At 67.8% G+C, this 55,588-nt stretch carries 54 protein-coding genes and 1 pseudogene (2 of these 55 running past the window's edge); 19 read left to right on the top strand and 36 right to left on the bottom strand.

The window, feature by feature from the left end:
* Nucleotides 1-151, bottom strand: partial view of a DEAD/DEAH box helicase gene (locus IB228_RS16915; RefSeq protein ID WP_192199285.1) — the start only. The gene continues 1,766 nt to the left of window position 1, outside the view; only the first 151 of its 1,917 coding nucleotides appear in the window; it begins with the start codon at nucleotides 149-151; its stop codon lies beyond the left edge, outside the window.
* A 243-nt stretch (nucleotides 152-394) separates the two neighbouring features.
* On the opposite strand from IB228_RS16915, the gene IB228_RS16910 reads away from it, so the two are divergent.
* The 3 genes from IB228_RS16910 to IB228_RS16900 are packed head-to-tail and all read left to right on the top strand — an operon-like array spanning nucleotide 395 to nucleotide 1,814.
* Nucleotides 395-889, top strand: coding sequence for a sigma-70 family RNA polymerase sigma factor (locus IB228_RS16910; protein WP_225562528.1), 495 nt, complete (start codon nucleotides 395-397; stop codon nucleotides 887-889).
* 6 nt (nucleotides 890-895) lie between these two features.
* Entirely contained in the window at nucleotides 896-1,558 is a 663-nt protein-coding gene (locus IB228_RS16905; RefSeq protein WP_192199284.1) for a serine/threonine protein kinase, read from the top strand.
* Between the two features lie 37 nt (nucleotides 1,559-1,595).
* On the top strand, nucleotides 1,596-1,814 hold the full coding sequence (locus tag IB228_RS16900) for an RNA-binding S4 domain-containing protein (RefSeq protein WP_183638476.1): 219 nt from the start codon (nucleotides 1,596-1,598) through the stop codon (nucleotides 1,812-1,814).
* A 42-nt stretch (nucleotides 1,815-1,856) separates the two neighbouring features.
* Here IB228_RS16900 and IB228_RS20095 read toward each other — a convergent pair whose 3' ends face one another.
* The 4 genes and pseudogenes from IB228_RS20095 to IB228_RS16880 form a co-directional block, all read right to left on the bottom strand.
* On the bottom strand, nucleotides 1,857-2,054 hold the full coding sequence (locus IB228_RS20095) for a DUF6500 family protein (protein ID WP_203322152.1): 198 nt from the start codon (nucleotides 2,052-2,054) through the stop codon (nucleotides 1,857-1,859).
* Nucleotides 2,055-2,140: 86 nt separating this feature from the next.
* A pseudogene (locus tag IB228_RS16890) lies at nucleotides 2,141-3,037 on the bottom strand (hypothetical protein); the annotation flags it as partial.
* Between the two features lie 377 nt (nucleotides 3,038-3,414).
* Nucleotides 3,415-4,515 carry a glycoside hydrolase gene (locus IB228_RS16885; RefSeq protein ID WP_183638482.1) on the bottom strand — a complete coding sequence of 367 codons (1,101 nt, stop codon included), beginning with the start codon at nucleotides 4,513-4,515 and terminating at the stop codon, nucleotides 3,415-3,417.
* 1 nt (nucleotide 4,516) lies between these two features.
* A complete protein-coding gene (locus tag IB228_RS16880) occupies nucleotides 4,517-4,810 on the bottom strand; it encodes a MoaD/ThiS family protein (protein ID WP_183638484.1) in 294 nt (97 codons plus the stop codon).
* A gap of 500 nt (nucleotides 4,811-5,310) precedes the next feature.
* On the opposite strand from IB228_RS16880, the gene IB228_RS16875 reads away from it, so the two are divergent.
* The gene (locus tag IB228_RS16875; RefSeq protein ID WP_343205533.1) at nucleotides 5,311-7,980 is read left to right on the top strand and encodes an EAL domain-containing protein; all 2,670 of its coding nucleotides are present in this window, start codon (nucleotides 5,311-5,313) and stop codon (nucleotides 7,978-7,980) included.
* Nucleotides 7,981-8,054: 74 nt separating this feature from the next.
* Nucleotides 8,055-8,690 carry a cation transporter gene (locus tag IB228_RS16870; RefSeq protein WP_192199282.1) on the top strand — a complete coding sequence of 212 codons (636 nt, stop codon included), beginning with the start codon at nucleotides 8,055-8,057 and terminating at the stop codon, nucleotides 8,688-8,690.
* A gap of 472 nt (nucleotides 8,691-9,162) precedes the next feature.
* Here the strand turns inward: IB228_RS16870 and IB228_RS16865 are convergent, their stop codons facing one another.
* The 7 genes from IB228_RS16865 to IB228_RS16835 all read right to left on the bottom strand — a co-directional run bounded on the left by IB228_RS16865 (nucleotide 9,163) and on the right by IB228_RS16835 (nucleotide 14,303).
* Complete coding sequence (locus tag IB228_RS16865) at nucleotides 9,163-9,618, bottom strand: nuclear transport factor 2 family protein (protein ID WP_225562513.1); 456 nt, start codon at nucleotides 9,616-9,618, stop codon at nucleotides 9,163-9,165.
* 43 nt (nucleotides 9,619-9,661) lie between these two features.
* Nucleotides 9,662-10,636 (bottom strand): DMT family transporter, encoded by a 975-nt coding sequence (locus IB228_RS16860; protein WP_192199281.1) that lies wholly within the window; start codon nucleotides 10,634-10,636, stop codon nucleotides 9,662-9,664.
* 76 nt (nucleotides 10,637-10,712) lie between these two features.
* A complete protein-coding gene (locus tag IB228_RS16855) occupies nucleotides 10,713-11,540 on the bottom strand; it encodes an AraC family transcriptional regulator (RefSeq protein WP_192199280.1) in 828 nt (275 codons plus the stop codon).
* 265 nt (nucleotides 11,541-11,805) lie between these two features.
* Nucleotides 11,806-12,198 (bottom strand): STAS/SEC14 domain-containing protein, encoded by a 393-nt coding sequence (locus IB228_RS16850; protein ID WP_183638495.1) that lies wholly within the window; start codon nucleotides 12,196-12,198, stop codon nucleotides 11,806-11,808.
* A 76-nt stretch (nucleotides 12,199-12,274) separates the two neighbouring features.
* Entirely contained in the window at nucleotides 12,275-12,787 is a 513-nt protein-coding gene (locus IB228_RS16845; protein ID WP_225562512.1) for a hypothetical protein, read from the bottom strand.
* A gap of 98 nt (nucleotides 12,788-12,885) precedes the next feature.
* Nucleotides 12,886-13,506: a glutathione S-transferase gene (locus tag IB228_RS16840; RefSeq protein WP_192199279.1), complete on the bottom strand. Its 621-nt coding sequence runs from the start codon at nucleotides 13,504-13,506 to the stop codon at nucleotides 12,886-12,888.
* A 59-nt stretch (nucleotides 13,507-13,565) separates the two neighbouring features.
* A complete protein-coding gene (locus tag IB228_RS16835) occupies nucleotides 13,566-14,303 on the bottom strand; it encodes a GNAT family N-acetyltransferase (protein WP_225562511.1) in 738 nt (245 codons plus the stop codon).
* 239 nt (nucleotides 14,304-14,542) lie between these two features.
* Between IB228_RS16835 and IB228_RS16830 the strand changes: the two genes are divergently transcribed.
* Complete coding sequence (locus IB228_RS16830) at nucleotides 14,543-14,899, top strand: DUF1428 domain-containing protein (protein WP_183641153.1); 357 nt, start codon at nucleotides 14,543-14,545, stop codon at nucleotides 14,897-14,899.
* Between the two features lie 107 nt (nucleotides 14,900-15,006).
* Here the strand turns inward: IB228_RS16830 and IB228_RS16825 are convergent, their stop codons facing one another.
* Entirely contained in the window at nucleotides 15,007-17,193 is a 2,187-nt protein-coding gene (locus tag IB228_RS16825) for a hypothetical protein (RefSeq protein WP_192199278.1), read from the bottom strand.
* Between the two features lie 185 nt (nucleotides 17,194-17,378).
* Here IB228_RS16825 and IB228_RS16820 point away from each other — a divergent pair, with 185 nt between their 5' ends.
* Nucleotides 17,379-18,071: a ThuA domain-containing protein gene (locus IB228_RS16820; protein WP_343227103.1), complete on the top strand. Its 693-nt coding sequence runs from the start codon at nucleotides 17,379-17,381 to the stop codon at nucleotides 18,069-18,071.
* Here the strand turns inward: IB228_RS16820 and IB228_RS16815 are convergent, their stop codons facing one another.
* On the bottom strand, nucleotides 18,072-18,605 hold the full coding sequence (locus IB228_RS16815; protein WP_192199276.1) for a nuclear transport factor 2 family protein: 534 nt from the start codon (nucleotides 18,603-18,605) through the stop codon (nucleotides 18,072-18,074). It abuts the gene before it with no gap.
* 56 nt (nucleotides 18,606-18,661) lie between these two features.
* Here IB228_RS16815 and IB228_RS16810 point away from each other — a divergent pair, with 56 nt between their 5' ends.
* From IB228_RS16810 to IB228_RS16790, 5 genes are all read left to right on the top strand, one after another.
* Nucleotides 18,662-19,945: an ectonucleotide pyrophosphatase/phosphodiesterase gene (locus IB228_RS16810; RefSeq protein ID WP_192199275.1), complete on the top strand. Its 1,284-nt coding sequence runs from the start codon at nucleotides 18,662-18,664 to the stop codon at nucleotides 19,943-19,945.
* 49 nt (nucleotides 19,946-19,994) lie between these two features.
* Nucleotides 19,995-21,518 (top strand): DNA-3-methyladenine glycosylase 2, encoded by a 1,524-nt coding sequence (locus IB228_RS16805; RefSeq protein ID WP_192199274.1) that lies wholly within the window; start codon nucleotides 19,995-19,997, stop codon nucleotides 21,516-21,518.
* The gene (locus tag IB228_RS16800; protein WP_183638512.1) at nucleotides 21,515-22,021 is read left to right on the top strand and encodes a methylated-DNA--[protein]-cysteine S-methyltransferase; all 507 of its coding nucleotides are present in this window, start codon (nucleotides 21,515-21,517) and stop codon (nucleotides 22,019-22,021) included. Before IB228_RS16805 ends, IB228_RS16800 begins: the two co-directional genes overlap by 4 nt.
* 26 nt (nucleotides 22,022-22,047) lie before the next feature.
* A complete protein-coding gene (hutI, locus tag IB228_RS16795) occupies nucleotides 22,048-23,280 on the top strand; it encodes an imidazolonepropionase (RefSeq protein WP_183638514.1) in 1,233 nt (410 codons plus the stop codon).
* A gap of 87 nt (nucleotides 23,281-23,367) precedes the next feature.
* On the top strand, nucleotides 23,368-24,000 hold the full coding sequence (locus IB228_RS16790) for a LysE family translocator (RefSeq protein WP_183638516.1): 633 nt from the start codon (nucleotides 23,368-23,370) through the stop codon (nucleotides 23,998-24,000).
* 108 nt (nucleotides 24,001-24,108) lie between these two features.
* Here IB228_RS16790 and IB228_RS16785 read toward each other — a convergent pair whose 3' ends face one another.
* Nucleotides 24,109-24,285, bottom strand: a complete 177-nt coding sequence (locus tag IB228_RS16785; protein WP_183638518.1) for a 30S ribosomal protein THX — start codon at nucleotides 24,283-24,285, stop codon at nucleotides 24,109-24,111.
* Between the two features lie 113 nt (nucleotides 24,286-24,398).
* Nucleotides 24,399-24,806 carry a MerC domain-containing protein gene (locus IB228_RS16780; protein WP_192199273.1) on the bottom strand — a complete coding sequence of 136 codons (408 nt, stop codon included), beginning with the start codon at nucleotides 24,804-24,806 and terminating at the stop codon, nucleotides 24,399-24,401.
* Nucleotides 24,807-24,903: 97 nt separating this feature from the next.
* On the opposite strand from IB228_RS16780, the gene IB228_RS16775 reads away from it, so the two are divergent.
* From IB228_RS16775 to IB228_RS16765, 3 genes are all read left to right on the top strand, one after another.
* Entirely contained in the window at nucleotides 24,904-27,087 is a 2,184-nt protein-coding gene (locus IB228_RS16775; protein WP_192199272.1) for a TonB-dependent receptor, read from the top strand.
* Nucleotides 27,088-27,763: 676 nt separating this feature from the next.
* The gene (locus IB228_RS16770) at nucleotides 27,764-28,201 is read left to right on the top strand and encodes a helix-turn-helix domain-containing protein (protein WP_192199271.1); all 438 of its coding nucleotides are present in this window, start codon (nucleotides 27,764-27,766) and stop codon (nucleotides 28,199-28,201) included.
* Nucleotides 28,198-29,424, top strand: a complete 1,227-nt coding sequence (locus tag IB228_RS16765; RefSeq protein WP_192199270.1) for an MFS transporter — start codon at nucleotides 28,198-28,200, stop codon at nucleotides 29,422-29,424. Before IB228_RS16770 ends, IB228_RS16765 begins: the two co-directional genes overlap by 4 nt.
* Before the next feature lie 112 nt (nucleotides 29,425-29,536).
* Here the strand turns inward: IB228_RS16765 and IB228_RS16760 are convergent, their stop codons facing one another.
* Nucleotides 29,537-30,037: a transcriptional repressor gene (locus tag IB228_RS16760; protein ID WP_192199269.1), complete on the bottom strand. Its 501-nt coding sequence runs from the start codon at nucleotides 30,035-30,037 to the stop codon at nucleotides 29,537-29,539.
* Between the two features lie 13 nt (nucleotides 30,038-30,050).
* Nucleotides 30,051-31,457 (bottom strand): glutamate--tRNA ligase, encoded by a 1,407-nt coding sequence (gene gltX / locus IB228_RS16755; RefSeq protein ID WP_192199268.1) that lies wholly within the window; start codon nucleotides 31,455-31,457, stop codon nucleotides 30,051-30,053.
* 176 nt (nucleotides 31,458-31,633) lie between these two features.
* On the opposite strand from gltX, the gene lpxH reads away from it, so the two are divergent.
* A complete protein-coding gene (gene lpxH, locus IB228_RS16750) occupies nucleotides 31,634-32,383 on the top strand; it encodes a UDP-2,3-diacylglucosamine diphosphatase (RefSeq protein ID WP_183638535.1) in 750 nt (249 codons plus the stop codon).
* A 393-nt stretch (nucleotides 32,384-32,776) separates the two neighbouring features.
* Here lpxH and IB228_RS16745 read toward each other — a convergent pair whose 3' ends face one another.
* From IB228_RS16745 to IB228_RS16710, 8 genes are all read right to left on the bottom strand, one after another.
* Nucleotides 32,777-33,595, bottom strand: coding sequence for a ferritin-like domain-containing protein (locus IB228_RS16745; RefSeq protein ID WP_192199267.1), 819 nt, complete (start codon nucleotides 33,593-33,595; stop codon nucleotides 32,777-32,779).
* Nucleotides 33,596-33,671: 76 nt separating this feature from the next.
* Entirely contained in the window at nucleotides 33,672-35,141 is a 1,470-nt protein-coding gene (gene purF / locus IB228_RS16740) for an amidophosphoribosyltransferase (protein ID WP_183638541.1), read from the bottom strand.
* A 21-nt stretch (nucleotides 35,142-35,162) separates the two neighbouring features.
* A complete protein-coding gene (locus IB228_RS16735) occupies nucleotides 35,163-35,750 on the bottom strand; it encodes a CvpA family protein (protein WP_225562510.1) in 588 nt (195 codons plus the stop codon).
* Nucleotides 35,751-35,766: 16 nt separating this feature from the next.
* Nucleotides 35,767-36,759 carry an SPOR domain-containing protein gene (locus tag IB228_RS16730; protein WP_192199265.1) on the bottom strand — a complete coding sequence of 331 codons (993 nt, stop codon included), beginning with the start codon at nucleotides 36,757-36,759 and terminating at the stop codon, nucleotides 35,767-35,769.
* Between the two features lie 67 nt (nucleotides 36,760-36,826).
* Nucleotides 36,827-38,104: a bifunctional tetrahydrofolate synthase/dihydrofolate synthase gene (gene folC, locus IB228_RS16725; protein ID WP_192199264.1), complete on the bottom strand. Its 1,278-nt coding sequence runs from the start codon at nucleotides 38,102-38,104 to the stop codon at nucleotides 36,827-36,829.
* 2 nt (nucleotides 38,105-38,106) lie between these two features.
* On the bottom strand, nucleotides 38,107-38,685 hold the full coding sequence (locus IB228_RS16720) for a hypothetical protein (RefSeq protein ID WP_183638553.1): 579 nt from the start codon (nucleotides 38,683-38,685) through the stop codon (nucleotides 38,107-38,109).
* A 21-nt stretch (nucleotides 38,686-38,706) separates the two neighbouring features.
* On the bottom strand, nucleotides 38,707-39,351 hold the full coding sequence (locus IB228_RS16715; RefSeq protein ID WP_183638557.1) for a histidine phosphatase family protein: 645 nt from the start codon (nucleotides 39,349-39,351) through the stop codon (nucleotides 38,707-38,709).
* Between the two features lie 124 nt (nucleotides 39,352-39,475).
* Entirely contained in the window at nucleotides 39,476-41,647 is a 2,172-nt protein-coding gene (locus IB228_RS16710) for a S46 family peptidase (RefSeq protein ID WP_192199263.1), read from the bottom strand.
* A gap of 207 nt (nucleotides 41,648-41,854) precedes the next feature.
* Here IB228_RS16710 and tdh point away from each other — a divergent pair, with 207 nt between their 5' ends.
* Nucleotides 41,855-42,889, top strand: a complete 1,035-nt coding sequence (gene tdh, locus IB228_RS16705; protein ID WP_183638563.1) for an L-threonine 3-dehydrogenase — start codon at nucleotides 41,855-41,857, stop codon at nucleotides 42,887-42,889.
* Nucleotides 42,890-43,025: 136 nt separating this feature from the next.
* On the opposite strand, the gene IB228_RS16700 is transcribed toward tdh, so the two are convergent.
* The 6 genes from IB228_RS16700 to IB228_RS16675 all read right to left on the bottom strand — a co-directional run bounded on the left by IB228_RS16700 (nucleotide 43,026) and on the right by IB228_RS16675 (nucleotide 49,416).
* Entirely contained in the window at nucleotides 43,026-43,835 is an 810-nt protein-coding gene (locus tag IB228_RS16700; RefSeq protein WP_183638566.1) for a TorF family putative porin, read from the bottom strand.
* Nucleotides 43,836-43,969: 134 nt separating this feature from the next.
* Nucleotides 43,970-45,049: a sulfate/molybdate ABC transporter ATP-binding protein gene (locus IB228_RS16695; protein WP_183638569.1), complete on the bottom strand. Its 1,080-nt coding sequence runs from the start codon at nucleotides 45,047-45,049 to the stop codon at nucleotides 43,970-43,972.
* A 9-nt stretch (nucleotides 45,050-45,058) separates the two neighbouring features.
* Complete coding sequence (cysW, locus tag IB228_RS16690) at nucleotides 45,059-46,021, bottom strand: sulfate ABC transporter permease subunit CysW (protein WP_183638572.1); 963 nt, start codon at nucleotides 46,019-46,021, stop codon at nucleotides 45,059-45,061.
* Nucleotides 46,018-46,878 carry a sulfate ABC transporter permease subunit CysT gene (gene cysT, locus IB228_RS16685; RefSeq protein ID WP_192199262.1) on the bottom strand — a complete coding sequence of 287 codons (861 nt, stop codon included), beginning with the start codon at nucleotides 46,876-46,878 and terminating at the stop codon, nucleotides 46,018-46,020. Before cysT ends, cysW begins: the two co-directional genes overlap by 4 nt.
* 37 nt (nucleotides 46,879-46,915) lie before the next feature.
* Entirely contained in the window at nucleotides 46,916-47,935 is a 1,020-nt protein-coding gene (locus IB228_RS16680; protein WP_192199261.1) for a sulfate ABC transporter substrate-binding protein, read from the bottom strand.
* A gap of 14 nt (nucleotides 47,936-47,949) precedes the next feature.
* Nucleotides 47,950-49,416, bottom strand: a complete 1,467-nt coding sequence (locus IB228_RS16675; RefSeq protein ID WP_192199260.1) for a porin — start codon at nucleotides 49,414-49,416, stop codon at nucleotides 47,950-47,952.
* Nucleotides 49,417-49,587: 171 nt separating this feature from the next.
* Here IB228_RS16675 and kbl point away from each other — a divergent pair, with 171 nt between their 5' ends.
* The gene (kbl, locus tag IB228_RS16670; protein WP_192199259.1) at nucleotides 49,588-50,787 is read left to right on the top strand and encodes a glycine C-acetyltransferase; all 1,200 of its coding nucleotides are present in this window, start codon (nucleotides 49,588-49,590) and stop codon (nucleotides 50,785-50,787) included.
* A 388-nt stretch (nucleotides 50,788-51,175) separates the two neighbouring features.
* On the opposite strand, the gene IB228_RS16665 is transcribed toward kbl, so the two are convergent.
* From IB228_RS16665 to IB228_RS16650, 4 genes are all read right to left on the bottom strand, one after another.
* Nucleotides 51,176-51,964 carry a pseudouridine synthase gene (locus IB228_RS16665; RefSeq protein ID WP_192199258.1) on the bottom strand — a complete coding sequence of 263 codons (789 nt, stop codon included), beginning with the start codon at nucleotides 51,962-51,964 and terminating at the stop codon, nucleotides 51,176-51,178.
* A 23-nt stretch (nucleotides 51,965-51,987) separates the two neighbouring features.
* A complete protein-coding gene (locus IB228_RS16660; protein WP_183638590.1) occupies nucleotides 51,988-52,488 on the bottom strand; it encodes a hypothetical protein in 501 nt (166 codons plus the stop codon).
* A 215-nt stretch (nucleotides 52,489-52,703) separates the two neighbouring features.
* Nucleotides 52,704-53,795 carry an OmpA family protein gene (locus tag IB228_RS16655; protein WP_183638593.1) on the bottom strand — a complete coding sequence of 364 codons (1,092 nt, stop codon included), beginning with the start codon at nucleotides 53,793-53,795 and terminating at the stop codon, nucleotides 52,704-52,706.
* 202 nt (nucleotides 53,796-53,997) lie between these two features.
* Nucleotides 53,998-55,449, bottom strand: coding sequence for a bifunctional 2-methylcitrate dehydratase/aconitate hydratase (locus IB228_RS16650; protein WP_192199257.1), 1,452 nt, complete (start codon nucleotides 55,447-55,449; stop codon nucleotides 53,998-54,000).
* A gap of 128 nt (nucleotides 55,450-55,577) precedes the next feature.
* Between IB228_RS16650 and IB228_RS16645 the strand changes: the two genes are divergently transcribed.
* Nucleotides 55,578-55,588 carry the 5' end (the start) of a class III extradiol ring-cleavage dioxygenase gene (locus tag IB228_RS16645; protein WP_225562509.1) on the top strand. The gene runs 799 nt beyond the window's last position, so 11 of the gene's 810 nt are visible here — the first part of the coding sequence; the start codon lies at nucleotides 55,578-55,580; its stop codon lies beyond the right edge, outside the window.

Genomic DNA, 55,588 nt, shown 5'->3' with positions numbered 1-55,588 from the left:
GCACGTCGCGGCCGGCCAGCACCGCCGGGATGGTGGCGGCCTGGATGGGGGATGGGGTTTCGTAGCCTACTTCGGTGACCGCGGCCATGACCGGCGCGGACAGGCCGAGATCGGCGAAAACGAGCGAAGACGGGGAAGATTCGGGGGACATGGAGGACTCCGGGGCGTCGCGGAGTGCGCACGCAAGCAGCGTATTGTGCGCTTTCAGGCCCCCTCCTGTCCTGTCGGCCTGCGGGTCGCCCCGCCTCGCCGTTCAGGCAAATCCTTGATTTGGCGGGGATTCCGGCCGATTTAGCCCCCTCAGGCGGCACTCCGTGATTTTTTCCCCACCGCCGCGAATCACCCTTCCGACACGCACAATCGGCACGGGCGGGAAATGGAACACGTGGCAGACATGGCGGAACATGCGCGGCAGGGGTTCGCGGAACAGCTGGAACGGCACCGGGGCATCGTCTTCAAGGTGGCCGGCACCTATTGCCGCAATCCCGACGACCGCGCCGAGCTGGCGCAGGAGATCGCCAGCCAGCTCTGGCAGGCCTATCCACGTTTCGATCCGGCGCGTCCGTTCTCCACCTGGATGTACCGGATCGCGTTGAATGTCGCGATCTCGTTCGTGCGCGACAACAGCCGACGCCACCGCCACGCGGTGCCGCTGGACGATCAGTTGCACGACATCGCCGATCCGCACGCGGCAGATCCGCAGGCCGAGCAGCAGGTGCGCGCCCTGCATCGCTTCATCCACGCGCAGGCCCCACTCGATCGCGCGCTCCTGCTGCTGTACCTGGAGGACCGCGGCTATCGCGACATCAGCGAGATCCTGGGTATCAGCGAAACCAATGTCGCCACCAAGATCAGCCGGCTCAAGCAACGCATCCGCAACGAACTCTGACCCCACATGGACACGCTCATGGAAACCGATGAACTGAAGGCCGCCTGGCAGGCGCTGGAGCGCCGCATGACCCGGCAGGATCAACTCAGCCTGCACCTGTTCCGCGAAGGGCGGCTGGAAAAGGCGCGCAGCAGCCTGCGTCCGCTGTTCTGGGGACAGCTCATCCAGATCGTGTTCGGCGTGGCGATGATCGTGCTGGGGGTGGCCTGCTGGACCCCGCACCGCGACCTGCCGGTGCTGCTGGTATCCGGCATCCTCGTGCACGCCTACGGGGTGGCGACCACCGCGATGGCCGGACTGACGCTCGGCCTGATCGGCCTGATCGACTATTCCGCGCCGGTGCTGACCATCCAGCGCCACCTGGCCCGGCTGCGGCGCTTCTACATCTGCAACGGCATGATCGCCGGCCTGTCCTGGTGGCTGCTGTGGCTGCCCTTCGTCATCGCCCTGGGCGCCGTGGTCGGCGGCAACCTGAGCCCGGCCGCGCCCGGCATGCTGGTGGTGTGCCTGGCGATCGGCATCCCCGGCCTGCTCGCCTCCGCCTGGATCCATCGCTGGCGCCGCCGGCGCGCCGGTTCGGATGCCTGCTTCGAGGACGCCCTGGGCGGCAGCAGCATCCAGCGCAGCCAGCGCGTGCTGGACGAACTGGCCCGCTTCGAACGCGAGTGAGGCGCGGGCCGGCCGGGATTGCGATTAAACTGCCGCGATGCAGATGCTCGATTTCGAACTCGACGGCGAATACGTCGAACTCAACCAGTTGCTCAAGCTGATCGGCTTGGTCGACAGCGGCGGCGCGGGCAAGGCGCTGGTCGCTTCCGGCGCGGTGCGGGTGGACGGCGCGGTCGAACTGCGCAAGACCTGCAAGATCCGGGATGGGCAGGTCGTTGCGCTCGACGACATCGAGATCCACGTCCGCGCGAGCTGACCGGATGACGCGGCGAGCCAAACGACCGCCCCGGCCTGCTGCTCAGTCCCTTGGCGAATCCATCGCCGCGACCATCGCCCGGATCTTCACCGCTTTCTCGAAGTGATCCAGCCGATGCGTGCGTATCCACCACTCCGCCGCTTCCATGAGCCGCTCGGGATCATCGTTGCGATTGGCGAAGAAAGCGTAGAACGACAGACCCACCTCCGGCCCCTTCTGCGCGATCTTCCGATCGCACACTTCGATGATTTTCCGCCGAAGCTCAATCCTCACGCCGTTTCCCTGTCCTGAACACCGCGCCCCTACAGCACGCCGGAAGCGTCGCGATCGAACTCGGCCATCGGGCTTTCCATCGGGCAGGTGCCGTCGGGGAAACCGAAGCTCTTGCGCAGCTCCAGACCGCAGGTATTGATGTCTTCCAGCGCGGTCTCGGTCTGCCCGCACTGGCGATCGAAGGCCAGCATGAAGTCGTCCTTGCGGCGCACGAATTCCTCGCCGCACTTGCGGGTCAGCTGGATGCGATCCAGATCGTCCTGTGCCGCGTTGGTGCCCTGCAAGCCGTATTCTTCCAGCTCGGTGGCGGTCAGCAGGCGCAGCTTGCGGTTGGGCACGGTCATCATCAGATCCGCCACCGTCACCGCCGCGCCGTTGCGCTCCAGGTAATCCTTCAACTGGCCGTAGACCTGGCGCAGTTCCTCGGCCAGTTCGGCGCGGGAGTTCGCGCCGGAATCGATCCGCATCATCCGATGGATGCCGACCTTGCCGGCAATCACCCGGTTGTCGCCGGCGGCGAGGATAAGCAGGCAGGAGCTGTGGCAGATCGCGCCATCGCGCACCCACAGCGTCCAGTGCGAGGCGCCGATGATGTCGCCGGCGCGGATGCCGTCCTCGACCCGGCCACCGCTGGAATCGATGTCCAGCACGCGCTTCTCGATCGCCAGCCGGTTGGCGACGTTGGACATGCGTTCCATCAGCGAGGTGAATTCGGCGTTGATCTTTCCCGTGTAGCGCACCCGCATCACCCCGGCGGCCTGGCATGGCTTGACCGCATCGAGCAGGCTCTGGAAGTCGAGCTTGTCCAGCGCCACGCCGTCACCGTGCTCCGCGTAGTCGAGTTCGCAGCTGACCCAGGTGACCCCGGCGGTCAGCGGCGCCTCCGGCCAGTCGGTGGTGCGTGCCAGATCGATCTTGCGCGGCGCCGGCTTGACCGGGCCGGCGCTGATGGCGCCGTTGTCCTCGCTGCTGGCGGTGGTCTCGGTACGCGGTTTCTCCGGTGCCGGCGGCGCGGGGGGCTCGGCCCGGCATCCGGCCAGCAGGACGGCGCACAGCACACACCAGGACAACAGGGACACGGGACGCATGGGCACGGAAGGCGGCGGGACGTGGGAAAGAGCCGCTAGTCTAGGGCCCGGAGTGCGCCGGGGGCCGAATCGGTGGTGAATGCGGCCTCGACCGGTTCAGCTCGCGAGTCCCGCGGCATCTGCGACAGTCCCCACAGGTCAACCGCCCACGTCACGCGACGCAGGCAGGGAACGCGCAGCGCATCGGCATCTCGATCGACATGCCGATCGCTCCCGGCAGACGGTGGGTGGCCGCGATCTCAGGCGAAGGTCACCGCGTGGACCGGTGGCAGCCGGGCCGGCAGTGCCCGCCAATGCTCGCCCTGATCATCGCTGGTCCAGAAACCGCCGGTGGTGGAACCGAACGCCAGCCGATCACCACTGGCGTCGACGGCCAGGCCGTGCCGGTAGACCAGATCGTAGGACTGCTCCGCCGGCAGTCCGGTGCGCAGGGTCTGGAAGCTGCGCCCGCCGTCGCGGGTGCGGGCGACCACCAGTCGCGCGTCCACCGGATAGCGCTTCTCGTCCTTCACCGCCGGCACGAACCACGCGGTATCCGCATCGCGCGGATGCACCGCCACCGCGAAGCCGAACACCGAGGGCGGCACGTCGGTGATCTCTTGCCAGTCGCCGCCGTCGGCGGTGCTGCGGAACACGCCATTGTGGTGCTGGGCCCAGAACACCTCCGGCGTGGCGCGCGCCTGCACCAGCCGGTGCACGTCCTGGATGTTGGGATCGCCCTGCTGCCCTTCCGGCATGTAGCGCGCGATCATGCCCTGCGCGGTCTGGCTCCAGTTGTCGCCACCGTCGTCGCTGCGCCACACGCCACCGCTGGAGATCGCCACCCGCAGGCGGCGCGGATCGCGCGGATCCACGCAGATGGAATGGATGCCCGGATGATCGTATCCGCCGCCGAACCACTGGCCGCGTTCGGGGCGATCCCACAAGCCACGCACGAGTTGCCAGTTGCGTCCGTGATCGTCGGAGCGGAACAGGCCGCCGGGAATGGTGCCCGCCCACAGCCGGCCCGGTTCGTCCGGCCCGCCCGCTTCCAGTGACCAGATCAGGCGCAGCGCCGCCGGTTGCGCCGGCTTGCCGTCGCCAGGCACCACCTGGTCGCCTTCGCCATAGGCCGGTACGCCCACCTCTTCCCATTGCCGGCCCTGATCGGTGGAACGATGCAGCTTGGCGCCGAAGTGGCCGAGATCCAGCGCGGCGTACCAGCTGCCGTCGCGCGGGTCGGCCAGCGCCAGCGCCACGTTGTCGCCGAGGAAGGCGGTATCGGCGATTCGCCAGCCGCCATTGTCGCGCGCGAGCACGAACAATCCCTTGCGTGAAGACACCAGCAATCGATCCGACATGTCAGCCTCCCGACAGCGCCTGCATCACGTAGAGTTCGGCATCGTCGCCGACGGCCTGGCCGAGATCGCGCTTGTCGCGCAGGCACTGGCCATCGACGAATACCGCGACGTGGTGGCGCACCGCGCCGTGCTCGTCGAGCACGTAGCCACGCAGCGTGGGATGCAGGTCGAACACGGCCTGCAGCAGTTCACCCACGCTGGCGCCGGCCAGCTGCATGCACAGCTCGCCGCCGGAACGTGCTTCGGCTTGCGGCAGCCAGCGCGTCAGCGCCGGCGCCAGCACCACCCTGGCCATCACGGGGTCCTTGCCACCCAGACAGCCACGGAGGATAGCGCCCCGCCTGCGGCGCCGCATGGCGCAACGCCGCGAGGAGGCGTCGGGTCCGCTTGCAGCGACGCGGCGATTGTCGCGGCCGGCTTCGCCGGTGGCGCCCGCGCGGACCGCGCGGTGTGCGATCTTCCCCGTAGCTGACGACGCGAATGCCAGGCGCAGGATTCAGTTTCGCCGCACCGCAGCAGCACCCGCGACCGCTTTCCCCGCTTCCCGCTTCAATGGACCCGGCAACCCCATCCACCAGCCCGCGATCCGCTCAAGAAGCGGTCGCGCGGGTCGATACCGGACACCAGACGTGCCCGTTGAGGAGACCCCATGGGGCCCAGCCAATCGGCCTGCCATCGGGGAATCCGGCGGTCCGGGGTCGACAGCCACATTCCTCCGTTCCACACTGCGTCCGCGCGTGCGCGCACGGATCGGTGCGCGGGAGTGCGCGCCCTTCCGATGGACAGGTGGATTCCGTGATCGATACGTCACCCCATCCGTCGTCGGCGACGGCGGTGCATTCGCACGCGGAGCATGCACGGCCGGGCACCGGCGCGTGGCGCTGGGCGCTGGCCGTGCTGCTGGCTGGGCTGGCCTTCACGTTCTGGCTGGCGCTGAGCGAATGGCGCGACCTGAACGAGCGCACCGATGCACAACGTCGCGGCCTGGCCCAGGTGGCCACGCGACAGTTGCGTGCGCCGCTGCAGACCGTGGCCTCGGAACTGCGCGCGATGCAGACCGTGTTCCTGGCCAACGACCGGATGGACCAGATCCGTTTCACCCAGGTCACCGAAAACCTGCAGCGCCAGCGTATCGGTCCGGCGCGGGTGGCCACCGCGTTCGCGACCCGGATCGACGGCGTCGCCGGCGGGCCATCGGCTTATCGCTACCAGTTCATCACCCCACTCCGCGGCAACGAGGTGCTGCTGGGCCTGAACATCGCCAGCCAGCGCGAGAACCTGCTGGCGCTGGAACGCGCGCGCGACAGCAACAGCGTGGTGCTGTCCGCCCCGTTCGTGCTGCGCCAGACGGTGCCCGGCAGCCACCAGCGGCTCGGCGTGACCGTGCGCCTGCCGGTCTATTCCGACGGTCCGGAACCGCTCGACGTGACCGCGCGGCGCGCGCGCGAGATAGGTGCGCTCGCGGTCAGCCTGCGGCTGGATCCGCTGGTCAATGACGCGTTGCAGGGCCCGGTGCTGGACACCTTCCGGGTCAGCGTCCGCGATCTGGACGCCACCGACATCGGGCCGTTCTACGAATCCGGCACCCGCGCCGAGCAGGACGCCCGGCTGTACCGGCAACTACTGGAATTCGGCGGGCGTCGCTGGGAATTGCGCATGTGGCCGCGCCCGGCCGTGCTGGACAGCGAACGCCTGCGGGTCATCCTCACCGCCGGTCCGGTGATCAGCCTGCTGCTGGCGGCGTTGCTGTGGTCGCTGGCCACCACCCGCCAGCGCGCGATCACGCTCGGTCACGAGATGAGCGCGCTCTATCGCCAGAGCGAGGCGCAGTTCCGCGCGCTCAACGAACTGCTGCCGGCGCTGGTCCTGCTGTCCGACGGTGACGGTCGCATCCTGTATGCCAACCAGGCCGCGCGGCAGCGGCTGGGCGATGTAGTCTCGGCCGGCGTGCCGCTCACCGCGCTGTTCGCCGATCCGGCCTTCCGCGAACGCGTGCGCCAGCCGGCCCGCACCGGCGACTACTGGGGCAACGTGGAGGCGCTGCTGATCGGCCTGGGCGGGGAATTCTGGGCCAATGCGTCCATCGCCCGGGTCGAGATGGAGGACGAGCCCCGCCTGCTGGTGGTCGCCACCGACATCTCCGAGCAGCGCGAACTGACCGAACGGCTCAGCTACCAGGCCACCCACGATGCGCTGACCGAACTGTGCAACCGGCGCGAGTTCGAACGGCGGATCGAACAGGCCCTGGCCGATCGCCGTCGCGGCGGCCGCTCCTGTGCGCTGCTGTACATCGACCTGGATCAATTCAAGCTGATCAACGACGTGTCCGGCCATACCGCCGGCGATCAGCTGCTGGCGCAACTGGCGCTGGCGATGCGGATGCAGTTGCGCGGCGATGATCTGCTGGCGCGGCTGGGTGGCGACGAGTTCGGCCTGCTCGCGTTCGACGTCGACACGGCCAGCGCGCGCACCCTGGCCGAGCGGCTGCGCACCGGCATCGAATCGCAGATGTTCGTCTGGCAGGAGCGCACCTACACGGTCAGCGCCAGCATCGGCGTGGTGGTGGTGGACCAGGACAATCCCACCCTGAAGGATCTGCTGTCCTGGGCCGACACCGCGTGCTACGTGGCCAAGGAGAACGGACGCAACCGCATCCACGTCTACAGCGACGACGACGAGGCCACCCGCCGCTATGGCGAGATGGAGTGGGCCAACCGCCTGCGCTGGGCGATGGAGGAACAGCGCCTGTTGCTGGACTACCAGGAAATCGTGCCGCTGGACGGCCGCCGCGAGGACGGCGCGCGGGTGGAACTGCTGCTGCGCCTGCGCGACGAGGACGGCCGCATCGTCCTGCCGGGCGCGTTCCTGCCGGCGGCCGAGCGCTACGGCCTGATGCCGATGGTGGATCGCTGGGTGATCCGCGCCGCGCTGACCCACTTCGGCCAGTTGCATGCCGATGGTCGCCCCTTGCAGCAGTGCGCGATCAACCTGTCCGGCGCCAGCATCGAGGACGAGGACCTGGCGGACTTCATCCTGGCGCTGATCGCCGAGCACCGGGTGCCGCCGTCGCGGCTGTGCTTCGAGATCACCGAGACCGTGGCGGTACGCAACCTGCTGAAGGTGGTGCAGGTGATCGAGCGGCTGCGCAAGGCCGGCTGCCGGATCGCGCTGGACGACTTCGGTGCCGGCATGTCTTCCTTCGGCTACCTCAAGAACCTGCCGGTGGACGTGATCAAGATCGACGGCAGTTTCATCCGCGATCTGGAAACCGACGCGATGAGCCGGACCATCGTCAGCGCCATCGCCCAGATCGGCCACCAGCGTGGGCTGAGCGTGGTCGCCGAATGGGTCGGCAATGCCGGAATGATCGCCACCCTGACCGGACTGGGCGTGGATTTCGGCCAAGGCATGGCGCTGCACCGGCCCGAGCGGGTGCTGTTCCAGCGCCACCGGCAGGCGGCCTGATTCCATCGTTCCGGCTCTGAGGGCGCTAGAATCGGCGCGTCGCTCTTCACGCGTCTTTTCACGAGCTGTCCGACATGTCCGACTCCTGCTGTGGCTGCGGCAAGACCATCGACGTCGCCGCGCTGGAAGCGCGCCAGCGGCGGGTGCTGGCGATCGTGCTGGCGATCAACCTCGCCACCTTCCTGATGATGATCGCGGCGGCGCTGTACAGCCGCTCCACCTCGCTGCTGTCGGGCAGCCTGGACAACCTGGGCGACGCTGCCACCTACGCGCTGAGCCTGATGGTGGTGGGCGCCAGCGCGCGCGCCAAGGCGCAGGTCGCGCTGTTCAAGGGCCTGCTGATACTCGCCGCCGCGGTCGCGGTGGCCGCGCAGATCGGCTGGCGGCTGGCGCACCCGACGGTGCCGCTGTTCGAGACCATCGGCGTGGTCGGCCTGCTCAACCTGGGCGCCAACCTGATCTGCCTGCGCCTGCTGACGCCCTACCGTTCCGGCGACGTCAACCTGGCCTCGGCCTGGGAATGCTCGCGCAACGACGTTTACGAAGGACTGGCGGTGCTGGTCGCCGCCGCGGGCGTGTGGCTGTTCGGCGCCGGCTGGCCGGATCTGCTGGTCGGCGCGGCGCTGTTGCTGCTGTTCCTGCGTTCGGCCTGGCGGGTGCTGTCCGGCGCCTGGGCGGCCTGGCGCGAGACCGCGCCCGAGCATGCCTGAACCTGCCGGCTTCGGGCACGCCCCGCCGAGCAAGCTCGGCGCGACAGGCAACGTCCGCCCCTGAACCCCACGCGTAGAGCGGAGCTTGCTCCGCTGCCCTGCATGGCCGGCGGCTTCGGACACGCCCCGCCGAGCAAGCTCGGCGCGACAGGCAACGTCCGCCCCTGAACCCACGCGTAGAGCGGAGCTTGCTCCGCTGCCCTGCATGGCCGGCGGCTTCGGACACGTCCCGCCGAGCAAGCTCGGCGCTACAGGGACCGACCCTGAACCCCACGCGTAGAGCGGAGCTTGCTCCGCTGCCCCTGCATGGCCGGCGACTTCGGACACGCCCCGCCAAGCAAGCTCGGCGCGACAGGCAACGTCCGCCCCTGAACCCAACGCGTAGAGCGGAGCTTGCTCCGCTGCCCTGCATGGCCGGCGGCTTCGAACACACCCCGCCGAGCAAGCTCGGCGCTACGGGAGGCAATCGCCGCTAAGGGGCCTCGGCCAACCGGCTGGCGTGACTGGCGGCAAGCTTCCAACCGTCGGGATACCGGATCCAGGTATCCGTGAAACGGAAATCGGCGGTGAACGCCTGCCCCTGCGAATCACCCTCGACGTGGGTCACTCCAGTGACGATCGCCGCATCGCCATGCAGGCGGATCCGCTGGTCCCGGTTGCGGAACACCCGGTAGCGCGGTTCCCGGCTCGCCACTTCGGCGAGGTTGGCGGCCAGGCCGGTGACCACGCCGCGCGAATCGACCAGAGTGAAGCCCGGATCCAGATGGCGCTCCAGGGTTTTCGCGTCGCCGCCCTCGAATGCGCGGCAAAGGACCGTTTCCACCGCCAGGATGTCGCGCCGGTCCTCGGCCTCGCCGGCCTGCGCCCAGGACGACGCCGCGAGCAGCAACCACAGCACGTTCGCCCGTTTCCACATCGCCTGTCGCATCGCCCTGCCCCGCTCCGGGATTGCCGGCGATGGTAACGCGTCGCTACAGGCCGTGGCCGTCCTCGGCGCGCAGCACCGGTTCCGGTTTCACCCGCACGGCCCACAGCACGCCGCCGATCAGCAGACCGATGCCGATCAGGGTCAGCGGGCGTGGCATCTGCCCGCGCAGCATGAACGCATAGGCCAGCGCCGCCAGGGTCTCGAACACGATCAACTGCCCGACCAGCGCGGTTGGCAGGCGCTGGCTGGCCTGGTTCCAGCACAGCGTGCCCAGCCACGAGGCGAACAGGCCGATCGCCACCATCAGGGCGATGAAGAACTCCGGGCGTGGTCCCAGCGGCATCGGGAAGTCCGCGCCACGCAGCTCCATCACGCCCCACAGCAGCGCGTAACCCAGCAGCGCCAGCGGCAGAATCGCCACGCCCTGCGCGGTCGCCCACGCGCGCGGACTGCGATCCGGATGCGCGCGCAGCCAATCGGCGTTGCGCAGCGGATACCAGGTCCAGCAGGCCACCGCGATCAGTGCCAGCAGCGCGCCGCTGGCGTAACGCCATGGATCGGCCTGCGGGTCGTCGCGCAGTGCCTGCAGTTCCACCTGGTTGACGCAGGCGATGCCCAGCACGATCAGCACCAGCGAAGGCGCCAGCCGGCCCCAGGGCAGGCGTCCGTCACGGTGGCCGTTGCGCAGGTTGGCGCTGATCGCGATCACCACCGGCAGCGTGCCGATGATCATGGTCGGCACCGGCGCGCCGGCGCGCTGGATGGCGCTGGCCAGGCACAGGTAGTACAGCAGGTTGCCGATGGCCGCGAGTTTGAGCGCCTCGCGCCAATCGGCCGCGCGCAGCCGGCGCAGTTCGGCGCGATCGAAGGCGGCCAGCGGCAGCGCGATCAGGCCGAATGCCAGGTAGCGTCCCACCGATTGCAATGCGGCGGGATACTCCGGCAACAGCAGTGGCCCCACGAACACCAGGCCCCACATCAGCCCGGCCGCCAGCGCGTACAGCGTTCCCACCCACATCGTCGTGTTCGTCCGTCCGGAAAACACCGACTCTAGAAGGCGTTCCCGGTCCCGTCTTGCACCAGATTGCGCCGGCTCAGCCGCGCACCTGGCGCTGGTAGCGCGCCGGGGTGACGCCGTAGCGGCGCGCGAACGCCCGGGTCAGGTGGGCCTGATCGGCCATGCCGGTGGCCGCGGCCACGTCGGCCGGGGACTCGCCCGCGCCCAGGCGCCGCTTGGCGTCGTGCATGCGCAGGGCCATCAGCATCTGCTGCGGAGTGACGTGATACTGGTCGCGGAACCGGCGCAGGAAATGGAACGGGCTGAGCCCGGCGACGGCCGCGAGCGACTCCAGGCTGACCCGCTGGTCCAGGTGCGCGTGCAGGTAGTCGATGACGCCGCCGAAGCGCTGCGTGCGTTCCGCGCCCTCGGGCCGGCCGACATGGGCATGATCCCGCAAGGTCTCCAGCAGTTGCAGCAGCAGGCCATCGAAGGCCAATGGCTCGGCGCGCGCGTGCCACAGCGCATCGAGCAGCGCGGTGACCCGCGACGCGCGCGTGGGATCCGGGCGCACGGCATCGGCGAACCACCAGCCGGATTCGCCGGTGATCTCCTCCAGCGCCGCGCGATCCAGATAGATCATCCGGTAGCGCCAGCCATCCTCGGTTTCCGCGCGCCCGGTGTGCAACGCCTCGGGGTTCATCAGCACCAGCGAACCGGCCGACGCCAGGTGATCCGCGCCGGCATAGCGGAAGCGTTCCGCCCCGGATTCGATGGCGCCCAGCCCGAACGCCTCGTGGGTATGCGGATCGAAAGCGTGCCGGACGATATGCGCGCGGTACAGTTCCACGCCCGGCCGGTGCGGCGGGTGCAGGAACTGGGCCGCGTCACGGGGGGATTCGAATTGTTCCGGCACGCCTTGCATCGGCCCATCATGCCACCGGTCGGCCACCCTCGCCGCCTTTGGCCGCCGCCGCCCCCGTGCGGCGTTGATGCGCGTACAGGGGCCACGGAAAGGCCGCGACGGACCCCGGCGGGACCGGCGCAGGGAGATTCGATGAAAACCTTCTACATCCGCTCGCTGCATTGGCTCGCGATGCTGGGTTTCCTGCTGCTCGGCGCGGCGGTGAGCGCCAGCCTCGGCGCCCTGCTGGGTTGAGCGCCCGCGATATTCCGGAGCGCCCCCGGGGTCAGGGCGGATCGTTGCCCTCGGGCGTGACCTCGGCGGCCCACGCCAGCGCTTGCTCCGCTTCGGCGGGCTCGAACGCGCGCACTTCCGTCGCCGGCAGCAGGTGCCCGGCGAACTCGGAAATCCGGCCCAGCCATTGCTTGTCGGTCACCACCGCCGCGCGCGCGAAGCGCGAATACTCGCCCAACTTCTGCACCGCGTAGCGCAGATCCTTGGCCATCGCCTCGGCGCTCAGGCCGGTCATGCCGGCGAGATCGGTGAAGATGCCGATGCGGCGGTACTCGTGCAGGCGCGCCTCGATCTCGGCGATGCACCGGTCGTAGTCCTCGCCGGTGAGCTGGCCGCTGAAGCGGAAGGCCGCCACGTGCGGCGGGGCGGGAATGCCTTCGATCATGCGCGGACTCCTGCGATGGGTTTCATCGCATGCTCACCGCGGGCGCGTCGCGAAAACGTCAACGCCGGCAAGGGCCTCAATCGATCCGGTAGACCCGTGCCTTGGGCGTGTCTTCCTCGACCTGCAGGAACCAGCGTCCGGCCACGCCGGGCACCACCACGATCTCGGGCGATTCCAGCGGGCGCGACAGCTTCATCTTGCCTTTCAGGACCTTCCACTGCTGGCCGTTGTCCAGTTCGAACACGGTCCCCGGCTCCCAGCCGGCCACGGTGCCCTTGAGGCGCGCGTGGATGGGCTCGTCGTTGAGGCCAATCAGCGAACTTTCATCGCGTGGCCGGCGCTCCGGCGCCTGCGTGCGGGCGATGACCTCTGCGCGCTCCTGCGCGCGCGCCTCGACCTGTTCGCCGAGCAGGCGGTTGAGCAGTTCCAGTTGCGCCGGGGTGAGCTGGTCCAGGCCGGTGGCGCGCATCTGCTCGGCGGTGAGCCGCTGTTCGATGTTGACGTGCGGGGCCTTTGGCTCCTGTTGCGCGAACGCCGCCGGCATCCACGCCATCGCCAATCCCGCCAGCAGCCAAGCCTTGATCTTCATGTGTCCGCCCTTGCCCGGCGCGTCCGGCATGGGCGCGCTTTACGGTTTCGTGAAGATTCTGCTGCGATGAAATGACAGGAACATGACAGCGACCCGGCTCAGGCGTCGTGGGTGTCGCCGGACAGCGGCGTGGCTCGCATCGACGGACGCTGCGCGAAGGCGTCGAACCAGGCCGCCAGACGCGGCCGTGCCGGCCGGAACGGCGGCAGTTCGCGGAACGCCAGCCAGTCCAGGGCGGTGGCGACGGCGATATGTCCCACATGCGGCGGCGCATCGACGTCCAGTTCCTGTTCCAGCCAGTCGTAGCTGGCCAGCAGCTTGTCGATGTAGCCGTCGCGCAGCGGCGGGTAGCGCAGCGGTTCGGGACGGCGCACGGTCTCCCAGCGCACCGCGATGCCGGCCTCGCACAATCCCTGCGCCACCGCCTGCACCCGCAGCGCATGCCAGCGCGCTTCGCCGTCGGCGGGAACCAACCGCGCGCCGGTATGCAGGGTGTCGAGATAGGCGCAGATCACGTCCGAATCGAAGATCGCCGGCTGTCCTGGGCGCAGCAGTACCGGCACCTTGCCCAACGGGTTCTGCCGGAACACCGCCTCGTTGCGCAGCACCGGGCTGGTCTCGTGGTGGATCACCTCCAGCCGATCGGCCAGGCCGGCCTCGTGGGCGAACACCAGCGCCTTGCGCGCATAGGGCGAATGGGTCTGGTAGAGCAGTTGCATGGATACCCCGCGTGCCGGAAAAAGGTGAATCCTCCGGATTGGGACGACGGAAGAACCTTTCAACCGTGGCGTTTCGATCGCCGCGTCCAGGCCCGCCGCAGCGACCAGAATCCGATGTCGCGCCGATGCCGGAAACCCAGCCGCTCATACAACTGCAGCGCACGCGGGTTCTCGTGGCTCACGTGCAGGAACGGCAACGCGCCACGGGCAAGCGTGTCGTTGACGAGCATGGCGGTCAGCCGGCCGGCGTAGCCGCGGCCGTTGAAATCCGGGTGGGTGCAGATCGCGCTCATCTCGCGGCACTCTCCCGTTCCCAGGCGCTCGCCGATCATCGCGGCCAGGCGTCCGTCCTGGTAGATGCCGAAGTAGCGGCCCATGTCCATGGTGCGTTCACGGAAGTAGTGCGGATAGACCAGCGCGGTCAGTGCCAGCACGTCGGCGCGATGCGATTCGCCCAGCGACAGGATCTCCGGCCCCTCGGCCACCGGCAGCGGCGTCGTGCGGACCATCTGCGCCAGCGGCCGGAACGTCTCCAGCCGCCAGCCCGGCGGTGCTTCCGGTACCACCCCGATCAGGTAGACGGATTCGCCGGGCGCGACCAGCACCTCCAGCTCCGCGCCAAGGTCCCCGTCGGCGGCGCTCGCCACGCCCAGGAACGGTGCATATTCGGCGGGGTAGCGCGCCACCGCGCCCGCACGCAGCGCGATGCCGCTGTGCAGGCTTTGCAGCGCGGACCAGAACGGATTGTCGAGTGCGGCGTGGACGCGAGGTTCGAGGACTTCGGTATTCATCGTCATGCGGTGCATTCGCGGCGATGCAGCAGACGCATCCCGGCGTTCGCCCATGTTAACCGTGCCGTCACGCCAACACCCGGGTCCCTCCGGCATATCTGATGGCGCCGCATGGACCGCTGTCCTCGCGGCCCCTGCCTGAACAGGGCCCCGGCCATTGTCGATTTCCGCCTTGCCCGTTCGTCGACACCAGGAAGGCCCGTATCCCGGACCTTTCATTCCTCTCAAAGCACAGGAGCTCCACCATGTCGTACATCGACGGTTTCCTCATCGCCGTGCCAAACGCCAACAAGGAGAAGTTCATCGCCCACGCCGGCGAGTTCGATCCGATTTTCATGGAGCTCGGCGCCATCCGCGTCATCGAATGCTGGGGCGACGACGTCCCGGACGGGCAAGTCACCGATTTCCGCCGCGCGGTGAAGGCCACCGACGAGGAGACCGTGGTGTTCTCCTGGATCGAATGGCCGGACAAGGCGACCCGCGACGTCGGCATGAAAAAGATGATGGAGGATCCGCGCATGGATGCCGCCAATCCCATGCCCTTCGACGGCAAGCGGATGATCTTTGGTGGCTTCGCGCCCGTGGTGGATCTGAAAAAGTAATCCCCCGGAGAACCGTGGAGCGGAGCTCACTCCGCTGCTCCTGCGCGCGGTGTCGTCCGTGGCTGGGCAAACCCGTCACCCGTCGATGCCTCGACCCATGAGCCCGCTCAGGGCACACCCAGCCGGGTGTGCCCGGTGGCGATGCGCCGCTCGATCACGACAGGCGTGGCGCCTTCGCCCTGCCCTTGTTCCCAGAGCAGCAGAAACGGCGCCCCGCGGTTTTCAATTTCCAGTTCGGCGCCATTGGCGATGCTGCGCCAACGCAGATCGACACGGCCGTCGCCGATGCGGACATTTTCGACGGCCAGGCGATCCCAGCCGGCCGGCGGCCGCGGTGCGAACCGCAGCCGCTTCGCCAGCGCATCCACGTCCAGTCCGAGCATGCCGTGGACAGCCGCGGACAGGAACGCCGCCGAGGACCAGGTCTGTTCCGGCACCGATTCGCGCTGCGGCTCCGGACGATCGCCGCGCATGACCTCGTGCATGTGCCCCGGCGAATCCGCGCCCGCCCAGGACACCAGGCTGCGCCATAGCGTCGCCGCCTGCTCCGGCCTGCCCGCGCGCCACAGGGTCTCGGCCGCCATCGCGGTGCCCAGCCCCCACACGCTGCCGCGCGAATAGGCTTCCGGGTCGTAGTCGGCGGCCGTGTCCGGCTGGCTGCGCAGTCCCCACGCGGCAAGGTAGGCCGGCCGTGAGAGCTGGCCCAGCGTGGCGTCCACTTCCGCATCCGTGGCCGCCCCGGAACGGATGGCCGCCAGATCCGCCGGCGAGGTGCTTTCCCCGGCTTTGCCGGCGTGACTGAAGCCGCTGATCCAGCGCCGGCCGGCCTCGTCGCGATAACGCTTGCGCAACTGGATGCGCGCCTGCCCGGCGGCACTGGCGGCTTCGCGACCCAGTACTTCGTCACCCTGCACCCGCGCCAACGCCGACATGGCCTGCGCGGTCTCGACCCAGGCCGCCGACAGGGTCAACTCGTCGGTCAGGCGATCCTGCTCGTTCGCGCTCATCTTGTCGGCCGGCACGCGCGGCAGGCCGTCATCGGTATCGCGCGTGGACAGGCAATAGCGGTAGGCCCTGAGGACGGCGGGCCAGTGCCGGCGCAGGAATCCGGTGTCGCCGCTGGCGCGGACGTATTCGGCCAGCACACCGATGAAATCGAACGCGATGTCGACATGCACGTACATGTACGGATAGTCGCCGGCCCAGTCCAGGAAGCCCGCGCTCTGCGACATCTCGTGCCAGATCATGCCGTTGTCCGGATGCTGGTAGCGCAGGATGAACGCCAGCTCCTCCGCCGCGCGCTCGAAGCGTCCTTCGTGGATCAACGCACGCGTGCCGACCAGTCCGTCACCGGCGAAATACCACGCGTACTGCGGACGCCGCGCGCCGTGCGATGGCCCGTAACCGGCGACCAGGCCGCAGCCCAGCCGGGCGTTGCAGGTCCACGCCTGCTCCAGCGCAATCTGGGCCCAGCCCAGTGCCCGATTGGCATCGGCATCGGGCGTGGTGACGCGGAGCCGTTCGGAGGACACGAAACGCGCCGCGTCTTCCGCCGACGCGGGCTGTTGCAATGCCGCAGTGGTGGCATGCACGTCCTCGTCCACCTCGCTCTGGCCGGCGAACAGCAGTTCCGCGCAACGTTTCGTGCCGCAGGCTTGCGGCTGCAGGCGCAGGAACAATGGCAGGCCGAACTCGCTGCCACGCCGATCGTTGTTCGGCTCGCTGTGCTCCGTCGCCTGCGGCGAGGACACCAGCGCACGGAACTGCCTGCGTGGTTCGCTGATCAGGAATCCTTTCGCCTGCGCGTCCCAGGCCAATTCCTGCCCGCCCACCGCCGCCGGCCACATCAGGTTGAGCGACGGCCGGAAACGGATTTCCAGTCCGATGTCTTCGCCTTCCAGTTCGTAGCGCACGATGACACCGGGCAAACGGCCACGCGCCTCCACGCGCTCGCGCAGCGAAAAACCCGGCCCCGCGTAGTGCCGGGTCATCCCCAGCGGATCCACTTCCGCCGAAACCAGATAGGCCAGCCCGTCGCGCATCTTTCCGTCGATCACGAATCCAGGCCGATAGCCTGCCGCGATCTGCAACGGAAACGTCCACAGTTCCAGCCCGTCCTCGGAATACCCCCCGGCGAAGGCTCGCAGGCCGTGCGCCGAGAGGTAGCGGTTCTCGCGCGGCTGTTCAATCGACCAGCGCGGAAGTTCGTACGACGTCGACGCCGGTTCCGCCGCGGAAACCGGCACCGACACGAATGACAGCAACAGGCAGAGCAGACCCGGCCAATGGCGCATGGAGAACCTCGTGGGGAAGCGCGTCCTGCGGCGGATGTTCCTGGTTCGCACCCTAAGCCATCGCCCCGCATGACCGCCAATTGCAGCGCAGCATGGTGTCCACTGAAACCATCCGGCCGCTGTGGCAGACTCGCCGCATGATGCCGCGAATCCTTCTCCGCGCCCTGGTGTTGGCGGTGTGCTGCGTGGTTTCCGCTGCAGCCATCGCGGCTGCCCCGCCCTCGCGCGTGCTGATCTTCAGCAAGACCGCCGGTTTCCGCCACGATTCCATTCCTGTGGCGGTGACCGCGCTGCGCGAGATCGCCCGCCGGCAGTCACTCGATGCGGATACCAGCGAGGATGCCTCGGTGTTCGCGCCGGATCGATTGCAGCGCTACCGCGCGGTGATCTTCGTCAACACCACCGGCGACATCCTGGATCCGGAACAGCAACGGGCGCTGGAAGGCTTCATCCGCGCAGGCGGCGGTTTCATGGGCGTGCACGCGGCGGCGGATACCGAATACGACTGGCCGTGGTACGGCGAACTGGTCGGTGCGTGGTTCCTCGGCCATCCACCCGGGCTGCAGACCACCCGCGTGCGTTTCGGCCACGATGGCATCGCGGCGCGTGGACGCGAATGGCGGGTCACCGACGAAATCTACAACTACCGGCGCAACCCGCGCGGTTCGGTCGAAGTGATCGCGACAGTGGACGAGCACGACTACACCGGCGGGACCATGGGCGATGATCATCCGATCGCCTGGTGCCACGGTTTCGAAGGCGGCCGTGCCTGGTACACGGGGCTGGGCCATGACATGGCGATGTATTCAAACGCGACCTTCCTGCGTCATCTCCGGCGCGGCCTGCGCTACGTGACCGGACGCGCGGACGCGTGCTGATCAGGCGGCCGGGCAGGCATCGCGGCGTCCCGCCTCGAACGCCTTGACCCCCGCTTTGTCGACCGGTAGCGGACGCACGCCGTCGTCGAAAATCACCCGCCACTGACCGTCGCGATCCTGCTGCCACACCGATCCGAAGCGTCCCAGCCGATGGCTGCCGTCCTTCGGGTTGCGGTACAGCGCCGGACCGCTGGAGTAGGCCGTGCGGCCGTCGCCGCCGACCGAGACCCGCTCCGGATACCAGCGCAGTTCCAGCGCCTTGCCTTCGATCAGCGGCATCCAGTCGGCCACGATGGCGTCACGACCGCGGGTGGGCTGATGACCCACGCCGAACACCGCGTCGGCGTGGAGGAAGCCGGCGAAGGCGGTGGCGTCGTGCCGTGCGAGGGCGTCGGCGAAGCCGAGTTCCCGCGTCCAAACCGCGCATCGCGCGTCGCTTGCCATCCCCGGGTGCGGCGGCGGCTCAACGGCCGCGACGCCCGTCGCCAGGCCCGCCAGCCCCAGCAGGGCCGAAAGTCGTAGACCGTCTGTCATGCGAAGTTCTCCGAAACCTGCCAAGCTTTGCGCATTCCATTCCCATCCGTCCTTCCATGCGCCTGCCATTCGTCAGGGCCGCGTGGCTGGCCGCCGCATTGCTGCTGTCGGCCGGCTGCGCGACCCGCGCTCCGCACTCCGCCTCCATTCCCCCCCGGGAACCCGCCACCCTCCTGCTGATCTCGCTCGACGGCGTTCGCGCCGAATACCTCCAGCGCGGCATCACGCCCCATCTGACCCGGCTGGCCGAGGACGGCGTGCGCGCCGAGTGGATGAATCCCTCCTACCCCTCGCTGACCTTCCCCAACCATTACACCCTGGTCACCGGCCTGCGCCCGGATCATCACGGCATCATCAGCAACACGATGTTCGACGAGCACCTGGGCAACTTTTCGCTGAGCGACCGCGAAGCGGTGGGCGATGCACGCTGGTGGAGCGGTGAACCGATCTGGGTTGGCGCGGAGAAGGCCGGGCTGCGTACGGCGACCATGTTCTGGCCGGGTTCCGAAGCCGCCGTGCAGGGCGTCCGCCCCACCCAGTGGTTCCCGTTCGACAAGGCCTTCGCCATCGATGATCGCGTGCGCCAGGTGCAGGCCTGGCTGGATCTGCCGGCGACCGAGCGTCCGCGCCTGATCACGCTGTATTTCGAGCACGTGGACACCGCCGGCCATGACAACGGTCCGGCTTCGCGCAATGTCGAGGACACCCTGAAGGCGATCGATGCCGCCATCGGCCAGCTCGTCGACGGCATCGACGCCCGCGGCGAACGCAATCGCGTGAACCTCATCGTGGTCTCCGATCACGGCATGACCGCGACGTCGCCCGAGCGCGTGATGGTCATCGAGGATCGGGTGTCCCCGGATGACGCGGATGCCATCACCGTCGGCCAGGTGGTCGGTTTCAACCCCCGCCCCGGCCGTGAGGCCGCCGTCGAGCGGCAGTTGCTCGGCCGACGCGATCACGCCGAATGCTGGCGCAAGCAGGACATGCCCGCGCGCTGGCATTACGGCACCCATCCGCGCGTGCCCGCGATCGTCTGCCAGGCCGACGAAGGCTGGCTGCTGGTGAAACGCGAGGCGGTCGAACGGTGGCGCCGCAGCGGCTGGAAGGGCGGCGGCTCGCATGGCTACGACCCGGCGCTGCCCTCGATGCGCGCGATCTTCCTGGCGCGCGGTCCGGCGTTCCGGCACGGCCTTGTCGTGCCCGGCTTCGACAATGTCGACGTCTATCCGCTGCTGGCCCGCCTGCTGGGCGTCACGCCCGCGCCCAACGATGGCGATCCGCGGACCCTGCTGCCGATCCTGAGCGACGCCGAGGCTGCTTCAGCGTCCCGGCATTGATGTCCGAAAACGGTGAGTCGGGGGCCATGGGCGGTGCTAGCCTGCACGCATGTCCTCCGCCCCCCTCCCCGCCGGCCTGCCCGATCACCGCGTCTGCGAACAGGCGCGGCTGAGCCGTGACCCACGCTTCGACGGCCTATTCTTCACCGCCGTCACCAGCACCCGCATCTACTGCCGTCCGGTCTGTCCCGCGCCGGCGCCGAAGCCGGCCAACGTCACCTACTATCCGAACGCCGCCGCGGCGGAGGCCGACGGCTTCCGCCCCTGCCTGCGCTGCCGGCCGGAACTGTCGCCCAGCGACGGCGCCTGGCGGCGGGGCGATGAAACCGTCGCACGGGCACTGAAGCTGATCGACCAGGGCGCGCTGGCCGATCGCCCGCTGGCGGATCTGGCCGGTTCGCTGGGACTGGGCGAACGCCAGTTGCGGCGCCTGTTCAACGATCGGCTGGGTGCCAGCCCGGTCGGCGTGCACGGTACCCGTCGGTTGCTGTTCGCCAAGCAACTGCTCACCGAGACGCGCCTGCCAATCACCCAGGTCGCGCTGGCGGCGGGATTCGGCAGCCTGACCCGTTTCAACACCACCTTCCGCGAGGCCTACCGGATGGCGCCTCGCGATCTGCGCAAGCGCGAATCGACGGTGGAAGACGAAGGCGTCGCCCTGCGGCTTGGTTACCGGCCACCGTATGACTTCGAGGCCATGCTGGACTTCCTGCGCGGCCGCGCCCTGCCCGGCGTCGAGTACGTGGACGCGGACAGCTACGCGCGCGTCATCGGCGGCGCCGACGCGCCGGGCTGGCTGCGGGTCAGCCGCTGGAGCGCGAAGCCCGACGATCACGCGCTGCGGCTGGAACTGCATGGCGCCGCGCCGGCGCAGTTGCTCGCCATCGTCAACCGGATCCGCCGCATGTTCGACCTGGATGCGGATCCGCAGGCGATCGCGCGGGCGCTGGGCGCCGATTCGCGTCTGCGCCCGCTGCTGCGCAAGCGCCCCGGCCTGCGCCTGCCCAGCGGCTGGGACGGCTTCGAGATCGCGGTGCGCGCGATCATCGGCCAGCAGGTCAGCGTGGCCGCCGCGCGCACGCTCACGGCGCGCCTGGCCCAGCGGCATGGCACCCCGTTGCCGGTCCCGTTCGGCACCGGACTCGCGCACCTGTTCCCCTCCGCCGAGGCATTGGTCGATGTCGATCTCACCGCGATCGGCCTGACCCGTGCCCGCGCCGCCACCATCAACACGATGGCGCGCGCACTGCTGGAAGACCGCGTGGATTTTCGCGGCGAACGCACGCTGGACGATTTCACCGCGCGCTGGGTCGCCCTGCCGGGCATCGGTCCGTGGACGGCCAACTACATGGCCATGCGCGCGCTCGGCCATCCCGACGCATTTCCCGCCGACGATCTGGTATTGCAGAAAGCCGTGCCCACCGACGGCAGCCGGATGACCGCGAAAGCCCTCACCGCCCGCGCCGAGGCGTGGCGCCCCTGGCGCGCCTACGCGGTGATCCAACTGTGGCGCGACAGCATGCCCGCTCCCAAACCCTTGCCCGCTTCACCATTGCCCGTGTCCACGCCATGAACACTCCCTTGCACTACCGCCACATCGACAGCCCGGTCGGCCCGCTGCTGCTGGTGGCCGACGACGCCGCGCTGCGCGTGATCGAATTCGACAATCCGCGCCATCCGTACAAGCGTTCACCGGACTGGCAACCGGGCGACAACCCGGTGATGCGCGAAACCGCGCGCCAGCTGGGCGAGTACTTCCGCGGCGAGCGCCAGCAGTTCGATTTGCCGCTCGCGCCGCAGGGAACCGACTTCCAGCGCATCGTCTGGCACACGCTCGCCGACATTCCCTACGGACAGACCATCAGCTACGCGGAACTGGCGCGGCGCGTGGACAAGCCGACCGCCACCCGCGCGGTCGGCGCGGCGAACGGGCGCAATCCGCTGCCCATCGTGCTGCCCTGCCATCGCGTGATTGGCGCGGACGGCAGTCTGACCGGATTCGGCGGCGGCCTGCCGACCAAGCAGTACCTGCTGACCCTGGAGGGCGCGCTGCCGGCGGGCGATCTGTTCGATTGAATACCGTGGCGTTCTAGAATGACCGCATGAGCGCTTCCTCCACGCATCCCTCCGACGGCGTCCTGCTGGACGCAAACCTGATCACATTGACTGGCGATGCCGGCTATGGCGTCATCGAGCAGGGCGTGCTGGCCTGGCGCGACGGCCTGCTCGATTTCGTCGGTTCCCGCGCGGATTGGGAGCGTCTCGGCAACGATGGCGATCGCCCGGCGCTGCGTGCCGAAGGCCAATGGGTGAGCCCGGGCCTGGTCGACTGCCATACCCACACCGTTTTCGCCGGGGATCGCGCCGGCGAGTTCGAACAGCGCCTGCAAGGCGTCAGTTACGAAGAAATCGCTCGCGCCGGCGGCGGCATCGTGTCCACCGTGCGCGCCACCCGCGCCGCCAGCGAGGACGAACTGCTGGCGCAGTCGCTGCCCCGCGCGCGCGCGCTGCTCGCCGATGGCGTGACCACCCTGGAAATCAAGTCCGGCTACGGCCTGGATCTGGCCAACGAGCGCAAGATGCTGCGGGTCGCGCGCCGGATCGGCGAGCAGCTCGGCATCACCGTGCGCACCACCTTCCTTGGCGCGCACGCGTTGCCGCCGGAATACAGCGGACGCGCCGACGCGTACATCGACGCGGTATGCGAATGGCTGCCGCAGCTGCATGCCGAAGGGCTGGTCGATGCGGTGGACGCCTTCTGCGAGCGCATCGCCTTCGATGCCGCGCAGACCCGCCGGGTGTTCGAGGCCGCGCGCGCACTCGGCCTGCCGGTCAAGCTGCATGCGGATCAGTTGAGCGACGGTCATGGCGCCGCGCTGGTCGCCGAGTTCGACGGCCTGTCGGCGGACCACGTCGAGTACACCTCCGAGGACAGCGTGCGCGCGATGGCGGGGCACGGCACGGTCGCGGTGCTGCTGCCGGGTGCCTTCCACGTGCTGCGCGAAACCAGGCTGCCGCCGCTGGAGGCGTTCCGCGCCCACGGCGTGCCGATGGCGGTGGCGACCGACTGCAATCCCGGCACCGCGCCCCTGCAGTCGCTGCGACTGGCGATGTCGCTGGCCTGCACGCACTTCCGGCTGACTCCGGAAGAAGCACTGCGCGGCGCCACCACGCAAGGCGCACGCGCGCTTGGCCTGGCGGATCGCGGTGCGCTCGCGGTCGGGCGGCGCGCGGATTTCGTGCTCTGGAACATCGCCCAGCCCGCGCAGTTGAGCTACTGGCTGGGCGGCGAGCTGGTGGCGGGCGTGTATGCCGGTGGCCGGCGGGTGCGCTGACGATTCGCCGCTCCCTTCGCTCCCGCTGGCGACGAACCTTCGCCAGTGGCGCGGCTCCCACACTTTCCTCCCCCCGAGAACACCGACATGCCGCAGTCGTCCACCCTGGTCGCCTTCGCCCTCATCTGCCTGGGCATGGTGCTGACACCGGGTCCGAACATGATCTACCTAGTGTCCCGGTCGATTTCCCAGGGACGCATGGCCGGCCTTGTTTCGCTGGGCGGCGTCGCCCTGGGTTTCGTGTTCTATGTGCTTTGCGCGGCCTTTGGCATCACCGCGTTGATGATGGCGGTTCCCTACGCCTACGACGCATTGCGGCTCGCCGGCGCGCTGTACCTGCTCTACCTCGCCTGGCAGGCCATCCGGCCCGGCGGACGCTCACCGTTCCAGGTACGCGACCTGCCCCAGGATGGCCCCCGCAAGCTGTTCGCGATGGGTTTCGCCACCACGCTGCTCAATCCGAAAGTCGCGGTGATGTACCTGTCGCTGCTGCCGCAGTTCATCGACCCCGCGCACGGCAGCGTGCTGTCCCAGTCGCTGCTGCTCGGGTTCACCCAGATCTCGGTGAGCGTCAGCGTCAATGCGTTGATTGTCGCCATGGCCGGTTCGATCGCCCTGTTCATCGGGCAACGCCCACTGTGGCAGGTCGCGCAACGCTGGCTGATGGGCACCGTGCTGGCCGGCCTGGCGACGCGCATGCTGGTCGAGGGCCGGCGCTGACAGGGCGGGAGCACGCAGGCCACGCGGTATCGGCGCAAAGAAAAACCCCGGCGCGAGCCGGGGTTTTCTTTTTCCCGTCGCCGGATCCGCGGATCCGGTACGAAAGGCTCAGGCCTTGGCGACGGCCTTCTTGGCCACGGCCTTCTTGGCCGGCGCCTTCACCACGGTCTTCTTGGTGGTCGCCGTCGCGGCGACACCGGCCTTGGCCACGGTGCTCTTGCGCGCGTTGCCGTAGCTGGACACGTAGCGCTTGCCCTTGGCGGTTTTGCGGTCACCCTTGCCCATCGTTGTTCTCCTGATTCATTGAATTGCCGCGCTGGCGAAACGACCCGGGCGGGGTCGTGCGCGAGGCCGCAAAGCCTATCACAGCGGGGCCTGAAAGCCTTGACCCGCGTGTCTCAGTGCGCGCAGCTGGCGTCGTGGATGTGCCAGTGGTTCAGGCGCAGGTTGACCACGTGGGCCAGCCCGACCAGGGTGCCGCCCAGGGTCATGACGACGGCGTGGACGATTGCCGATTCGTGCAGCGGTGGGTAGAGCACCCCCGCCCAGAGGGTGACAAGACCCACGATCAGGAGCCCCAGCGCCCGGAATGCGCGATGGCGACGATAGCCCCAGAGCAGGCTGAACAGGCCGAGCACGGTCACGAAGACCACGAATGCACGTTCGAAATCGTCGCCCAGCCAGGCGGACAGGCCCAGCGACGGAATCGCCGCGAGCAGGAACGGGGTCAGCGCGCAGTGGACGGCGCAAATCAGGGAACCGGTGGCACCAAAGCGATCCAGCAGGCGGCGGAAACGTTCGTTCATGGCGGCAAGTATGACTTCCGGGAGGGGTACCTTTTCGGTATTGGTATATTATAACATTCGTCAAGTCCCCCTCCATTCATTCGGACCGCCTCCCCACATGAAGCCATTCCGCTCCCTCCCCCGCCGCCATCTGCTCGCCCGTGCCCTGGCTGTCGCCGTCCTCGTTCCGGCCGGCGCCACGGCGATCGCCGCCGACGCCGACACGACCCGCACTCCCCGGGACCTGGACGCCGTGGTGGTGACCGCCTCGCCGCTGAAGGGCAGCGCGGAATCGCTGGCCAAGCCGGTGGAAGTGCTGGTCGGCGAGGAACTGGACCGCAGCAAGGCCGCCACCCTGGGCGACACCGTCTCCAAGCTGCCCGGCGTGCAGACCACCTTCTTCGGCACCGGCGTCGGCCGCCCGATCATCCGCGGCCAGGAAGGCCCGCGCGTGCAGGTGCTGTCAGGCGGCATCGGCTCGATGGATGCTTCCACCGTCAGCGCCGACCACGCAGTCAGCATCGAGCCGTTCCTGGCCGATCAGATCGAAGTGCTGAAAGGCCCCGCCACCCTGCTGTTCGGCAGCGGCGCGATCGGCGGCGCGGTCAACGTGGTCGACGGCCGCCTGCCCGACACCCTTCCGGAAGATCCTTTCAGCGGCCGGGTGGAAGTACGCGGCAACACCGTCAACGACGAGCGCAGCGGCATGTTCCGGCTCGACGGGGTCAACGGCAACTGGGTCCTGCATGTGGACGGCCTGGTACGCAACACCGACGACTACGACATTCCCGGCTACGCGGTGCTCGAACACCATGACGAAGGCGAAGAGGATCACGCGCACGAGGAAGAGCAGCCCAAGGGCACGCTGCCGAACAGTTCGGTGCGCACCCGCGCCGGCGCGGTCGGCGCGACCTGGCTGGGCGAAAAGGCGTACTTCGGCCTGGCCGCCAGCACCTACCGCAACAACTACGGCATTCCCGCCGGCGCGCACGTGCATGACGACGGCCACGGCCACGGCCACGAGCACGAAGGCGAGGAAGAGGAAGCGCACGAGGAAGAAGGTCCGGTCCGCATCGACATGGTGCAGAACCGCATCGACGTGAAGGCCGGCGTCTACGATCCGTTTTCGTTCCTGCAGGCGATCAACCTGCGCGGCGCCTACAACGATTACGAGCACGTCGAACTGGAAGGGGGCATGCCGGCCACCCGTTTCACCAACCGCGGCCGCGAATTGCGCCTGGAAGCGGTGCAGAAGGAGTTCCACGGCTGGCGTGGCGCGTTCGGCCTGCAGTACGGTCGCAGCGATTTCGGCGCGATCGGCGAGGAAGCCTTCGTCCCGGATACCCTCACCGATACCCTCGGCGTGTTCGTGGTGCAGGAAAAGGACTTCGGCCCCTGGAAACTCGAACTCGGTGGCCGCCATGAGCAGGTCAAGCTGGATCCCCAAGGCCATGCGAACCGCGATTTCGACGTGACCAGCCTGTCGGGCGCGGCGATCTGGCGCATCAATCCGGTCTTCGATCTGCGCTTCGGCCTGGACAGCTCTGAGCGCGCACCCACCAACGAGGAACTGTTCGCCGGCGGCACGCACATCGCCACGCAGTCGATCGAAGTCGGCGACGCCAACCTGGACAAGGAGCGTGGCCGCCGCGCGGAAATCGGCCTGCACGCGCATACCGATCGCATTGACTTCAAGCTGGCGGTCTACCAGACCAACTTCAAGGACTTCATCTACCTGGCCGACACCGGTGTCGAGGAAGGGCTGCCGGTGCGGCTGTGGACGCAGCAGGATGCGAAGTTCAAGGGCGTGGAAGCCGAAGCACGGATCAAGCTGGTTGATTCCGAGCAGGCCGGTGCCTGGGATCTGCGCCTGTTCGGCGACCGCGTGCGTGCGGAGCTGGACGGCACGGGCACGCGTCGCGTGCAGCTCGCCGTGCCGCACGACGACCACTTCCATCGCTACACGATCGACCTCGCCCAGGGCGGCAATCTTCCGCGCATCGCCCCGGCCCGCCTCGGTGCCGACCTGAACTGGTCGCTGGGCGGCTGGCGCGCATCGGTGGGGGCGGTTCGCTACGCCAAGCAGGACGACGTCGCGCAGAACGAGGAGCCCAGCCCCGGCTACACCCTGGTCGATGCGCACCTGGCGTATCGCTGGGATCGGCCGGAAACCAGCTGGGAACTGTTCCTGGACGGCAGCAACCTGACCGACAAGGAAGCCCGCCCGCATACCTCGTTGCTGCGTGATTTCTCGCCGCTGCCGGGCCGCGGCGTGGCGTTCGGCATCCGCGCCTACTTCTGACGGGCCTCTCTCCGCCTGTGCGAAGCACGGCCACCCGCAAGGGTGGCCGTTTTGCTTATGGGGGCCACAGAACGGGCCCGCCTGTAGCGCCGGGCTTGCCCGGCGGCGTCAACCTTCCTCGCGAGCGGATCGTCCCAGCGGAGCAAGCTCCGCTCTACGGCGGTGGGTTCCTCCTGTAGCGCCGAGCTTGCTCGGCGGCGTCAACTCTCCCGCGAACGGATCGTTCCAGCGGAGCAAGCTCCGCTCTACTACGGTGGATTTCTCCTGTAGCGCCGAGCTTGCTCGGCGGCTTCAACCTTCCCGCGAGCGGATCGTTCCAGCGGAGCAAGCTCCGCTCTACGGCGGTGGATTCCTCCTGTAGCGCCGGGCTTGCCCGGCGGCGTCAACCTTTTCGCGAACGGATGTTCAGCGGAGCAAGCTCCGCTCTACGACGGTGGATTCCTCCTGTAGCGCCGGGCTTGCCCGGCGGCTTCAACGTTCCCACGAGCGGATCGTTCCAGCGGAGCAAGCTCCGCTCTACGGCGGTGGATTCCTCCTGTAGCGCCGAGCTTGCCCGGCGGCTTCAGCCTCCCCACGAGCGGATCCTTCAGCGGAGCAAGCTCCGCTCTACGGCTAGGAGTTGTTGATTTATGTGTATATGCACATATAATCCAGCTCCCGCCCCGGGTCCGCGTCCATGTCCTCCTTCCGCAGCCCCTGCACCTGCTTCCATCTGCGCCGGGCGACCCGTCGGGTCACCCAGATCTACGACCGCGAACTGGCGGCGGTGGATCTGAGCCTCAATCAGTACAGCATCCTGCGCCGCGCCGGCGAATCGCCGCGCACGCTCGGCAGCTTGGCCGACGAACTCGGCATGGATCGCACCACCCTCACCCGCAACCTCAAACCACTGCTGGCCGTCGGCCTGCTGGCCGAGACGCGCGGCGAGGATGCGCGCCAACGCCTGCTGCAACTGAGCGATGCCGGCCGCCAGCGGCTGGAGGCGGCACGCCCACACTGGCAGCGCGCACAAGGGATCATCGACGAGGCGTTCGGTGCCGACGCGGTCGCCCGCCTGCATGCCGATCTCGACAAATTGACCGAACGCCTGCATGACCAGGAGGCCGCAGAATGACCGCCAGCTCCCGCATGCCCTGGGCGTTGCTGCTCGCCGCCGCCGCCACGCTCATGATCACGATGGGCGCGCGCCAGACCACCGGCCTGTTCGTCGCGCCGATCCACGAGAGCACCGGTGTCGGCATCGCCGCGATCAGCTTCGCGATGGCGATCGGCCAGTTCACCTGGGGCGCGGTGCAGCCGGTGTTTGGCGCGTTCGCCGACAAGCGCGGCTCGACCGGTGTACTGGTGCTGGGCGCGGTGCTGCTGGCGATCGGCCTGGCGATGACGCCGTGGATGAAGTCGCAATGGGGCCTGATGTTCACCCTCGGCCTGCTCACCGCCGCGGGCGCGGGCGCGGGCAGTTTCTCCATCCTGATCGGCGCCACCGCGCAGCAGATGGCGCCGGAACAGCGTTCCTTCGCCGCCGGTTTCATCAACGCCGGCGGTTCGATGGGCCAGTTCGTGTTCGCGCCGCTGGTGCAGATGATGATCAGCGTCGCCGGCTGGGCCACCGCGATGTACGGCCTGGCGTTGGCCTCCCTGGCGGCGATTCCGCTGGCCTGGCCGCTGCGTCGGCGAGCGGTGCCGGCGCCTGCCGCGGGTTCCGACGGTGCGCCGCCCACCGTGGAAATCACCCTGCGCGAACAGTTGCGTATCGCCCTGCGTGATCGCAGTTACTGGATGCTGCATCTGGGCTTCTTCACCTGCGGCGTGCATATCGCCTTCCTGGTCACCCATCTGCCCGGCGAGATCGCCCTGTGCGGTCTGCCGGCCAGTGTGTCCGCCGCGTCCATCGCGCTGATCGGCCTGTTCAATGTCGCCGGCAGCCTCGCGGCGGGTGCGCTGGGCCAGCGCTTCCGGATGAAGTGGATCCTGGCGGTGATGTACGCCAGCCGCGCGGTGATGATCGCGATCTACCTGCTGTCGCCGCCGACGCCGCTCACCTTCTACGTGTTCGCCGCGGCGCTGGGTTTCACCTGGCTGGCGACCGTGCCGCCGACCGCCGGCCTGGTCGGCAAGCTGTTCGGTCCGCGCTACCTGGGCACGCTGTTCGGCCTGACCCTGCTGTCGCACCAGTTGGGCGGGTTCTTCGGCGCCTGGCTCGGCGGCGTGGTGATGGAGCGCTTCGGCAACTATTCGCTGATGTGGTACGCCGACATGGCGCTGGCGCTGCTGGCCGCCGCAGCCAACCTGCCGATCCGCGAGAACGCACCGAGGCTCAAGCTGGCGACGGCCTGATCATCCGGATGATGCCTGCATGTTCCATGTGGGAGCGACGTAAGTCGCGATGAGCGGATACGCGAAAGGCATCGCGACTCACGTCGCTCCCACAACACAATTGCGTTCCAACTCAATCCGCGCTGGCGGCTTCGGCGCAGCGGGCGCACAGGCCGTGCACTTCCAGGGTCTGCGCCTGTGGCTGGAAGCCCAGCGCCTTGGCGCGCCGCTCCAGTTGATCCACCACTTCGCGATCCTCCAGCTCCACCGCGCTATGGCAGCGATCGCAGATCAGGAATGGCACCGAATGCTGGGCGCTGTTGGGATGATGGCAGGCGACGAAGGCGTTGACCGATTCCAGCTTGTGCACGAAACCGTTCGCCATCAGGAAGTCCAGCGCGCGGTATACCGTCGGCGGCGCGTCCGCGCCCACGCCCTTGGTGGCGCGCACCCAGTCGAGCAGTTCATAGGCCTTCACCGGCTTGCCGGCGTCGGCGATCAGTTCCAGCACGCGGGCACGGATCGGTGTCAGCCGCAGACCGCGCTCTTGGCACGCGTGTTCGACGGCGCGCACGAAACCGCGCGCGTCGCTGACATGGTGCTTCGGATCCGTACAACTATGCGTCTTGGGCATGGGGTCCCTCGTTTCAGGCAGCTCCGCCTGTCTTGATAAGCGCTGCATCGATGCGTTTCAAGGCCTGCTCGCGACCCGCCAGGTAGACGGTCTGGGAAATGTCCGGGCTGACCTGGGTACCGGTGATCGCCACCCGCATCGGCTGGGCAACCTTGCCCATGCCGGTTTCCAGCGCGGCGGCGGTGTCGTGCAGGGCGGCGGACACCGACTCGACGGTCCATTCCGTAGCCTGCGCCAGCAGCTCCCGCGCCTTGGCCAGCGGCGCGTGCGCGGCGGCGGTGAGGTGCTTGGCGACCGCGGCCTCGTCGTAGCTCTCCAGCGGCAGGTACCAGACGGCGGCGCGCTCGGCCATTTCCTTCAGCGTCTGCACGCGATCGCGCATCGCCACCACCACTTCGGCTGGACGCGGACCCTGCCCGACATCTAGGCCCAGCTTGCGCAGCTGGTATTCCAGGTGCGGTGCGATGGCATCCGGCTCGTTCGACTTCAGGTAATGCTGGTTGACCCAGCCCAGCTTGGCCATGTCCAGGCGCGCGGCCTTGGAATTGACGTCCTCCACCGAGAACAGGTCGATCAGCTCCTGGCGGCTGAATATTTCCTGGTCGCCGTGCGACCAGCCAAGCCGCGCCAGGTAGTTGATCAGCGCGTGCGGCAGGTAGCCGGCGTCCTTGTATTGCATCACGTCGGCCGCGCCGGTGCGCTTGGACAGCTTGGCGCCCTGTTCGTCCAGGATCATCGGCATGTGCGCGAACTTCGGCACCGGCACGCCCAGCGCCTCGTAGATGTTGATCTGGCGCGGGGTGTTGTTGATGTGGTCGTCGCCACGGATCACGTCGGTGATGCGCATGTCCCAGTCATCGACGACCACCGCGAAGTTGTAGGTGGGAAAGCCGTCCGGACGGAAGATCACCATGTCGTCGAGTTCGCTGTTGCTGATCTCGATGCGGCCCTTGATGCGATCGTCGAACACCACGCTGCCTTCGGTGGGATTCTTGAACCGGATCACCCGGTTGGGATCCTCGCGGCAAGGCAGGTTCAGGTCGCGGGCGCGGCCGTCATAGCGCGGCTTCTGCTGGGCGGCCATCGCCGCCTCGCGCATGGCGTCGAGTTCCTCCTTGCTCTCGTAGGCGTAGTACGCCTTGCCGTCGGCGACAAGCTGCTCGGCGACCTGGCGGTACCGATCGACGCGCTGGGTCTGGTAGATCGGGCCTTCGTCGTAGTCCAGCCCCAGCCAGTCCATCGCTTCCAGGATCGCATCGATGGCGGCCTGGGTGCTGCGCTCGCGATCGGTGTCCTCGATGCGCAGGATGAAATCGCCGCCGCGATGCCGCGCCTCCAGCCAGCAGTACAGCGCGGTGCGGGCACCGCCGATATGCAGGTAGCCGGTGGGGCTGGGGGCGAAACGGGTACGGCAGGTCATGGACGGACTCGGCAAACTGAATGGGGCGATTTTACCTTGAAGGCGGGGATTGGGGATTCGGGATTGGGGATTCGGAAAAGCTCGACCGCATGAAAACTTCGGTTTCCCTCCGCGAATGGCTATCCCTCCAATCCCCAATCCCGAATCCCCAATCCCGGCTGCCTTATCATCCCCCCATGACCACGCTCTTCATCTCCGATCTGCACCTGGATGCCGAACGCCCGGCCATCACCGAACTGTTCGGTGCCTTCATGCATCGCGAAGGGCGCCAGGCCGAGGCGGTGTACATCCTGGGCGACCTGTTCGAAGCCTGGGTCGGCGACGACGACCCGTCCGAAACCGGCGCCTACGTGGCCGACCGCATCCGCGAAGTGGTCGATCTCGGCGTGCCGGTGTACTTCATCCGCGGCAACCGCGATTTCCTGGTCGGGGACGCTTTCGCCCGGCGCGCCGGCATGCGCATCCTGCCGGATCCGGCGGTGGTGACCCTGTACGGCCGCCCGACCCTGTTGATGCACGGCGACCTGCTGTGCACCGACGACGTCCCCTACCAGCAGTTCCGCGCGCAGACCCGCGATCCGGCCTGGCAACGACAGTTCCTCGGCCAACCGCTGGCCGCGCGCCTGGCGTTCGCCGCGCAGGCGCGCGCCGCCAGCCAGGCACGCCAGCAGGGCATGATCCAGGACGACCGTGCGCAGTTCGAAACCGTCACCGACGTGACCCCGGCCACCGTGGAAGCCACCCTGCGCCGGTTTGGCGTGGATACGTTGATCCACGGTCATACCCACCGTCCCGCCATCCACGACCTCGGCATCGATGGCCGCGCCTGCCGGCGCATCGTGCTGGGCGACTGGTACGAACAGGGCTCGGTGCTGCGGGTGGACGCGAACGATTGGATCCTCGAATCCCTGCCCTTCACCCCGTAGAACGGAGCTTGCTCCGCTGACGCCATCCGCGCGCCGAAACGCCCCGCCGCCGAGCAAGCTCGGCGCTACATGTAGAGCGGAGCTTGCTCCGCTGATGCCATCCGTGCACCGAAACACCCCACCGCCGAGCAAGCTCGGCGCTACACGTAGAGCGGAGCTTGCTCCGCTGGCACCGTCCGCGCACCACAACGCCCCGCCGCCGAGCAAGCTCGGCGCTACACGTAGAGCGGAGCTTGCTCCGCTGGCTCCTTCCAAACACCGCAACGCCCCCACCGCTGAGCAAGCTCGGCGCTACACGTAGAGCGGAGCTTGCTCCGCTGGCACCGTCCACACACCGCAACGCCCCCGCCGCCGAGCAAGCTCGGCGCTACACGTAGAGCGGAGCTTGTTCCGCTAACGCTGCGCTTCCGCCTGCAGGGCGAGCAGTTCGTCCTCGTCGAAGCCTGCCAGCAGGCGCGCCTGCAGGTTGAACGGACCATGCAGGTAGCCGCCCGCGTACTCCTTCAACAACTCGCGGAATCGCTCGCGCGGCTCGATGCCGGCGTGTTCGCAGTACCAGCGGTACCAACGCGATCCGGCGGCGACATGCGCGACTTCCTCGCGCAGGATGATTTCCAGGATGTCGGCGGTGGCATCGTCGCCCAGTTCACGCAGCTTGACGATCATTCCCGGCGTGACATCGAGCCCGCGCGCCTCCAGCACGCGTGGCACCAGCGCCATCCGCGCCAAGCCGTCGTGCGCGGTCTTCTCGGTCATTTCCCACAGGCCGTTGTGGGCGTCGAAGTCGCCGTAGTCATGGCCGTACCCGCGCAGGCGATCCCGCAGCAGCATGAAATGACGTGATTCGTCGCAGGCCACGCCCACCCAGTCGGCGTAGAAATCCGCCGGCAAGCCACGGAACCGATACACCGCATCCCACGCCAGATCGATGGCGTTGAGTTCGATGTGCGCGATGGCATGGATGAAGGCCGCCCTGCCCTGCGGATTGCCCAGGCCGCGACGCGGCAGATCGCGCGGATGCACCAGCGCCGGTCGCGGCGGTCGCCCCGGCATGCGGATCGGTTCGGGTGCCGGTGCTTCCGTCGGAACCGCCAGTTCGCCGCGCTGGAAGGCGTCGGCGAACCGCTGGGTCAACGCCACTTTGTCATCGACGATCGCCGCATCCAGGCAGATGCGCGCTGCGTCGAACAGATTGCCCGGCAAAGCACTCATGACAAGTCTGGATGCTTCAGGTAATTCGTTCCCGGCTTTTTGCCGTTCCCGAATCCCGAATGCCCAATCCCCGCCCTCAAGACACCCGGCGCTTGCGCTTGGCTTCGTCCGAACGCGCCTGCTGGATGCGCTCGAAGTAGCCGGACTCGATGCCGGTGACGTACTCGCCGTCGAAGCAGGACGAATCGAACCTGGTCAGTTGCGGATTGCCTTCGCGCACCGCCGCTTCCAGGTCTTCCAGGTCCTGGTAGACCAGCCAGTCGCAGCCGAGCAGCTTCTCGATTTCCTCGACGCTGCGATCGTGCGCGACCAGTTCGTCCACCGCCGGCATGTCGATGCCGTAGATGTTGGGATGGCGCACGGGCGGCGCCGCCGACGCGAGATAGACCTTGCGCGCGCCCGCGTCGCGGGCCATCTGCACGATCTGCTGCGAGGTGGTGCCGCGCACGATCGAATCGTCGACCAGCAGCACCACCCGGTTGCGGAATTCCAGGTGGATCGGATTGAGCTTGCGGCGCACCGATTTCACCCGCTCGCTCTGGCCCGGCATGATGAAGGTGCGGCCCACGTAGCGGTTTTTGATGAACCCCTCGCGGTACTTCACGCCCAGCACGTTGGAAATCTCCAGCGCGGCGTCGCGCGAGGTATCCGGAATCGGGATGATGGTGTCGATGTCGTGGTCAGGACGCAGGCGCAGGATCTTCTCGCCCAGCTTCACGCCCATGCGCATGCGCGCCTTGTGCACCGACACGTTGTCGATCATCGAGTCCGGGCGGGCGAAGTAGACGTATTCGAAGATGCACGGCGCGTGTTGTTTCGGCTCGGCGCAGATCTCGGAGAACAGCTCGCCGCGCGCGGTGATCACCAGCGCCTCGCCCGGGAGCACGTCGCGCACCCGCTGGAAGCCCAGGATGTCCAGCGCCGCCGACTCGGAGGCGACGATGTACTCGAAGCCCTCGTTGTGCTCGCGCTTGCCCAGCACCAGCGGACGGATCCCGTTGGGATCGCGGAACGCCACCAGGCCCAGGCCCAGCACCACGCTGACCACGGCGTAGCCGCCGCGCACCCGGCGATGCACGCCGGCGACCGCGCGGATCGCCGTTTCCGGCGACAGCGTGCGCTGCAGGTCCAGTTCGTGGGCGAACACGTTCAGCAGCACTTCGCTGTCGGATTCGGTGTTGATGTTGCGGCGATCCTGGGCGAACACTTCCTGGCGCAGCGCCTCGGTGTTGATCAGGTTGCCGTTGTGCGCCAGGGCGATGCCGTAGGGTGAATTGACGTAGAAGGGCTGCGCCTCGTCCATGCCCTCGGAACCGGCGGTGGGGTAGCGGCAGTGGGCGATGCCCACGCGGCCTTCCAGCACGCTCATGGCCTTGGCGTTGAACACGTCGCGGACCAGGCCGTTGTCCTTGTGCACGCGCAGGCGGGTGCCGTCGGCGGTGGCGATGCCGGCGGCGTCCTGCCCTCGGTGTTGAAGGACGGTCAGCCCGTCATAGAGCTGGCCGGCAACATTCTGGTTGCCGACGATGCCGACGATACCGCACATGGATGACGCTCTCCGGTTCGATCAGTTCGAAGCTGGCGGGGAATCTGGAGCTTGCTGCGCGCCGGCTTCGTCCAGCGGCGGGGGCAAGGCGGGAAGGACGCCATTATCGCCTGCCGGGGCGCCGAAGCCAAAATCCAGTTCCGATACGGTCCATTCCGGCAGCCAGCGGCTCAGCCATTGCGCGCCCGGCAGCAGCACGGGTACCAGCCGCGACTGCGCCCAGGACGGCTCGCGCGGCAGGTCGGTGAAACCGGCCAGCAGGATCAGGATGCAGGCCACCAGCGCGCCGCGCGCCAGGCCCAGCGCCAGCCCCAGCAAGCGGTCCAGCGCCGACAGGCCAATCGCCTTGACCAGCAGCCGGACCAGCCAGCCGACCAGGCCAACCACGATCATCACCACGATGAAGCTGAGCGCATAGCCGCCGAACAGTTCGGTCGCGCCCGGCGTGCCGCCCTCGGCGAGGATGCCGGCGACCTGCGCGCCGTAGTGGAATGCCACCCACCCAGCCAGCAGCCAGGCCAGCAACGACGCCAGTGCGCCGATGAAACCGCGCAGCAGGCCGAACAGGGCCGACGCGCCGATGACGGCGGCCAGCACGAGGTCGATCATCGGCATCCGTCAGGCATCAGGGATGCGGACGGACCATGCCGCTGATGCCGAATTTGGCCGCCACCTGCGCCTTCAGCTGATCGGCGTCGGCGCGGCTGGCCACCGGGCCCACCCGCACGCGGCTGAGGGTGCCCTTGTCGGTGCGGACCTGCTCGACGAAGGCGCTGAAGCCGCCGGCGCGCACCTTGTCGCGCAGCGCGGTGGCTTCCTCGGGCTTGGAAAATGCACCCAACTGCACGGCGAAGCCGACGTTGCTGGCGGCCGGCTTGGGCGACTCCGGCTTGGCCGCCGGCGCGGTCGGGGGCTTGGCCGGGGCGGCGGCGGCCGTCGTGGCCGGCGCCGGAACGGGCTTGGCCGGCGCGGGTCTGGCCGGTTCCGGCGGCAGCGCCTGGGTGGTCACCGCGGGCGCCGGGGCGGCGGCCTGGGCCACCGAGGGCGTGGTCGTCGCGGCGGCCGGAGCCGAGGCGGTCTCCGCGCCGGCATCGAGCACCACCACCTGGGCCTTCACGTCGCTGCGGATCTTCACCGCTTCCAGCCGCCGGGATTCGGCGATGGCGCGATCCGGATAGGGTCCGATGCGAACGCGGTAGGCGCTGCGGCCATTGATGGTGGCGGCCTCGCGGTAACCGGGCAACCCGCCCTGCTTGAGCCGGGCGATGACCGCATCGGCGTCGGCGGCAGTCGCGTAGGCACCGAAACTGACCGCGTAGTTGCCGCCGGCGGTCGCCGCCGGCATCAATCCGCGATCGGCCGGCGCGGCGGCATCGGGCGAGGTCGCCGGAGTCGCCGCGGGCAGGCCGACCGCGCCGTTGGCGGGGGCGCCGTCCGGCGTGACCAGCGGCAGTTCGCGGGTTTCATACTGTCCTTCGGGCGCATCGGGCACTTTCAGCGGCACATCCGAAACGCCGCTGTCGGGGGCCGGTCCCTTGACCAGCATCGGCAGGAAGATGACCGCCAGCGCGACCAGGACAATCGCGCCGATCAGACGCTGTTTCAGAGCAGTATCCATCAGAACCCACGCTACGCCGCGGCGAGAATGCCGCAGGGATTATACGGTGCCGATTCCGGGCTTCCCGTCATTCGGATGAACGCAGGGCGAGCAGCGCTTCGGCGGCGGTGTGGAAGGAACCGAAGACCAGGATCCGCGAGCCGTTGATCGCCCCGTCCCGCGCCGAGGCCAGCGCATCGGCCACGCTGGCGTGACGGCTTCCGTTCGCGGCGGCGGTCTCCCCCAGTCGCGCGGCGAGCGCGTCCACGTCCTGTCCGCGCGCGGTTCCAGGCTCCAGTCCTGCCAGATGCCAGCGCACGTCGAGTCCTTCGAATGCGGCCACCACGCCCGCCGCGTCCTTGTCGGCCAGCGCGGCATAGACCAACTGCGTCGGCGCGGTCGGCTGCGCGCGCAGCCATGCCGCCAGTTCGCGCGCGGCCTGCGGGTTGTGGCCGACGTCGACGACGATGTCGACGCCGTCGCGCACCAAGGCCTGCAAACGCCCCGGAAGACGCGCCGCGGCGATGCCTTCGGCGAACGCGGCTTCCGGCGGCGGAGTGCCGAGCGCGCGCAGCGCGGCGATCGCCGCGGCGGCGTTGTTGCGCTGGATCGGGGCGGCCAGGGATGGATTCGGCAGTTCCAGTTCCGCACCGACCTCGCGCCAGCGCCAGCGCTGCCCGTCAATCGGTTCCTGGAAGAAATCGCTGCCCAGCCGCAATGCGTTGGCGCCAATGGCGTAGGCGTGGCGCAGCACGCTGGACGGCGAATCGATCTCGCCCAGCACCAGCGGTTTCCATGCGCGTGCGATGCCGGCCTTCTCCTGGCCGATGCTCTCGCGATCCGGTCCCAGCCAGTCGACGTGATCGATGTCCACCGTGGTGATCACTGCGACGTCGGCATCGATCAGGTTCACCGCGTCCAGGCGTCCGCCCAGGCCCACTTCCAGCACCGCCAGATCCAGCTGCGCCTGCTGGAACAGCCACAACGCCGCCAGCGTGCCGAATTCGAAATAGGTCAACGGCACCTCGCCACGCGCGGCTTCCACCGCGGCGAACGCGGCGATCAGTTGCGCGTCGCCGGCCTCGTCGCCATCGATGCGCACGCGCTCGTTGTAGCGCAGCAGGTGCGGCGAGGTGTACGCGCCCACCCGCCAGCCGGCGGCGCGGGCGATGGATTCGATGAAAGCGACCGTCGAGCCCTTGCCGTTGGTCCCGCCCACCGTGATCACCTGCGCGGCCGGCCGGGCCAGTCCCAGCGCGTCGGCCACCGCGCGCACGCGCTCCAGGCCCATCTCGATTGATTTCGGATGCTGGCGCTCGATGTAGGCGAGCCAGTCATCGAGGGTCTGCGGAAGAGAGGAAACCATGTTCAATCCTGTGAGTAGACGTGCTGGATGCTGAAACCCAGCGCGGAGCGGCGGCCGGCCAATACGACCTCGACCTGCTGATTCGGATGACGATCGTAGAACGCTTCGCGGATGCACAGATAGGAGGGAAACGCGCCTTCCATCGGGCCGCCGTACAGCCGATGGTCGCAGGAACGGCGGCTGCGGCTGTAGCGGGTTTCCATCGCGTGGATTTCGCGGACTTCGTTGCCGAAGACGCGGGTGAACGCCCACGGCAGGGTCTTGATGGCGATCAGCCAGGAAACTAAGCCCAGCATCAACGGGATGGCCAGCAGCAGGAACAGGAACCGGAGCAGGCCCCGATCCACGAATTGGCCCATGCGTCCCTTGCGGCTGGCATGGGCGAACAGCAGCGCGGTCTCGATCACGCCGACGATCAGGAAGATCACCGCCACGTGGATACCCCGCAATGCCGGCGCCGGTGCGAAGTCGACGAACATGCCGACGAACACGAGGATCAGCACCGCTATTGCCGCCGACGTGCTGATCCATTGTTCGCGGGTCGGCTGTTCGGTGCCGAACGCGCCCTGCTTCCAGCCCATGCCGGACGCCCTGCGAGCGGGTTACAGCGCGCGGTGTTTGGCTTCGCCGAAGAACGGCGTGTGGTGGGCGCAATCATTCAGGCGCACCACTTCGAGCCGCTCCACGTCCGGGCCTTCCAGCAGGTTCAGGGTGGTCGGCGCCTGGCGGAAGGTCCACAGCTTGGCGATCGGCAGGCCGAGCACGCGACACAGGATGACCCGGTTCACCGCGTCATGCGCGACCACCAGCAGGGTGTCGCCATCACCCAGGCCTTCTGCCGCGCGCGCCAGTCCACGCCACGAGCGGTCCAGCACCTGCCGCAACGATTCGCCGCCCGGCATCAGCACCGTGTCGGGTTCCTCGCGCCACGCCTGCAGGCGCGCCGGATCCTTCTCGTGGATTTCGCTGGCCAGCAGGCCTTCCCACTCGCCGTGGGCGATTTCCTGCAGATCCTCGTCGGTGGTCAGCATATCGGCACGCGTCGCACCCAGCGCGTAGCGGGCCGTGGTGGCCGCGCGGGTCAGCGGCGAAGCCACCGCGCGGGAGATCGGAAGATCCTGCAACCGTTGGCCCAGCGCCTGCGCCTGCGATTCACCAATGGGTGAAAGGGGAATGTCGATCTGGCCCTGGTAGCGGCCTTCGGCGTTCCACGGCGTTTCGCCGTGGCGGGCAAGCAGGATGCGCATGCGTGGGGGATTCCGGCTGGGGGAGCGCCATTTCCAACCCCGGAAACGGCAACGGGAGCGGATCATACCGCTCCCGTCGCCCGGTTCCGCCCTTTTTTCGAAGGTCAGACCATTTGGTTACCGCTTATTTCGCCGCGGGAACGTTCATTTCCTTCAGCAGCTGCGGCGCCGGGTAGACCTCCTGCATGATCCAGCGCAGGTAACGGCCGTCCACCGCGATCATGCGGGTCATCTTGGGATCGAACACCCAGTTGGAGCTGACCGATTCCCAGTTGCCGTCGAAGGCCAGGCCGACCAGCTTGCCGTTCGCGTCCAGCACCGGCGAACCGGAGTTGCCGCCGGTGATGTCCAGATCCGACAGGTAGTTCACCGGCACCGAGCCGATGCGCTTGTCTTCCAGGCCGCCGTAGCGCTTGGCCTTGACCGCATCCAGCAGCGCCTTCGGCGAGTCGAACGGATCCTGCCCGGTCTCCTTGGCCACCACGCCTTCCAGGGTGGTGAACGGGGTGTAGGCCACGCCGTCCTTGGGCTCGTAACCCATCACGTTGCCGAAGGTGATGCGCAGCGACAGGTTGGCGTCCGGATAGACGAACTCGCCCTGGCTCTTCTTGTAATCGGCCAGCGCCTGCAGGAACACCGGGCGCGCGACCAGCGCCTCGCCCATCCGGGTCTTGCGCTCCTGTTCGAGCTTCAGCAGGGTCGGCATCACCGCCACCGCGTACTGGATGGCCGGATCGTTGCTGGCCTCGAACGCCTTGCGATCGGCCTTCAGCCATTTCAGGCGTTCCTCGGTGTTGCCCAGCTGGGTGCCGGCCAGCTTGTCGAGCGCGCGGTTGACCGCGTCGGCGTCATTGCCGCCCAGCCAGGCGTCGACCGCGGCCACGTGCTGGGCGGCCGGAAGCTTGACGTACTCGTTGAGCCAGTACTGCTGGATCTGGCGATCCATCGCCGGCACGTAACGGCGCTCCATCTGCTTCATCGCGCCTTCGATGCCCGGCAGATCGCGTTCCTGGTAACCGGATTCGCGCTCGGCGTTGGGCTTTTCGTTCTCGATCGCCAGGCGGTACAGCGTGCTCGCCACGCCGATCACGCCACTGTTGCCGAACTGGCCGACCACCAGATCGCGATCACGGGTGCTCTTGGCCTGCTCGGCCAGCGCCACCAGCCTGGCGTGCGCGTCCAGGGCCGCCTTGCCCTGGCCACCCTGGCCCTTGAGCCAGTTCAGCACCGCGGTCTCCTCGGCATGCTTCTGGCCGGCGGCGTCGATGCGCTTGAAGCCTTCCAGCTGGCCCTCGAAATTCTTGCTGGTGTTGTTCCAGCCGGCCATGCTGCTGGCGTACTTCACCGCGATGTCCGGGTTGGTCTTGCCGGCCGCCTTCACCATTTCGATCAGCGCCTTGTAATGGCGCGCGACGGTCGGGTAGGTCCAACTGGCGGTGTTGTCGAATTCGGTGGCCAGCGCATAGCGGTTGGTGGAACCCGGATAGCCGGCCACCATCACGAAGTCACCGGCGCCCAGCGGCTGGTCGGCGAACTTCAGCCAATGCTTGGGCTGGTACGGCACGTTGTCCTTGGAGAACGCGGCCGGCTTGCCATCCTTGCCGACGTAGGCGCGGTAGAACGAGAAATCGCCGGTGTGGCGCGGCCACATCCAGTTGTCGATGTCGCCGCCGAACTTGCCGATGCTGCCCGGGGGCGCGTACGCCAGGCGCACGTCCTTGATTTCCAGGTTCTTGAACAGCCGGTACGTGTTGCCGCCGGAGAAGCTGTACAGGCGGCAGCGGAAGCCGCCTTCAGCCTCGCAGTCGGCGACCAGCTTCTTGTCGAACGCTTCCAAGGCCTGGGTACGCGCCAGCGGATCGTTGCCGGCGGCGGCGATCGCGGCCTTGGCCTCGGCGGTCACGTCCTTGATGTCGTCCAGCACGTAGACGCGGGCGTTCGGACCGGCGCTGACCTCGTCGGCCAGGGTCGGGGCGTTGAAGCCGTCCTTGATCAGGTTCTTCTCGGCGGTCGAGTTGAGCTGGATGGCACCGTATGCGCAGTGGTGGTTGGTCACCACCAGGCCCTGCGGGGAGACGAAGCTGGCGGTGCAGCCGCCCAGCGCGACGACGGCGCCCATCGGGTCGCCGGTCAGGTTGGACAACTGCTCCGGCGACAGTTTCAGGCCGGCCTTCTTCAGCGGGCCGGCAATCTCCGGAAGTTGCTGCGGCACCCACATGCCCTCTCCGGCATGGGCGAGGCCGGCCGGCGCGAGGCAGGCCACGGCGAGTGAGGCAGCAAGCAGGTTAAGGCGCATGGGTACATCCCCTCGGAAAAATGAGCGTTAGATTGTAACGGTCGGGGCCGTCGGGCCGACCATGACTTTCGGCCTAGGTCCGTGGGCGCCCCGCGCGCGCCCCGGCACCCGACGGAACGAAAGCCCGCACGGGCGGCGCCTTACCATACGGTTCCGGCCGCCCGCGTATAATCCGCGCCCTCACCGTCCCGGTCCGGAACACATTCCATGACGCAAATGATGAAGGCGCTGGTCAAGCGCGAAGCGGCCAAGGGCATCTGGCTGGAAGAGGTGCCGGTGCCGCAGCCCGGTCCGAACGAAGTGCTGATCAAGCTGGAGAAGACCGCCATCTGCGGTACCGACCTGCACATCTTCCTGTGGGACGAATGGAGCCAGCGCACCATCCGCCCGGGCCTGGTGATCGGCCACGAGTTCGTCGGTCGCATCGCCCAGATCGGTCCCGGCGTCACCGGCTACACGGTCGGCCAGCGCGTCTCGGCCGAAGGCCACATCGTCTGCGGCCACTGCCGCAACTGCCGCGGCGGGCGCCCGCACCTGTGCCCGAACACCGTCGGCATCGGCGTCAACCGCGACGGCGCATTCGCCGAGTACATGGTGATGCCGGCCAGCAACCTGTGGCCGATTCCGGACCAGATCCCCAGCGAGCTGGCCGCGTTCTTCGATCCCTACGGCAACGCCGCGCACTGCGCGCTGGAATTCGACGTCATCGGCGAGGACGTGCTGATCACCGGCGCCGGTCCGATCGGCATCATTGCAGCGGGCATCTGCAAGCACATCGGCGCACGCAACGTGGTGGTCACCGACGTCAACGACTATCGCCTGAAACTGGCCGCCGACATGGGCGCCACCCGCGTGGTCAACGTCGCCAACACCTCGCTCAAGGAGGTGATGGCCGACCTGCACATGGAAGGCTTCGACGTGGGCCTGGAAATGAGCGGCAACCCGCGCGCGTTCAACGACATGCTCGACTGCATGTACCACGGCGGCAAGATCGCCCTGCTCGGCATCCTGCCCAAGGGCGCCGGCGTGGACTGGGATCGGATCATCTTCAAGGGCCTGACCGTGCAGGGCATCTACGGCCGCAAGATGTACGAGACCTGGTACAAGATGACCCAACTGGTGCTGTCCGGCTTCCCGCTGGGCAAGGTGTTGACCCATCAGTTGCCGATCGACGAGTTCCAGAAGGGTTTCGACCTGATGGAAGCGGGCAAGGCCGGCAAGGTCGTACTGAGCTGGACCTGAGTCCTGGTTCCTTCCCCTGCGAGCGGGGGAAGGTGCCGAAGGCGGATGGGGGCGAGCACCGAAGGTGCTTCGCAACAGCCAACCGCAAAAAAGGGCGCCTTGCGGCGCCCTTTTTCCTTGCCCGCATGCGGCAGACTCAGTTGCCGATGCTGATCGTCAGCGCGACCCGGTTGTCGTAGATGTCGCCATCGGCCTTCAGCACGTCGGCATCGGAGCCGAAGGTCGTGTAGTAACCGAGGGTCGCGGTGGCCGGACCGAAGGTCTTGTTGAGGGTCAGCGCACCGTCGAAGTAATCGGTGACGCCATAGTTGAAGCGCTCGCCCTCGATCCATTCCTCGCCGTTGTCGATCGAGGTGTAGCCGACCGAGGCACCGACCGAGAAACCGCTTTCGCCGAACTCGTAGGCGGCGGCCAGATTGGCATAGCTCTCCTTGGCCTTCGGGGTCAGATCGCCGTAGTCCGGCGCGTAGGCGAGCATGCCGGAGATTTCCACCGGGCCGGCCCAGGTGAGCTTGGCGATGTACTCGTTGTAGTCGCCGCTCGGCACGCCGGAGCTTGCGCCGTGATACGTGTAGCGGACCGCGCTGACGTCCAGGTTCCAGCTGTCGTTGAAGTCGTAGCTGTAGCCGACGAAGGCATCGAGTTCGAAGTTCGGGCCACGCAGCCCGGCTTCCGGATCCGGATCGCCGAAGTCGACGTTGGAGCCCCACACGCCCACGTACAGGCCGAACGGCGCGGTGTAGGTCAGGCCCGGCTGAAAGGCGGGACCTTCGTCGGTCTGGGAAACGCCACGGAAGACGTAGTCGGTGGTAACCGCGACCGACCAGGTGACGGGGGATTCGGACTCGGCCTCGGCTTCCGCCGCGGCCTCCTGCGCAAACGAAACGAACGGAACCGCCGCCAACAGGGCGACGGCAAGGGCGGTACACAATTTGACTGGCTTCATCCGGGCTCTCTCCAGGTTGGTATCGGCGTTGATCGCGCAGGCCGGTCCCACTCCGACCTTGGACACGTGCCTGAAGCACGTGTTTACGGTTTTTTAACCGTCTGCCGGATATTGCGATGCAACAATCGCCGCCGTCAAGTGCCCGAAGCCGCCATTCCGCCCCCAGCTCCGTCCACGTTCGCGGGGAACCAGCCGAACCGCGCCGGCACCAGATGCAGGCGCTGCCCGGCCGCGTAACCAGCCTCGTGGGCCGGCAGTTCCACCTCCACCTCCCGGCCCGAGCCGGCCAGTTCCGCCCGCAGGCGCAGGCGCGGTCCGTTGCGCTGGCCGGACAGTACCGTCGCCGGCCAGCCGCGGCCGGCCGGATCCACGCGCAGGTCCTCCGGCCGCACGAACAGTTCCGCCGCACCTTCGCCGCCTGCGCGTCCGCCCGGCGACAGGGTTCCGCCCTCCGCGCGCAGCTCGCCCTGGTGCCAGTGCGCGGGCAAGCGATTGACCGCGCCGACAAAGGAATAGATGAAGGGCGAGGCCGGCGCGTCGTAGACCTCGGCCGGGGTGCCGACCTGTTCCAGCTTGCCGCCGTTGAGGATCGCCACCCGATCGGCCAGCTCCAGCGCTTCCTCCTGATCGTGGGTGACGAACAGCGTGGTCAGGCCGGTGCGATCGTGCAGTTCACGCAGCCAGCGGCGCAGATCGCGGCGTACCTGGGCATCAAGCGCGCCGAAAGGCTCGTCCAGCAGCAGCACGCGTGGTTCGATCGCCAGCGCGCGCGCCAGCGCCACCCGCTGCCGCTGGCCACCGGACAGTTGCGCGGGATAGCGCCCGCCCAGCCCTTCCAACTGCACCAGCGCCAGCAGTTCCTCGACGCGCGCACGGATGCGCGTCTCGGGCCAGCGCTGCGCACCGCGCCGGACCCGCAGGCCGAAGGCGATGTTGTCGGCCACGTCGAGATGGCGAAACAGCGCATAGTGCTGGAAGACGAAACCGGCCCGGCGTGCCTGCACGCTCAGCCCGGCCGCATCCTCGCCGTCCAGCAGCACGCGGCCGCGATCGGCGTGTTCCAGTCCGGCGATGATCCGCAGCAGCGTGGTCTTGCCGGATCCGGAGGGCCCCAGCAGCGCCAGCAGTTCGCCCTGCCGCACCTCCAGCCGGATGTCCTGCAGCGCCGCGTAATCGCCGAATTGCTTGCCCACGTGTTCGATGGTGATGCCCATGCTTCTACCTCAGTGCCGATGATTGGCGGCCAGCGCCTCGCCGTGGCGCCATTCCAGGTACGACTTCAGCGCCAGCGTCACCAGCGCGGACAGCGCCAGCAGTGACGCGGCGGCGAACGCGGCGCTGTAGGCGTATTCGTTGTAGAGGATTTCCACGTGCAGCGGCAGCGTGTTGGTCCGCCCGCGGATATGCCCGGATACCACCGACACCGCGCCGAACTCGCCCATCGCGCGCGCACTGCACAGCAGCACGCCATACAGCAACGCCCAACGGATGTTGGGCAGGGTCACCCGCCAGAATGCCTGCCAGCCGCTGGCGCCGAGGCTGAGCGCGGCCAGCTCCTCGTCGATGCCCTGCTGCTCCATCAGCGGCATCAGTTCGCGGGCGATGAAGGGAAAGGTCACGAAGATCGTCGCCAGCACGATGCCCGGCAGCGCGAAGATGATCTTCGGCAACTGCAGCGTCACCTCGCCCACCAGCGGCAGCGAGAAACGCCAGCCCTCGTCGATCAGCGGCCAGGCCCAGCCCTGCGCACCGAAGATCAGCACGAAGATCAGGCCCGCCACCACCGGCGAGACCGCGAACGGCAGATCGATCAATGTCACCAGCCAGCGCTTGCCGGGGAACTCGTGCTTGCTGACCGCCCAAGCCGCGGCGACGCCGAACACCAGGTTCAGCGGTACCACGATGGCGGTGACCAGCAGGGTCAACCGGATCGCCGCCAGCGCATCGGGTTCGCGGATCGCGGTGAGAAACGCCGCCCATCCGCCGCGCAACGCTTCCACGAACACCAGCAGCAGCGGCAGCAGCAGGAACGCCAGCAGGAAACCCAGCGCGCCGGCGATCAGCAGCAGCTGCGCCCAGCGCGGCTCGGTGGTTGCCGATCGCCTGCGGTGCGCCCTGGCTTCGGAAGAAACCTCGGCAAGGGAATCATGCGGCAGCGGGATCACGGCGGATATGGCCTCGCTCATCCCTGGCTCCGCGCGGTGCGCGCCAGCCGCGATTGCAGGCTGTTGATCGCCAGCAGCAGGACGAACGACAGCAACAGCATCGCCGCGGCGATCGCGGTCGCGCCGGCGTAATCGAATTCCTCCAGCTTGATGGTGATCAACAGTGGCGCGATCTCGGATACACCGGGCAGGTTGCCGGCGATGAAGATCACCGAACCGTACTCGCCGACCCCGCGCGCGAACGCCAGCGCGAATCCGGCCAGTACCGCCGGCCACAGGCCCGGCAACATGACGCGGCGGATGGTCTGCCAGCGGTTCGCGCCCAGGGTCGCGGCGGCCTCCTCCAGTTCGCGCTCGGTTTCGGCCAGCACCGGCTGCACCACCCGCACCACGAACGGCAGGCCGATGAACACCAGCGCCACGGTGATGCCCAGCGGGGTATAGGCCACTTTCACTCCCGCCGCTTCCAGCCAGCGCCCCAGCCAACCGGTCGGTCCGTACAGCGCGGTGAGCGCGATGCCGGCCACCGCGGTCGGCAGCGCGAACGGCAGATCGATCATCGCGTCGAACAGGCGCTTGCCGGGGAACCGGTAGCGCACGAATACCCATGCCACCCAGGTACCCATCACCGCGTTGAATGCCGCCGCCGCCAGTGCGGTTCCAAAGCTCACCCACAGCGCCGACAGCACGCGCGGCTCGGTCCAGATCCGCCAAAGGCCCTCCAGGCCCAGGCCGCTCGCCTTGACGAACACGCCCACCAACGGAATCAGCACGATCAGGCCCAGCCAAGCCAGCGTGTAGCCAAGGCTGAGGCCGAAGCCGGGGATGATCCGGCGACGGCGTACCGGATTCGCCCGCGCATCAATCACGGCGGCCATTCACGGCCTCCGACAGGAATACGCCAAGGCCGCATGCTCACTTCGCCTGGATCTGATCGAACACCCCGCCATCGGCGAAGTGCGTGGCCTGGGCCTTGGCCCACGAACCGAACACCTTGTCGATGGTCACCAGTTCCAGCTTCGGAAACCGTGCCACGTCGGCGGGCGCCGCGTACTGCGGATAGCGCGGCCGGTAGTAGTGCTTGGCCGCCAATCGCTGTCCGGTCGGCGAGTACAGGAACTGCAGATAGGCCTGCGCGGCCTCGCGGGTACCGTGCTTGTCGACGTTCCTGTCGACCAGCGCCACCGGCGGCTCGGCCAGGATCGACAGCGACGGCACCACGATGTCGAACTTGTCAGGCCCCAGCTCCTCGATCGACAGGAACGCCTCGTTCTCCCACGCCAGCAGCACGTCGCCGATGCCGCGCTGGACAAAGGTGGTGGTGGCGCCGCGTGCGCCGGTGTCCAGCACCGGCACGTTGCGGAACAGCGCGCGCACGAAGTTGCGGGTCTTGGCTTCGTCGCCCTTGAAGATCTTCAGGCCATAGGCCCAGGCGGCGAGGTAGTTCCAGCGCGCGCCGCCGGACGTCTTCGGGTTCGGCGTGATCACCGAGGTACCCGGCTTCACCAGATCCACCCAGTCCTTGATTTTCTTCGGATTGCCCCTGCGCACCAGGAACACGATGGTGGACGTGTACGGCGCGCTGTTCTCCGGCAAACGTGATTGCCAGTTGGCCGGAAACAGGCGCGCACGCTGGGCGATGGAATCCACGTCGTAGGCCAGCGCCAGCGTCACCACGTCGGCTTCCAGCCCGTCGATGACCGCGCGCGCCTGCTTGCCGGAGCCGCCGTGCGAGGTCTCGATTTCGACCTTCTGGCCTTTCTTCTGCTGCCACTCCCTGGCAAAGGCGGCATTGAACTCGCGATAGAACTCGCGGGTGGGATCGTAGGAAACGTTCAGCAGTTTCACGTCGCGCGCGCCGGCCGCTGCGGCCACGGTCAGGCCGAAGGCGATCAGCAGGATGCGCAGGTGGCGTCGCAGGGAATGGTGGCTCATGGGGATCTCCGGAATCAGAAAGCGGCCTGCAGGCGCGAGAAGATCGCCTTCTCGTCCTCGCGATCGGTGGCGTCGGCGGCACCGCCCTTGAAGGTTGTGTCCAGGTAGTTGAAGACAAGCTTGAGATTGCTGGTGAGATACCAGTTAAGGCCGAGCGTCCAGTTGCGGGCCTGGCGTGCGGATGTGGCCGCATCGGCGAACAGCGGGAACGCATCGTCATCGATGTCCAGCGCACCGTAGCGGGCAACCAGTTCGAACGCGCCCCAACCCTCCTCGCCCGGACGGAACGGGCGCGACGGCTTCACCACGCCCCGGTAGCCGGCATCCTCGCCGGTCAACACCCACTGCGCGGTGGCCTGCCAAGCGGTGTTTTCCAGCTTGTCGCGGCGTCCGGCATTCACCCCGCTGGCTATCACGACTTCCTGGCGCGACTGGATGTATTCGCCCAGAAGACCGAACCGGCCCAGGTAGTAGTACGCCTGCGGCGACCACCGGAAATGCTCGCCGTCCGCGTTCACCGCCGAGCGATAGGTGAAGAACTGCGCCTGCCCCGCCGTGCGATAACGCGGCAGGAAGTTGTTGCCGGTGCCGCGCTTGTCGCCGATGCTCGCGCCCAGTCCGAACCCCAGCCCGGACAGCGCATTGGCATCGTTGCGGAACGGCTCGAAGAACACCCGGCCCGCGTACTCGAACTCGTTGTCTGGATTGCTGGTGACCGCGTCGCGGCCATCGACTGTCCCGTTGAACACGCCCAGCGCATAGTTGAAGCGGCCATCGGCGACTTCGCCCTGGAGCTGTACGCCAATGTCGCGGTTGGGCGCCAGTTCGCTGGGGAGCGAACGTTCCACCGCCGACAGCGCAGAAGACGATTGCAGCCGTTCCAGACCCACCGGCGAGGTGAACTTGCCGATCCGCAGGGTGTAGGCGGGATCGAAGCGCAGATCCACGTAGGCATCGACGATGCTCGCGTTGTCGCCCGCGAATTCCGGGGTCAGGCGGAAGCCGACCAGCTTGCCCAGCGAGCCTTCGATCGTCGGTCGCGCGGTGCGCAGGAGGAAGGTGTCGTTCTGCGCCGGCGCATGATCGTCGAGGAAGAACCGGCCATCGCCCTGGATCAGCCCGCGCAGGCGGATCTCGTAATCGCCGCCGGCCGACTTGAACGAGGCGCCCTTGTCGTTGACCGCGATGACCGGCGCCTCTTTCGCCTTGGCCACCTGTTCTTCCTGCTGCAGTTCCAGGCGCCGTTCCAGCACCCGCAGGCGCTGGTCCAGATCCACGAGGCCCACCTCGCCCCCCTCGCCAGCCTCCGTGGCGACGGTGCCACCGAGGCGGCGCTCCAGCGCCTCCAGCCGCTGCTGCAGTTCCTCGACCGTGGGCTTGTGCTGCTGCGCGGCCACCGGCAACGCCAGCGAACACAGCAGCACGGCGGCCAGCCGCGTGATCCGCTGTTTCGCCCGCACCGCCTGCCCGTGTCCACGCATCGCAAGGTTTCCCGTCTGTGGCCTTTCGGCCGGAACCGTTGATGCTGCGGATGCACATCGCCGCCGGGAAATGACTTGAGGGGTGTTCCTTATGCCGCATCGGCATGACACCGGCAGGGACACGGCGGAGGCCGTTAAAATGGCGACTTTCCTCCGTCCCCTGAGCCGTCCATGTCCGAATCGCTGACCGCCCGTTACGCCGCCGAGCTGGAGAACCTGCAGGCGCAGGGCCTGTTCAAGTCCGAGCGCATCATCACCAGCCCGCAATCGGCCGAGATCACCCTGGCCGACGGACGCACGGTGCTGAATTTCTGCGCCAACAACTACCTCGGGCTGGCCGACCACCCCGATGTCATCGCCGCCGCCAAGCAGGCCCTGGACAGCCACGGCTTCGGCATGGCCTCGGTGCGCTTCATCTGCGGCACCCAGGACCTGCACAAGCAACTGGAAAAGACCATCGCGGACTTCTTCGGCACCGAGGACACCATCCTGTACGCGGCCTGCTTCGATGCCAACGGCGGCCTGTTCGAACCGCTGCTGGACGAGAACGACGCGATCATCTCCGACGCGCTCAACCATGCCTCGATCATCGACGGCGTGCGCCTGTGCAAGGCCAAGCGCTTCCGCTACGCCAACTGCGACATGGCCGATCTGGAGGCGCAGTTGCAGGCAGCCGACGCCGCCGGCTGCCGGACGAAGCTGATCACCACCGACGGCGTGTTCTCGATGGACGGCTTCATCGCCCCACTCGACGAGATCACCGCCCTGGCGAAGAAGTACAACGCACTGGTGCACATCGACGAATGCCACGCCACCGGTTTCCTCGGCGCCACTGGCCGCGGTTCGGCCGAGGTGAAGGGCGTCCTGGACCGCATCGACATCTTCACCGGCACCCTTGGCAAGGCGATGGGTGGTGCGCTGGGCGGATTCACCACCGCGAAGAAGGAAGTGATCGAGCTGCTGCGCCAGCGCTCACGCCCCTACCTGTTCTCCAATTCGCTGCCGCCGCACGTGGTCGCGGCCGGCATCAAGGCCTTCGAGATGCTGTCCTCGGCCGGTGACCTGCGAGAGCAGTTGCAGGAAAACACCCGCTACTTCCGCGAGCGCATGGATACCGCCGGTTTCGACATCAAGCCCGGCGTGCATCCGATCTGCCCGGTGATGTTGTACGACGCGCCGCTGGCGCAGCGCTTTGCCGCGCGCCTGCTGGAAGAAGGCATCTACGCCATCGGCTTCTTCTTCCCGGTGGTCGGCAAGGGCCAGGCCCGCATCCGCACCCAGATGAGCGCCGCGCATACCCGCGAGCACCTGGATCGCGCGATCGACGCGTTCACCCGAATCGGGCGGGAGCTTGGGGTGTTGAAGGGCTGAGGCGGCCACCGCCAAAAGCAGCGGAGCAAGCTCCGCTCCACGCGTTCCCGTAGAGCCGAGCTCGCTCGGCTGGGGCCTTCCTTCAAAAAGCAGCGGAGCGAGCTCCGCTCTACGCGTTCGTAGAGCCGAGCTTGCTCGGCTGGAGCCTTCCTTCAAAAAGCAGCGGAGCGAGCTCCGCTCTACGCGTTCGTAGAGCCGAGCTTGCTCGGCTGGGGCCTTCCCTCAAAAAGCAGCGGAGCAAGCTCCGCTCCACGCGTTCGTAGAGCCGGGCTTGCTCGGCTGGGGCCTTCCTTCAAAAGCAGCGGAGCAGGCTCCGCTCTACGCGTTCGTAGAGCCGAGTTTGCTCGGCTGGGGCCTTCCCTCAAAAAGCGGCGGAGCGAGCTCCGCTCTACGGGAGGGCACCGACTTCGTCCATAGTCAGGGGACGCCAGGTCCCCTTCGCCAGTGCGCCAAGCGCCAAGGGGCCGATCGCTACCCGGATCAGCCGCAGTACCTGGATGTCGAAGGCTTCCAGCAGGCGTCGTATCTGCCGGTTGCGGCCTTCATCCAGTTGGATTTCCAACCACGCGTTCTTTTCCCCGGCACGCAGCAGCACCGCCGACTTCGCCCGCAGGATTTCATCGCCCGCGACGACGCCGTTGCGCAGGTTCTCCAGCAGTGCGTCGTCAGGAATGCGATTGATCTGGACGTGGTAGGTCTTGTCGGGTCCGCGCGCGGGATCGGTGATGGCGGCGGCCCACTGGGGATCGTTGGAGAACAACAGCAGGCCTTCGCTGGCCTTGTCCAGCCGCCCGACGGGAGCGATCCACGGTAGCCCGGCGCCATCGAAGCAACGGTAGACGGTATCGCGTCCCTGCTCGTCGCGGGCGGTGGTCAGCAGCCCCCGCGGCTTGTTGAGCATCAGGTAGAAACGCTCGCCGGCGCCGACGGACACGCCATCGACGCTGAGGCGGTGTCTGTCCTGGAGGATCGGGAATTCGGGATCCCGGACAACCCGACCGTCAACGGCGACGCGACCGGCCAGGACCCAGCGGGCGGCTTCAGTACGGGAACAGACCCCGAGCTTGGAAAGGACGCGCGCCAACCCATGGCGCGGCGGCACGGCGCGATCGCCGACAACTGGCCCGTTCGATGCGTTACGTGGACGCGCGCGGGCGCCATGGTCATGCCGGGCCATGGCCGCCGCTGCGCAGGTCGGGATTACTTCTTGGCTTCGGGCGCGGGTGCGGCCGGTGCCGCCGGCGCGGGGGCTGCGGTGCCGGCGCCCTTGGCCACGCGCACGCCGCGTGCCTTCATCCAGGCGTCGAATTCCTCGGCGGTCATCCGCTTGCCGTTCTGGTTCATGTCGAAGCGCCACGGCGTGTTGTCGTACTGGGTCTTCGGCTTGTAGCCCGAAGGATCGTTCGCATTGGCCGCCGCGGGCAGTGCGGGCATCGCCTTGGCCACGTTCTGGCAACCTTCGATGCGCAGACGCATCAGGACCCGATCCACCGACAGCGCCTCGTCCAACGCCTGCGTCAGCACGCCGCTGGGCGCACCCAGCTGGGATACCGTGGGCGTGAACTCGGACGCCACCGGTTCCAGCACCGTGGCACGAACCGGCAACGGGGGCTGGACCAGGCTGCCACTGCAGTTCTGGGCGGCGTTCGCGGCGGGGATGGCGACAAGGCCGGTCAGCCCGGCAAGGAGAAGATGGCGCATGCGGATACCCCGGCAATCGAACGAATCCGCAGTGTAAGAAGCGTCGTTCGCGATATCAAGAAAAGCCTCACCTGTTTCCGCCAAGTGGTTGACGCTTCTGTGCCTGTGCGCACGGACGAGGCGGCGGAACAGCGCACTGGCGGGCCCTGTCGGCGATACAAAAACAAAGCCCGGCACGAGGCCGGGCTTTGCGTGTTGCGGGAAGCGACGTCCGATTAGTTCTGGACGTTCAGTTCCGTACGACGGTTGCGCGCACGGCCTTCCTTGGTGTCGTTGGTGTCGATCGGACGGCTCTCGCCGTAACCGTTCGGGCCAATCAGACGCGAAGCGTCAACACCATTGCTGGTCAGGTACTCGTACACGGCCTTGGCGCGACGCTCCGACAGACCCTGGTTGTAGGCGTCGGTACCGACGGCGTCAGTGTGGCCGGCGACTTCGACCTTCAGGTCGGGGTAGCGCTTCAGGATTTCGACGGCTTCGCCCAGGATGGCGACCGCGTCAGGACGCAGCACCGACTTGTCGAAGTCGAAGTTCACGCCCTTCAGGTCGATCGAAACCGGGACCGGGCAGCCGTCCGGACCGATGGTCTGGCCAGCCTGCGAACCGGGGCACTTGTCGTCGCAGTTGTTGACGCCGTCGCCGTCGTCATCCAGATCCGCACAGCTCGGAGCCGGCGCCGGAGCCGGCGGGGCCGGCGGAGCGGCTTCCGGACCCAGCGGGATGATGATGCCGACCGAAGCCAGCAGATCGGCGAAGTCGTCGCCGTCATCGATCGAACCGTCGTACGACGGGCCGATGGCCTGGTCGTCGAAGTCGATGCGGTAGGCGAGTTCGGTGCGGACGCCGACGCGGCCCAGCTTGGCCTGGATACCACCACCCAGCTTGGCGGCGAAGTTGTTGTCCTTGCGCTCACCCGGCGAGTTCGCGTTCGGGAACGCGTCGAACTCTTCTTCCGAACGCTGCAGGCCAAGGCCGGCCAGCAGGTACGGATGCCAGTTGCGGTCCGACAGCCAGAAGTGGCGGCGCAGGTCCAGCGAGATGCCGTACTGGCTCCAGTTCATGTTGACGTTCTTTTCGAACTGGGTGTTCTGGTAGTTGATTTCACCATCCAGCGACCAGTTCGGGCTGATGAACTTGCCCAGACCGATGGCACCGAACGGGGCGTCGTCGGTGTTGCGGTCGTTGTCCTGGACGTTGATGCCGGCGGAACCGGTCAGGTACCAACGGTCGTCGAACTCCTGGGCGGAAGCAGCCTGCGCCAGGCTCAGACCGCTCAGCAGCGCGGCACAAAGCAGTTTCTTGTTCATTTGCAGCTCCTTGTCTAAATCAGCAGTTGTAGAAAAACCGACGTACTTAAAACTCGCGTTTTTTCCAGCTTTCTTATGGTTGTGCGGACGGCCGTCACGCTCGCCATCCTGAACAGATTATGCGGGAGGAAGTGAAGACAGCGTTAACGGTACCATAACAAGTCCACCCGGCCAAGGAAATTGTCTCGTCCGTGCCGGCAATTCATGCGGCCCGGCACAGCGCCATCAGGTCGTCCATGGCCAGCGCATCCAGGCGCTCCGGGGTCCTCGCCAACGCCATCAGGTGGTCGACCTGGTCCTCCGGCAGGCACCTCCTCAGTGCCGCCTCGCATTTGGCCATCAGCAGCGGCATGCCCTCCTGCCGCCGACGCCGGTGGCCGACAGGGTAATCGATCGCGATCCGCTCCGTCCGGCTTCCGTCGCTGAAAAACACCTGCAACGCGTTGCCGATGAAACGCTTGCCGGGATCCAGATAGTCGCGGGTGAAATCCGGATTCTCATTGACAATCATCAGCTTGCGCAGCCAATCGATGCGCGGATCGGCGGCACGGACGTCACCGTAGTCCCCTGCTTCCAGTTGCCCGAAGATCAACGGCACCGCCACCATGTATTGCAGGCAGTGGTCCCGATCGGCGTAGTTGGCCAGGGGGCCGGTCTTGTCGATGATGCGCTGGCCCGCCTGCTGGGTCTCGATGACCACGCGCTCCACCTGGTCCAGGCGGGGCGCCACCTGCGGATGCAGGCGCAGGGCGCATTCGACCGCGGTCTGCGCATGGAACTCGGTGGGATGGCTGATCTTGAAGAGGATGTTTTCCATCACGTAACTGCCGAAGGGTCGCTCGAAGCGAAACGGCTGGCCGCCGAAGGCCACGTCGTAGAAGCCCCAGACCGGGGCGCTGAGGGCGCTGGGGTAGCCGGTTTCGCCCTTCACTGCGTTCAAGGCGTGGATTACCGCACGGCGGCAGGCGTCGCCCGCCGCCCAGCTCTTGCGAGGACCGGTGTTGGGCGCGTGTCGATAGGTGCGCAAGGCGCCGTTGTCGATCCAACTATTGGAAATCGCATTGATGATCTGCCCGCGGGTGCCGCCGAGCATGTGGGTCGCCACCGCGGTGGAGGCCAGCCTGACCAGGATGACGTGATCCAGGCCGACCCGGTTGAAGGCATTGAGCAGCGCATAGCCGCCCTGGATCTCGTGGGCCTTGATGGCATGGCCCAACAGGTCGCGTACCGTCATCGGCGCGCGGCCTTCACGGCGCGCCTGCCGGCTCAGATAGTCCCCCAGCGCCAAGAGGGTGCCCAGGTTGTCGGACGGATGCCCCCATTCGGCGGCCAGCCAGGTGTCGTTGAAGTCCAGCCAGCGGATCTGGGTGCCGATGGCGAACGCCGCCTGGACGGGATCCAGTTCATGGGCCGTTCCCGGTATCCGGACGCCGCCGGCCATCTCCGCGCCCGGCACCACCGGTCCCAGGTGGCGGGCGCACTCGGGAAACTCCGTCGCCAGCATCGCGCAGGCCAGCGAATCCAGCAGCGCCCAGCGCGCGGTGTCGTAGGCCTCGGCCGAGTCGATGCGATGGTCGACGACATAGTCGGCCACCTGGACCATCGGCGGATCGGGATCCGGGCGGCGCGCCGAACGCAGATCATCCTGGCTCATGGGGCCTCCTTGGATTGAGGGCATCGCCATCTTGCCAGAACCCGATCCCGCGCCGGCTTCGCAGGGCGTTCCGGCGCCGCAACACATCGGTGTGCCGCCGTCTATTGGCGTGGGCCCGGAGCAGGCCCATGCTGCACGG

Origin of the sequence: Pseudoxanthomonas sp. PXM04, assembly GCF_014851695.1 — a bacterium.
Lineage (GTDB): Bacteria > Pseudomonadota > Gammaproteobacteria > Xanthomonadales > Xanthomonadaceae > Pseudoxanthomonas_A > Pseudoxanthomonas_A beigongshangi.
This window is presented reverse-complemented; position numbering and strand designations above follow the sequence as displayed.

Coding starts and splice junctions, on each gene's coding strand:
- IB228_RS16910 (WP_225562528.1), top strand. CDS start 395: ATGGCGGAACATGCGCGGCAGGGGTTCGCGGAACAGCTGGAACGGCAC.
- IB228_RS16905 (WP_192199284.1), top strand. CDS start 896: ATGGACACGCTCATGGAAACCGATGAACTGAAGGCCGCCTGGCAGGCG.
- IB228_RS16900 (WP_183638476.1), top strand. CDS start 1,596: ATGCAGATGCTCGATTTCGAACTCGACGGCGAATACGTCGAACTCAAC.
- IB228_RS16885 (WP_183638482.1), bottom strand. CDS start 4,515: ATGTCGGATCGATTGCTGGTGTCTTCACGCAAGGGATTGTTCGTGCTC.
- IB228_RS16880 (WP_183638484.1), bottom strand. CDS start 4,810: ATGGCCAGGGTGGTGCTGGCGCCGGCGCTGACGCGCTGGCTGCCGCAA.
- IB228_RS16870 (WP_192199282.1), top strand. CDS start 8,055: ATGTCCGACTCCTGCTGTGGCTGCGGCAAGACCATCGACGTCGCCGCG.
- IB228_RS16865 (WP_225562513.1), bottom strand. CDS start 9,618: ATGCGACAGGCGATGTGGAAACGGGCGAACGTGCTGTGGTTGCTGCTC.
- IB228_RS16860 (WP_192199281.1), bottom strand. CDS start 10,636: ATGTGGGTGGGAACGCTGTACGCGCTGGCGGCCGGGCTGATGTGGGGC.
- IB228_RS16855 (WP_192199280.1), bottom strand. CDS start 11,540: ATGCAAGGCGTGCCGGAACAATTCGAATCCCCCCGTGACGCGGCCCAG.
- IB228_RS16850 (WP_183638495.1), bottom strand. CDS start 12,198: ATGATCGAAGGCATTCCCGCCCCGCCGCACGTGGCGGCCTTCCGCTTC.
- IB228_RS16845 (WP_225562512.1), bottom strand. CDS start 12,787: ATGAAGATCAAGGCTTGGCTGCTGGCGGGATTGGCGATGGCGTGGATG.
- IB228_RS16840 (WP_192199279.1), bottom strand. CDS start 13,506: ATGCAACTGCTCTACCAGACCCATTCGCCCTATGCGCGCAAGGCGCTG.
- IB228_RS16835 (WP_225562511.1), bottom strand. CDS start 14,303: ATGACGATGAATACCGAAGTCCTCGAACCTCGCGTCCACGCCGCACTC.
- IB228_RS16830 (WP_183641153.1), top strand. CDS start 14,543: ATGTCGTACATCGACGGTTTCCTCATCGCCGTGCCAAACGCCAACAAG.
- IB228_RS16825 (WP_192199278.1), bottom strand. CDS start 17,193: ATGCGCCATTGGCCGGGTCTGCTCTGCCTGTTGCTGTCATTCGTGTCG.
- IB228_RS16815 (WP_192199276.1), bottom strand. CDS start 18,605: ATGACAGACGGTCTACGACTTTCGGCCCTGCTGGGGCTGGCGGGCCTG.
- IB228_RS16810 (WP_192199275.1), top strand. CDS start 18,662: ATGCGCCTGCCATTCGTCAGGGCCGCGTGGCTGGCCGCCGCATTGCTG.
- IB228_RS16805 (WP_192199274.1), top strand. CDS start 19,995: ATGTCCTCCGCCCCCCTCCCCGCCGGCCTGCCCGATCACCGCGTCTGC.
- IB228_RS16800 (WP_183638512.1), top strand. CDS start 21,515: ATGAACACTCCCTTGCACTACCGCCACATCGACAGCCCGGTCGGCCCG.
- hutI (WP_183638514.1), top strand. CDS start 22,048: ATGAGCGCTTCCTCCACGCATCCCTCCGACGGCGTCCTGCTGGACGCA.
- IB228_RS16790 (WP_183638516.1), top strand. CDS start 23,368: ATGCCGCAGTCGTCCACCCTGGTCGCCTTCGCCCTCATCTGCCTGGGC.
- IB228_RS16785 (WP_183638518.1), bottom strand. CDS start 24,285: ATGGGCAAGGGTGACCGCAAAACCGCCAAGGGCAAGCGCTACGTGTCC.
- IB228_RS16780 (WP_192199273.1), bottom strand. CDS start 24,806: ATGAACGAACGTTTCCGCCGCCTGCTGGATCGCTTTGGTGCCACCGGT.
- IB228_RS16775 (WP_192199272.1), top strand. CDS start 24,904: ATGAAGCCATTCCGCTCCCTCCCCCGCCGCCATCTGCTCGCCCGTGCC.
- IB228_RS16770 (WP_192199271.1), top strand. CDS start 27,764: ATGTCCTCCTTCCGCAGCCCCTGCACCTGCTTCCATCTGCGCCGGGCG.
- IB228_RS16765 (WP_192199270.1), top strand. CDS start 28,198: ATGACCGCCAGCTCCCGCATGCCCTGGGCGTTGCTGCTCGCCGCCGCC.
- IB228_RS16760 (WP_192199269.1), bottom strand. CDS start 30,037: ATGCCCAAGACGCATAGTTGTACGGATCCGAAGCACCATGTCAGCGAC.
- gltX (WP_192199268.1), bottom strand. CDS start 31,457: ATGACCTGCCGTACCCGTTTCGCCCCCAGCCCCACCGGCTACCTGCAT.
- lpxH (WP_183638535.1), top strand. CDS start 31,634: ATGACCACGCTCTTCATCTCCGATCTGCACCTGGATGCCGAACGCCCG.
- IB228_RS16745 (WP_192199267.1), bottom strand. CDS start 33,595: ATGAGTGCTTTGCCGGGCAATCTGTTCGACGCAGCGCGCATCTGCCTG.
- purF (WP_183638541.1), bottom strand. CDS start 35,141: ATGTGCGGTATCGTCGGCATCGTCGGCAACCAGAATGTTGCCGGCCAG.
- IB228_RS16735 (WP_225562510.1), bottom strand. CDS start 35,750: ATGATCGACCTCGTGCTGGCCGCCGTCATCGGCGCGTCGGCCCTGTTC.
- IB228_RS16730 (WP_192199265.1), bottom strand. CDS start 36,759: ATGGATACTGCTCTGAAACAGCGTCTGATCGGCGCGATTGTCCTGGTC.
- folC (WP_192199264.1), bottom strand. CDS start 38,104: ATGGTTTCCTCTCTTCCGCAGACCCTCGATGACTGGCTCGCCTACATC.
- IB228_RS16720 (WP_183638553.1), bottom strand. CDS start 38,685: ATGGGCTGGAAGCAGGGCGCGTTCGGCACCGAACAGCCGACCCGCGAA.
- IB228_RS16715 (WP_183638557.1), bottom strand. CDS start 39,351: ATGCGCATCCTGCTTGCCCGCCACGGCGAAACGCCGTGGAACGCCGAA.
- IB228_RS16710 (WP_192199263.1), bottom strand. CDS start 41,647: ATGCGCCTTAACCTGCTTGCTGCCTCACTCGCCGTGGCCTGCCTCGCG.
- tdh (WP_183638563.1), top strand. CDS start 41,855: ATGACGCAAATGATGAAGGCGCTGGTCAAGCGCGAAGCGGCCAAGGGC.
- IB228_RS16700 (WP_183638566.1), bottom strand. CDS start 43,835: ATGAAGCCAGTCAAATTGTGTACCGCCCTTGCCGTCGCCCTGTTGGCG.
- IB228_RS16695 (WP_183638569.1), bottom strand. CDS start 45,049: ATGGGCATCACCATCGAACACGTGGGCAAGCAATTCGGCGATTACGCG.
- cysW (WP_183638572.1), bottom strand. CDS start 46,021: ATGAGCGAGGCCATATCCGCCGTGATCCCGCTGCCGCATGATTCCCTT.
- cysT (WP_192199262.1), bottom strand. CDS start 46,878: ATGGCCGCCGTGATTGATGCGCGGGCGAATCCGGTACGCCGTCGCCGG.
- IB228_RS16680 (WP_192199261.1), bottom strand. CDS start 47,935: ATGAGCCACCATTCCCTGCGACGCCACCTGCGCATCCTGCTGATCGCC.
- IB228_RS16675 (WP_192199260.1), bottom strand. CDS start 49,416: ATGCGTGGACACGGGCAGGCGGTGCGGGCGAAACAGCGGATCACGCGG.
- kbl (WP_192199259.1), top strand. CDS start 49,588: ATGTCCGAATCGCTGACCGCCCGTTACGCCGCCGAGCTGGAGAACCTG.
- IB228_RS16665 (WP_192199258.1), bottom strand. CDS start 51,964: ATGGCCCGGCATGACCATGGCGCCCGCGCGCGTCCACGTAACGCATCG.
- IB228_RS16660 (WP_183638590.1), bottom strand. CDS start 52,488: ATGCGCCATCTTCTCCTTGCCGGGCTGACCGGCCTTGTCGCCATCCCC.
- IB228_RS16655 (WP_183638593.1), bottom strand. CDS start 53,795: ATGAACAAGAAACTGCTTTGTGCCGCGCTGCTGAGCGGTCTGAGCCTG.
- IB228_RS16650 (WP_192199257.1), bottom strand. CDS start 55,449: ATGAGCCAGGATGATCTGCGTTCGGCGCGCCGCCCGGATCCCGATCCG.